Origin of the sequence: Falsiroseomonas ponticola, assembly GCF_016805305.1 — a bacterium.
GTDB lineage: Bacteria > Pseudomonadota > Alphaproteobacteria > Acetobacterales > Acetobacteraceae > Falsiroseomonas > Falsiroseomonas ponticola.
In genome coordinates this window covers 219,215-273,196 of record NZ_JAERQN010000006.1, presented here as the reverse complement: position 1 = coordinate 273,196, position 53,982 = coordinate 219,215, and the positions used below count along the sequence as shown (strand labels likewise).

General features: G+C 71.4%; 56 protein-coding genes, 1 tRNA gene and 1 pseudogene (2 of these 58 only partly in view). 27 read left to right on the top strand and 31 right to left on the bottom strand.

Going from position 1 to position 53,982, the window contains the following annotated elements; all coding sequences use genetic code 11:
• From JJI54_RS19125 to JJI54_RS19105, 5 genes are all read left to right on the top strand, one after another.
• A protein-coding gene (locus tag JJI54_RS19125) for an ArsR/SmtB family transcription factor (RefSeq protein WP_203074647.1) crosses the window boundary here: on the top strand, positions 1 to 873 show its 3' portion. The gene continues 78 nt to the left of window position 1, outside the view; 873 of the gene's 951 nt are visible here — the last part of the coding sequence; the start codon falls outside the window, past its left edge; the stop codon is at positions 871 to 873.
• Positions 874 to 900: 27 nt separating this feature from the next.
• Positions 901 to 4,404 (top strand): methionine synthase, encoded by a 3,504-nt coding sequence (metH, locus tag JJI54_RS19120; protein ID WP_203074646.1) that lies wholly within the window; start codon positions 901 to 903, stop codon positions 4,402 to 4,404.
• A 128-nt stretch (positions 4,405 to 4,532) separates the two neighbouring features.
• Positions 4,533 to 5,420 carry a cation diffusion facilitator family transporter gene (locus tag JJI54_RS19115; protein ID WP_203074645.1) on the top strand — a complete coding sequence of 296 codons (888 nt, stop codon included), beginning with the start codon at positions 4,533 to 4,535 and terminating at the stop codon, positions 5,418 to 5,420.
• Complete coding sequence (locus JJI54_RS32975; RefSeq protein ID WP_203074644.1) at positions 5,417 to 6,457, top strand: energy transducer TonB; 1,041 nt, start codon at positions 5,417 to 5,419, stop codon at positions 6,455 to 6,457. The genes JJI54_RS19115 and JJI54_RS32975 overlap by 4 nt, the downstream gene beginning before the upstream one ends.
• Positions 6,451 to 7,011, top strand: a complete 561-nt coding sequence (locus JJI54_RS19105) for a cob(I)yrinic acid a,c-diamide adenosyltransferase (protein ID WP_203074643.1) — start codon at positions 6,451 to 6,453, stop codon at positions 7,009 to 7,011. Before JJI54_RS32975 ends, JJI54_RS19105 begins: the two co-directional genes overlap by 7 nt.
• 71 nt (positions 7,012 to 7,082) lie before the next feature.
• On the opposite strand, the gene JJI54_RS19100 is transcribed toward JJI54_RS19105, so the two are convergent.
• Positions 7,083 to 7,709 carry a glutathione S-transferase family protein gene (locus JJI54_RS19100; protein ID WP_203074642.1) on the bottom strand — a complete coding sequence of 209 codons (627 nt, stop codon included), beginning with the start codon at positions 7,707 to 7,709 and terminating at the stop codon, positions 7,083 to 7,085.
• A gap of 149 nt (positions 7,710 to 7,858) precedes the next feature.
• Here JJI54_RS19100 and JJI54_RS19095 point away from each other — a divergent pair, with 149 nt between their 5' ends.
• The 3 genes from JJI54_RS19095 (at position 7,859) to JJI54_RS19085 (ending at position 9,931) form a co-directional block, all read left to right on the top strand.
• Positions 7,859 to 8,332, top strand: coding sequence for a disulfide bond formation protein B (locus JJI54_RS19095; RefSeq protein ID WP_203074641.1), 474 nt, complete (start codon positions 7,859 to 7,861; stop codon positions 8,330 to 8,332).
• Positions 8,332 to 8,889, top strand: coding sequence for a demethoxyubiquinone hydroxylase family protein (locus tag JJI54_RS19090; RefSeq protein WP_164696217.1), 558 nt, complete (start codon positions 8,332 to 8,334; stop codon positions 8,887 to 8,889). The genes JJI54_RS19095 and JJI54_RS19090 overlap by 1 nt, the downstream gene beginning before the upstream one ends.
• Positions 8,890 to 8,956: 67 nt before the next feature.
• Positions 8,957 to 9,931: a Bug family tripartite tricarboxylate transporter substrate binding protein gene (locus JJI54_RS19085; RefSeq protein WP_203074640.1), complete on the top strand. Its 975-nt coding sequence runs from the start codon at positions 8,957 to 8,959 to the stop codon at positions 9,929 to 9,931.
• A 15-nt stretch (positions 9,932 to 9,946) separates the two neighbouring features.
• Here the strand turns inward: JJI54_RS19085 and JJI54_RS19080 are convergent, their stop codons facing one another.
• Both JJI54_RS19080 and JJI54_RS19075 read right to left on the bottom strand, forming a co-directional pair.
• Positions 9,947 to 10,522 carry an HNH endonuclease gene (locus JJI54_RS19080; protein WP_203074639.1) on the bottom strand — a complete coding sequence of 192 codons (576 nt, stop codon included), beginning with the start codon at positions 10,520 to 10,522 and terminating at the stop codon, positions 9,947 to 9,949.
• A 151-nt stretch (positions 10,523 to 10,673) separates the two neighbouring features.
• Positions 10,674 to 11,324, bottom strand: coding sequence for an alpha/beta hydrolase (locus JJI54_RS19075; protein ID WP_203074638.1), 651 nt, complete (start codon positions 11,322 to 11,324; stop codon positions 10,674 to 10,676).
• A gap of 50 nt (positions 11,325 to 11,374) precedes the next feature.
• Between JJI54_RS19075 and gluQRS the strand changes: the two genes are divergently transcribed.
• Positions 11,375 to 12,217 carry a tRNA glutamyl-Q(34) synthetase GluQRS gene (gene gluQRS, locus JJI54_RS19070; protein ID WP_456305605.1) on the top strand — a complete coding sequence of 281 codons (843 nt, stop codon included), beginning with the start codon at positions 11,375 to 11,377 and terminating at the stop codon, positions 12,215 to 12,217.
• Here gluQRS and JJI54_RS19065 read toward each other — a convergent pair.
• Genes JJI54_RS19065 through JJI54_RS19050 form a run of 4 tightly spaced genes read right to left on the bottom strand, consistent with a single transcriptional unit; the run spans position 12,214 to position 15,951 of the window.
• Positions 12,214 to 12,939, bottom strand: a complete 726-nt coding sequence (locus JJI54_RS19065) for an ABC transporter ATP-binding protein (protein ID WP_456305604.1) — start codon at positions 12,937 to 12,939, stop codon at positions 12,214 to 12,216. The genes gluQRS and JJI54_RS19065 overlap by 4 nt on opposite strands.
• Positions 12,936 to 13,763, bottom strand: a complete 828-nt coding sequence (locus JJI54_RS19060; protein ID WP_203074637.1) for an ABC transporter ATP-binding protein — start codon at positions 13,761 to 13,763, stop codon at positions 12,936 to 12,938. The genes JJI54_RS19065 and JJI54_RS19060 overlap by 4 nt, the downstream gene beginning before the upstream one ends.
• Positions 13,760 to 15,040 carry a high-affinity branched-chain amino acid ABC transporter permease LivM gene (livM, locus tag JJI54_RS19055; protein ID WP_203074636.1) on the bottom strand — a complete coding sequence of 427 codons (1,281 nt, stop codon included), beginning with the start codon at positions 15,038 to 15,040 and terminating at the stop codon, positions 13,760 to 13,762. The genes JJI54_RS19060 and livM overlap by 4 nt, the downstream gene beginning before the upstream one ends.
• Positions 15,037 to 15,951 (bottom strand): branched-chain amino acid ABC transporter permease, encoded by a 915-nt coding sequence (locus tag JJI54_RS19050; protein WP_203074635.1) that lies wholly within the window; start codon positions 15,949 to 15,951, stop codon positions 15,037 to 15,039. The genes livM and JJI54_RS19050 overlap by 4 nt, the downstream gene beginning before the upstream one ends.
• A gap of 234 nt (positions 15,952 to 16,185) precedes the next feature.
• On the opposite strand from JJI54_RS19050, the gene JJI54_RS19045 reads away from it, so the two are divergent.
• The gene (locus JJI54_RS19045; RefSeq protein ID WP_203074634.1) at positions 16,186 to 18,696 is read left to right on the top strand and encodes a phage/plasmid primase, P4 family; all 2,511 of its coding nucleotides are present in this window, start codon (positions 16,186 to 16,188) and stop codon (positions 18,694 to 18,696) included.
• Between the two features lie 394 nt (positions 18,697 to 19,090).
• Positions 19,091 to 19,603, top strand: coding sequence for a hypothetical protein (locus JJI54_RS19040; protein ID WP_203074633.1), 513 nt, complete (start codon positions 19,091 to 19,093; stop codon positions 19,601 to 19,603).
• A gap of 144 nt (positions 19,604 to 19,747) precedes the next feature.
• Here the strand turns inward: JJI54_RS19040 and JJI54_RS19035 are convergent, their stop codons facing one another.
• Positions 19,748 to 19,987 (bottom strand): helix-turn-helix domain-containing protein, encoded by a 240-nt coding sequence (locus tag JJI54_RS19035; RefSeq protein ID WP_203074632.1) that lies wholly within the window; start codon positions 19,985 to 19,987, stop codon positions 19,748 to 19,750.
• A 172-nt stretch (positions 19,988 to 20,159) separates the two neighbouring features.
• Here JJI54_RS19035 and JJI54_RS19030 point away from each other — a divergent pair, with 172 nt between their 5' ends.
• The 8 genes and pseudogenes from JJI54_RS19030 to JJI54_RS33120 all read left to right on the top strand — a co-directional run.
• Positions 20,160 to 20,654, top strand: coding sequence for a hypothetical protein (locus JJI54_RS19030; RefSeq protein ID WP_203074631.1), 495 nt, complete (start codon positions 20,160 to 20,162; stop codon positions 20,652 to 20,654).
• Positions 20,651 to 20,842: a hypothetical protein gene (locus tag JJI54_RS19025; RefSeq protein ID WP_203074630.1), complete on the top strand. Its 192-nt coding sequence runs from the start codon at positions 20,651 to 20,653 to the stop codon at positions 20,840 to 20,842. The genes JJI54_RS19030 and JJI54_RS19025 overlap by 4 nt, the downstream gene beginning before the upstream one ends.
• A complete protein-coding gene (locus JJI54_RS19020; RefSeq protein WP_203074629.1) occupies positions 20,839 to 21,552 on the top strand; it encodes a hypothetical protein in 714 nt (237 codons plus the stop codon). The genes JJI54_RS19025 and JJI54_RS19020 overlap by 4 nt, the downstream gene beginning before the upstream one ends.
• 80 nt (positions 21,553 to 21,632) lie before the next feature.
• Positions 21,633 to 22,163 carry a hypothetical protein gene (locus tag JJI54_RS19015; protein WP_203074628.1) on the top strand — a complete coding sequence of 177 codons (531 nt, stop codon included), beginning with the start codon at positions 21,633 to 21,635 and terminating at the stop codon, positions 22,161 to 22,163.
• A gap of 202 nt (positions 22,164 to 22,365) precedes the next feature.
• Complete coding sequence (locus JJI54_RS19010) at positions 22,366 to 22,626, top strand: hypothetical protein (protein WP_203074627.1); 261 nt, start codon at positions 22,366 to 22,368, stop codon at positions 22,624 to 22,626.
• Positions 22,619 to 22,903 (top strand): hypothetical protein, encoded by a 285-nt coding sequence (locus JJI54_RS19005; RefSeq protein ID WP_203074626.1) that lies wholly within the window; start codon positions 22,619 to 22,621, stop codon positions 22,901 to 22,903. Before JJI54_RS19010 ends, JJI54_RS19005 begins: the two co-directional genes overlap by 8 nt.
• An 8-nt stretch (positions 22,904 to 22,911) precedes the next feature.
• Complete coding sequence (locus JJI54_RS19000) at positions 22,912 to 24,780, top strand: prohead protease/major capsid protein fusion protein (RefSeq protein WP_203074625.1); 1,869 nt, start codon at positions 22,912 to 22,914, stop codon at positions 24,778 to 24,780.
• Between the two features lie 922 nt (positions 24,781 to 25,702).
• Positions 25,703 to 26,143: pseudogene (locus tag JJI54_RS33120) on the top strand (tyrosine-type recombinase/integrase); the annotation flags it as partial.
• 199 nt (positions 26,144 to 26,342) lie between these two features.
• Here JJI54_RS33120 and JJI54_RS18990 read toward each other — a convergent pair.
• From JJI54_RS18990 to JJI54_RS18935, 12 genes are all read right to left on the bottom strand, one after another.
• A tRNA-Phe gene (locus tag JJI54_RS18990) sits at positions 26,343 to 26,418 on the bottom strand.
• 87 nt (positions 26,419 to 26,505) lie between these two features.
• Positions 26,506 to 26,688 carry a DNA gyrase inhibitor YacG gene (locus JJI54_RS18985; protein WP_203074624.1) on the bottom strand — a complete coding sequence of 61 codons (183 nt, stop codon included), beginning with the start codon at positions 26,686 to 26,688 and terminating at the stop codon, positions 26,506 to 26,508.
• Positions 26,685 to 27,827: a ribonuclease E/G gene (locus JJI54_RS18980; protein WP_318987534.1), complete on the bottom strand. Its 1,143-nt coding sequence runs from the start codon at positions 27,825 to 27,827 to the stop codon at positions 26,685 to 26,687. The genes JJI54_RS18985 and JJI54_RS18980 overlap by 4 nt, the downstream gene beginning before the upstream one ends.
• A complete protein-coding gene (locus tag JJI54_RS18975) occupies positions 27,824 to 28,411 on the bottom strand; it encodes a Maf family protein (protein ID WP_203074623.1) in 588 nt (195 codons plus the stop codon). Before JJI54_RS18975 ends, JJI54_RS18980 begins: the two co-directional genes overlap by 4 nt.
• Before the next feature lie 19 nt (positions 28,412 to 28,430).
• Positions 28,431 to 28,649, bottom strand: coding sequence for a translation initiation factor IF-1 (infA, locus tag JJI54_RS18970; protein ID WP_092956859.1), 219 nt, complete (start codon positions 28,647 to 28,649; stop codon positions 28,431 to 28,433).
• A gap of 130 nt (positions 28,650 to 28,779) precedes the next feature.
• Complete coding sequence (gene hisD, locus JJI54_RS18965) at positions 28,780 to 30,087, bottom strand: histidinol dehydrogenase (protein ID WP_203074622.1); 1,308 nt, start codon at positions 30,085 to 30,087, stop codon at positions 28,780 to 28,782.
• A complete protein-coding gene (gene hisG / locus JJI54_RS18960; protein ID WP_203074621.1) occupies positions 30,084 to 30,761 on the bottom strand; it encodes an ATP phosphoribosyltransferase in 678 nt (225 codons plus the stop codon). The genes hisD and hisG overlap by 4 nt, the downstream gene beginning before the upstream one ends.
• A 119-nt stretch (positions 30,762 to 30,880) precedes the next feature.
• Positions 30,881 to 31,663, bottom strand: coding sequence for an NAD kinase (locus JJI54_RS18955; RefSeq protein WP_203074620.1), 783 nt, complete (start codon positions 31,661 to 31,663; stop codon positions 30,881 to 30,883).
• Between the two features lie 114 nt (positions 31,664 to 31,777).
• The gene (locus JJI54_RS18950) at positions 31,778 to 32,173 is read right to left on the bottom strand and encodes a hypothetical protein (protein ID WP_203074619.1); all 396 of its coding nucleotides are present in this window, start codon (positions 32,171 to 32,173) and stop codon (positions 31,778 to 31,780) included.
• A complete protein-coding gene (moaA, locus tag JJI54_RS18945) occupies positions 32,173 to 33,180 on the bottom strand; it encodes a GTP 3',8-cyclase MoaA (protein ID WP_203074618.1) in 1,008 nt (335 codons plus the stop codon). Before moaA ends, JJI54_RS18950 begins: the two co-directional genes overlap by 1 nt.
• A gap of 125 nt (positions 33,181 to 33,305) precedes the next feature.
• The gene (locus JJI54_RS18940; RefSeq protein WP_203074617.1) at positions 33,306 to 34,061 is read right to left on the bottom strand and encodes a sulfite exporter TauE/SafE family protein; all 756 of its coding nucleotides are present in this window, start codon (positions 34,059 to 34,061) and stop codon (positions 33,306 to 33,308) included.
• The gene (locus tag JJI54_RS18935) at positions 34,058 to 34,237 is read right to left on the bottom strand and encodes a DUF3553 domain-containing protein (RefSeq protein WP_203074616.1); all 180 of its coding nucleotides are present in this window, start codon (positions 34,235 to 34,237) and stop codon (positions 34,058 to 34,060) included. Before JJI54_RS18935 ends, JJI54_RS18940 begins: the two co-directional genes overlap by 4 nt.
• Before the next feature lie 232 nt (positions 34,238 to 34,469).
• On the opposite strand from JJI54_RS18935, the gene JJI54_RS18930 reads away from it, so the two are divergent.
• From JJI54_RS18930 to JJI54_RS18905, 6 genes are all read left to right on the top strand, one after another.
• On the top strand, positions 34,470 to 35,084 hold the full coding sequence (locus JJI54_RS18930; RefSeq protein WP_203074615.1) for a histidine phosphotransferase family protein: 615 nt from the start codon (positions 34,470 to 34,472) through the stop codon (positions 35,082 to 35,084).
• A 120-nt stretch (positions 35,085 to 35,204) separates the two neighbouring features.
• Positions 35,205 to 37,811 (top strand): hybrid sensor histidine kinase/response regulator, encoded by a 2,607-nt coding sequence (locus tag JJI54_RS18925; RefSeq protein ID WP_203074614.1) that lies wholly within the window; start codon positions 35,205 to 35,207, stop codon positions 37,809 to 37,811.
• 16 nt (positions 37,812 to 37,827) lie between these two features.
• Positions 37,828 to 38,292 (top strand): chemotaxis protein CheW, encoded by a 465-nt coding sequence (locus JJI54_RS18920; RefSeq protein ID WP_203074613.1) that lies wholly within the window; start codon positions 37,828 to 37,830, stop codon positions 38,290 to 38,292.
• Complete coding sequence (locus tag JJI54_RS18915) at positions 38,289 to 38,696, top strand: response regulator (protein WP_203074612.1); 408 nt, start codon at positions 38,289 to 38,291, stop codon at positions 38,694 to 38,696. The genes JJI54_RS18920 and JJI54_RS18915 overlap by 4 nt, the downstream gene beginning before the upstream one ends.
• Positions 38,693 to 39,790 (top strand): chemotaxis-specific protein-glutamate methyltransferase CheB, encoded by a 1,098-nt coding sequence (cheB, locus tag JJI54_RS18910; protein ID WP_318987533.1) that lies wholly within the window; start codon positions 38,693 to 38,695, stop codon positions 39,788 to 39,790. The genes JJI54_RS18915 and cheB overlap by 4 nt, the downstream gene beginning before the upstream one ends.
• A complete protein-coding gene (locus JJI54_RS18905) occupies positions 39,787 to 40,608 on the top strand; it encodes a CheR family methyltransferase (protein ID WP_203074611.1) in 822 nt (273 codons plus the stop codon). The genes cheB and JJI54_RS18905 overlap by 4 nt, the downstream gene beginning before the upstream one ends.
• Positions 40,609 to 40,696: 88 nt before the next feature.
• Here JJI54_RS18905 and JJI54_RS18900 read toward each other — a convergent pair whose 3' ends face one another.
• The 9 genes from JJI54_RS18900 to ccoN are packed head-to-tail and all read right to left on the bottom strand — an operon-like array spanning position 40,697 to position 48,715.
• Entirely contained in the window at positions 40,697 to 40,873 is a 177-nt protein-coding gene (locus JJI54_RS18900; RefSeq protein WP_203074610.1) for a hypothetical protein, read from the bottom strand.
• Positions 40,870 to 41,031 carry a cbb3-type cytochrome oxidase assembly protein CcoS gene (ccoS, locus tag JJI54_RS18895; RefSeq protein WP_203074609.1) on the bottom strand — a complete coding sequence of 54 codons (162 nt, stop codon included), beginning with the start codon at positions 41,029 to 41,031 and terminating at the stop codon, positions 40,870 to 40,872. The genes JJI54_RS18900 and ccoS overlap by 4 nt, the downstream gene beginning before the upstream one ends.
• Complete coding sequence (locus JJI54_RS18890) at positions 41,028 to 43,385, bottom strand: heavy metal translocating P-type ATPase (RefSeq protein WP_203074608.1); 2,358 nt, start codon at positions 43,383 to 43,385, stop codon at positions 41,028 to 41,030. The genes ccoS and JJI54_RS18890 overlap by 4 nt, the downstream gene beginning before the upstream one ends.
• Positions 43,382 to 43,864 (bottom strand): FixH family protein, encoded by a 483-nt coding sequence (locus JJI54_RS18885; protein WP_203074607.1) that lies wholly within the window; start codon positions 43,862 to 43,864, stop codon positions 43,382 to 43,384. Before JJI54_RS18885 ends, JJI54_RS18890 begins: the two co-directional genes overlap by 4 nt.
• On the bottom strand, positions 43,861 to 45,390 hold the full coding sequence (gene ccoG / locus JJI54_RS18880; RefSeq protein WP_203074606.1) for a cytochrome c oxidase accessory protein CcoG: 1,530 nt from the start codon (positions 45,388 to 45,390) through the stop codon (positions 43,861 to 43,863). Before ccoG ends, JJI54_RS18885 begins: the two co-directional genes overlap by 4 nt.
• A gap of 18 nt (positions 45,391 to 45,408) precedes the next feature.
• Positions 45,409 to 46,281 carry a cytochrome-c oxidase, cbb3-type subunit III gene (gene ccoP, locus JJI54_RS18875; RefSeq protein ID WP_203074605.1) on the bottom strand — a complete coding sequence of 291 codons (873 nt, stop codon included), beginning with the start codon at positions 46,279 to 46,281 and terminating at the stop codon, positions 45,409 to 45,411.
• Between the two features lie 13 nt (positions 46,282 to 46,294).
• A complete protein-coding gene (locus JJI54_RS18870; protein WP_203074604.1) occupies positions 46,295 to 46,462 on the bottom strand; it encodes a cbb3-type cytochrome oxidase subunit 3 in 168 nt (55 codons plus the stop codon).
• 11 nt (positions 46,463 to 46,473) lie between these two features.
• Positions 46,474 to 47,202 carry a cytochrome-c oxidase, cbb3-type subunit II gene (gene ccoO, locus JJI54_RS18865; protein WP_203074603.1) on the bottom strand — a complete coding sequence of 243 codons (729 nt, stop codon included), beginning with the start codon at positions 47,200 to 47,202 and terminating at the stop codon, positions 46,474 to 46,476.
• A gap of 13 nt (positions 47,203 to 47,215) precedes the next feature.
• Positions 47,216 to 48,715, bottom strand: coding sequence for a cytochrome-c oxidase, cbb3-type subunit I (gene ccoN, locus JJI54_RS18860; protein ID WP_203074602.1), 1,500 nt, complete (start codon positions 48,713 to 48,715; stop codon positions 47,216 to 47,218).
• Positions 48,716 to 48,883: 168 nt separating this feature from the next.
• Here ccoN and JJI54_RS18855 point away from each other — a divergent pair, with 168 nt between their 5' ends.
• On the top strand, positions 48,884 to 49,663 hold the full coding sequence (locus JJI54_RS18855; protein ID WP_203074601.1) for a DUF2189 domain-containing protein: 780 nt from the start codon (positions 48,884 to 48,886) through the stop codon (positions 49,661 to 49,663).
• On the opposite strand, the gene JJI54_RS18850 is transcribed toward JJI54_RS18855, so the two are convergent.
• Both JJI54_RS18850 and JJI54_RS18845 read right to left on the bottom strand, forming a co-directional pair.
• Positions 49,664 to 52,093 carry a calcium-binding protein gene (locus JJI54_RS18850; protein ID WP_203074600.1) on the bottom strand — a complete coding sequence of 810 codons (2,430 nt, stop codon included), beginning with the start codon at positions 52,091 to 52,093 and terminating at the stop codon, positions 49,664 to 49,666. It abuts the gene before it with no gap.
• A gap of 80 nt (positions 52,094 to 52,173) precedes the next feature.
• Positions 52,174 to 52,920: an urease accessory protein UreH domain-containing protein gene (locus JJI54_RS18845; protein WP_203074599.1), complete on the bottom strand. Its 747-nt coding sequence runs from the start codon at positions 52,918 to 52,920 to the stop codon at positions 52,174 to 52,176.
• Positions 52,921 to 53,039: 119 nt separating this feature from the next.
• Here JJI54_RS18845 and pdxA point away from each other — a divergent pair, with 119 nt between their 5' ends.
• On the top strand, positions 53,040 to 53,982 hold the 5' portion of the coding sequence (gene pdxA / locus JJI54_RS18840; RefSeq protein ID WP_318987532.1) for a 4-hydroxythreonine-4-phosphate dehydrogenase PdxA. Its footprint extends 59 nt past the window's final position; only the first 943 of its 1,002 coding nucleotides appear in the window; its start codon is at positions 53,040 to 53,042; the stop codon falls past the right edge of the window.

The window sequence follows — 53,982 nt, the reverse complement described above, 5'->3', positions numbered from 1 at the left end:
GCGCTCTGCGTCAGCGACCTCTGCGACGTGCTGGGGCAGAGCCAGCCGCGCCTGTCCCGCCACCTGAAGCTGCTGGTGGAGGCCGGGCTGCTGGAGCGGGTGCCGGAGGGCGCCAATGCCTATTTCCAGCTGCCCGGCGATGCCGGCGTGGCGCGGATGATCCTGGCCCGGCTGCCGGAGGATGACCCCCGCCTGGCCGCCGATCGCCGCGCCGCGGCGCGCATCGCGGCGGAGCGCGCCCGCGCGGCCTCCGCCGCCTTCCGGGAGGGCGGCATGGATTGGGACGAGCTGCGGGCGCTGGACCTGCCGGCCGGGGATATCGAACAGGCGCTGGTCAGCCTGCTGCCGCCGCGGGCGGATGCGCTGCTCGACATCGGCACGGGCACGGGGCGGCTGCTGGAGCTGGTGGCGGACCGGGTGGAAAGGGCGCTCGGCGTCGATGCCAGCCGGGACATGCTGGCGCTGGCCCGCGCGCGCATCGCGGAGCGCGGCATCGCCCACCGCGCCGCGGTGCGGCAGGCGGACATGTACCGGCTTCCCTTCGCCGATGGCGCCTTCGACGCCGTCGCGCTGCAGATGGTGCTGCACTACGCGGAGGATCCGGCCGCCGCGGTGGCGGAAGCCGCCCGCGTGCTGCACCCCGAGGGCACGCTGATCATCGCCGATCTGGCGCCGCATGGGCGGGCCGACCTGCTGCAGCGCCATGCGCATCGCTGGCCGGGCTTCGACGATTCCGCCATCGCCGGCTGGCTGGGTGCCGCCGGCTGCACGCTCTCCTCCCCCATCGAGGTCCCGGGGCCGCTGGCCGTCCGGCTCTGGCCTGCCCGGCGCGTCGCCGGCTTCGCCCAGCCGACGCACGCCATCGCCCTCTGACCTGACCATCCGCTGAGAGAAAACCGCATGACCTCGCGCCCCCATCTCCTCGACGTGCTTCGCGACCAGGTGCTGCTCTGCGATGGCGGCTTCGGCGCGCGCATCCAGTCCATGACGCTGGACGTCGAGAAGGATTTCTGGGGCAAGGAGAACTGCACGGAGGTGCTGAACCTCTCCCGCCCCGACATCGTGCGCGACATCCATCGCAGCTACTACGAGGCCGGGTCGGACATGGTGCTGACCAACAGCTTCGGCGGCAGCCCCGTCACGCTCGGCGAGTTCGAGCTGGAGGAGAAGGCCTTCGAGATCAACAAGCTCAGCGTGGAGCTGGCGCGGGAGGCGGCGGAGAGCTTCGCCGATGGGCGCCACCGCTGGGTGATCGGCGATATCGGGCCGGGGACGAAGCTGCCGAGCCTCGGCAACATCGACTATGATTCGCTGGAAGCCGCGCTGGTCGCGCAGTGCCGCGGGCTGATCGCGGGCGGCGCGGATGCGCTGCTGACGGAGACGAACCAGGACACGCTGTTCATCAAGGCCGCCGTCAACGCCTGCAAGATCGCGAAGGCGGAAGCGAAGTCCGACATCCCGATCTTCGTGCAGGTGACGGTGGAGACGACGGGCACGCTGCTGGTCGGCCCCGACATCGCCGCGGCGACGACGGTGGTGCAGGCGCTCGACGTGCCGCTGATCGGGCTGAACTGCGCGACGGGGCCGCAGGAGATGGCGGAGCATATCCGCTGGCTCAGCCGCAACTGGCCGGGGATGCTGAGCGTGCAGCCCAATGCGGGGCTGCCGGAGCTGGTGGATGGCAAGACACACTACCCGCTCGGCCCGTCCGAACTCGCTTCCTGGATGGAGCGCTTCATCCTGGAGGATGGGCTGAACCTGATCGGCGGCTGCTGCGGCACCTCCACCCCGCATATCCAGGCGCTGGATGGGCTGCTGCGGAAGCTCGGCGGCGCCAAGGCGCGGCCGGCGCCGGTGAAGCGGAACGCGGTCTGGGTGCCCTCCGTCGCCAGCCTCTACACCGCGACATCCCTGCGGCAGGAGAACAGCTACTTCTCGATCGGGGAGCGCTGCAACGCGAACGGCTCCAAGGCCTGGCGCGAGCGCCAGGCCGCGCATGACTGGGATGGCTGCGTCGCCATCGGGCGGGAGCAGGTGGCGGAGGGGTCGAACAGCCTCGATGTCTGCACGGCCTTCGTCGGCCGCGACGAGATCGCGGAGATGAACGAGGTGATCCGGCGCTTCACCAGCAGCGTGAACTCCCCGCTGGTGATCGACAGCACCGAAACGCCGGTGATCGAGGCCGCGCTGAAGCTGCATGGCGGCAAGCCGATCATCAACTCGATCAACTTCGAGGATGGCGAGCATGCGGCGCATGAACGCCTGGTGCTGGCGAAGAAGTTTGGCGCGGCCGTCATCGCGCTGACCATCGACGAGGTCGGCATGGCGAAGACGGCGGAGGACAAGCTGCGCATCGCGCGCCGCCTGGTCGATTTCGCCTGCAACCAGCACGGGCTGGCGCAGTCCGATCTGATGATCGACCCGCTGACCTTCACCATCGCGACCGGCAACGAGGATGACCGCAAGCTCGGCGTCTGGACGCTGGACGGCATCCGCATGATCCGGGAGGAATTTCCTGAGATCCAGATCATCCTGGGTCTCTCCAACATCAGCTTCGGCCTGAACCCCGCGGCACGGCACGTGCTGAACAGCGTGTTCCTGGACCACGCCGTGAAGGCGGGGATGACCGGCGCCATCGTCCACGTCTCCAAGATCAAGCCGCTGCACCAGATCCCGGCGGAGGAAGTGCAGGTCATCGAGGACCTGATCTTCGACCGCCGCCGCGAGGGCTATGACCCGCTGCAGAAGGTGCTGGAGATGTTCTCCGGCCGGAAGGCCGCCGATACCACCGGCAAGAAGCGCGCGGAGACGGTGGAGGGCCGGCTCAAGGACCGCATCGTGGATGGTGACCGCAAGGGGCTGGATGACGAACTCGCGGATGCGCTGGCCAAGGGCCTCACGCCGCTCTCCATCATCAATGACGTGCTGCTGGACGGCATGAAGGTGGTGGGCGACCTCTTCGGCGCCGGCAAGATGCAGCTGCCCTTCGTGCTGCAGAGCGCGGAGACGATGAAGGCCGCCGTCGCCTATCTCGAGCCCCACATGGAGAAGATCGAGGGGCAGGAGAAGGGCACGATCGTGCTCGGCACCGTCAAGGGCGACGTGCACGACATCGGCAAGAACCTGGTCGACATCATCCTGACCAACAACGGCTACAAGGTCGTCAACCTCGGCATCAAGGTGCCGCTGAACGACATCGTCGCGGCGGCGAAGACCCACAAGGCGCATGCCATCGGCATGTCGGGCCTGCTGGTGAAGTCCACCGTGGTGATGCGCGAGAACCTGGAGGAGATGAGCCGCCAGGGGATCGACCTGCCCGTGTTGCTGGGCGGTGCCGCGCTGACGCGCAACTATGTCGAGGATGATTGCGTGAAGTCCTACGCCTGCGGGCGCGTGGCCTATGCGCGGGACGCCTTCGACGGCCTTCACCTGATGGACAAGGTGATGGGCAACGGCTTCGACGACTACCTGGCCGCGCTGCAGACCAAGCGCGCGGGCAAGGCGAAGAACGAGAAGCGGACGCTCGGCCAGGCCGATCCGCGCGGCTTCGCGCCCGTCGATGTCAACTACGCGCAGGAACGCCGCCGGCGCGTGGCGGCGGAAAGCGCCGTGCCCGTGCCGCCCTTCTGGGGGCCGCGCGTGATGGAAGCCGCGCCCAAGGCCATCGTGCCCTTCATCAACGAACGCAGCCTCTATCAATTCCAGTGGGGCTTCCGGAAGGCCGGGCGCTCGCTGGAGGATTTCATCGGCTGGGCGAAGCAGGAGCTGCGCCCGGTGCTGAAGCGCATGCTGGCGCTGGCGGAGGCCGACAACATCCTGAAGCCGCAGGCGATCTACGGCTACTGGAAGGCCGCCGGCCAGGGCAATGACGTGGTGCTGTTCGAGGAGGATGGCATCACCGAAGCCTGGCGCTTCACCCTGCCGCGCCAGCCCAAGCCGGACGGCGAATGCATCGCCGACTTCCTGCGGGACATCGAGGATGGGCCGGAGGCGCGCGACGTGATCGGCCTGCAGGTGGTGACGGTGGGCCAGAAGGCCTCCGACATCGCGCGCGACTGGTTCGAGGACAACCGCTACCAGGACTACCTCTACCTGCACGGCCTGTCGGTGGAGATGGCGGAGGCGATGGCGGAATACGTCCACAAGCGCATCCGCGCCGAACTCGGCTTCGCGGGGGAGGATGACCGCGACATCGAGAAGATGCTGAGCCAGGGCTATCGCGGCGGCCGCTATTCCTTCGGCTATCCCGCCTGCCCGCGGCTGGAGGACCAGGAAGGGCTGCTGCGGCTGCTGAAGGCGGATCGCGTCGGCGTGACGCTGTCCGATGAATGGCAGCTGCATCCCGAGCAATCCACCAGCGCCATCGTCCTGCACCACCCGCGGGCCAAGTACTTCTCCGTCTAGGAAGCTGCGGGGCTGGCATGAGCGGGTCCGGGGTTGCGGGAACGCACCCCGGCGCGGCATCAATCGGCCTCCGCAGGAGTTCATCCCTTGTCCGCTGACCCTTCGCGCGTGGCTGCCTGATGCCAGGCATGACCCGCGTCGAAACCATCGCCACCGCCAGCGTCGGCATCGCGATCGCGGTGCTGGGGCTGAAGGCGGGTGCCTGGTGGCTGACGGGCAGCGTCGCGCTCTTCGCCGATGCGGTGGAATCCGTGGTGAACGTGGCGGCGGCGCTGGCGGCGCTGGCCGCCATCCGCGTCTCCGCCCGCCCGCCCGATGCGGACCACCCCTATGGCCATGCCAAGGCGGAGTATTTCTCCGCCGTGCTGGAAGGCGCGCTGATCATTGTCGCCGCCGTGCTGATCCTGCACGAGGCCTGGGGCGCCTGGCAGGCGCCGCGGGTGCTGGAGGGGGCGGCCCCGGGCCTGCTGGTCTCCGCCATCGCGACGGGCATCAATGCGGGCTGGTCGGCCTTCCTGTTCCGGCGGGGCAGGGCGTCCCGATCGCCCGCGCTGCTGGCGGATGCGCGGCACCTGCTGTCGGATGTCGTGACCTCCGGCGGCGTCATCGTCGGCGTGGCGCTGGTGGCGCTGACGGGGCAGGCCTGGATCGACCCGGCGCTGGCGGCGCTGACGGCGGTGAACATCCTGTTCTCCGGCTGGCAGCTGATGCGCGAATCCGTGGGCGGGCTGATGGATGAGGCGGTGGCGCCAGAGGCGCTGGGCCGCATCCGCAGCCTGGTCGCGACCCATGCGGAAGGCGCGATCGAGGCGCATGACCTCCGCACCCGCCATTCCGGGCGCTTCACCTTCGTGGAATTCCACCTGGTGGTGCCGGGCGACATGACGGTGACGCAGGCGCATGAGATCTGCGACCGGGTGGAGGCCGCGCTGAAGGCGGAACTCGAATCCGCCGTCATCACCATCCATGTCGAGCCCGAGGGCAAGGCCAAGCACCAGGGCGTGCTGGTGCTGTGACCGGCGGCCGGCGCTGGCCCCTGCTGCTGTCCCTGGCCGGCCATGCGGCGCTGGCGGCGGCGCTGCTGGTGGACCGCACGCCGGATGAGGCGCCGAGGCCGCTGGAACAGGGCGTGGCGCTGGTCTGGGGCGAGGAGATGCCCGGCAACAGCGACGCGGCGGATGCCGAGGCCGCCGCCCCCGCCGCGCCGGCCAGCGTGCCGGCCCCGCCCGGGCCGCCGCCGGTGGCGGCGCTGCCCGACATGCCCGCCCTTCCGCCGGCCCCGCCCGTGCCGCCGCCACCGGTGGCCTCGCCCGTGACCATGGCCGCGCTGCCGGTGCCGCCGCCCCCGCCGCCACCCGTGCAGCCCGCCGCTTCGGCGCCCCCCGTGGCGCCCCCGGTGGCGCCCCCGGTGGCGCCGCCCGCGCCGCCGGACGCCGCCCAGCCGGTGGCCGTGCCGCCGCCTGACGCACCGCGCCCGCCGCCTGAAGCGCCGATCATGGTGGCGCAGGCGGTGCCCCCACCCCCGGCGCCCGCCCCGGAGGCGAGGCCTGAGCCCGAGCCGCCGCCGCCCGCCTTCGAACTGCCGCCGCCCCGGCCGCTGCAGCTCGCGGCCCCGCCGCAGCGCCCCACGCCGCCCCGGCCGCGCCCGGCGCCCCAGGCCGCGCCCGCCGCCGCTGCCGCGAGCCCCGCCGCCACGACGGGCGGCGCGGGGGAGGCGAGCGCGCCGCTGTCCATGGCCGGGGCGCAGGCGCTGGGCGCCGTGACGGCGCCGCGGCCGCTGGCCGGGGCTTCCAACCCGCCGCCCGAATACCCCTATGCCAGCCGGATGCGCGGGGAGCAGGGGCGCGTCCGGCTGCGCGTCCAGGTGGACCAGCATGGCCGCGTGGTGGATGTGGCGGTGGACCAGTCCGCCGGCTTCCAGGCGCTGGACCAGGCGGCGCTGCGCGCGGTGCGCAACTGGCGCTTCCAGCCGGCCGCGCGGGATGGGCAGCCGGTCGTTGCGGTTGCCGCGGTCGATATCAGCTTTCGCCTCGAAGGAGATCGCCGATGGTGAAGCTGGACGTCATCACGACGCGGGGGGGCGACGGGGGGGAGACCTCGCTGGGCGACGGGTCCCGCGTGCGGAAGGATGCGCTGCGGGTCGCGGCCTATGGGACGGTGGATGAGGTGAACGCCACCATCGGCATCCTGCGCCTGCATCTGGCCGGGGACCGCCAGGCGGATGCGATGCTCGGGCGCATCCAGAACGACCTCTTCGACCTCGGCGCCGATCTCTGCGTGCCCGGCACGGGCGAGGACCGGCTGCGCGTGACGGATGGCCAGTGCCTGCGGCTGGAGGCGGAGATCGCCGCCATGAACGCGGATATCCCGCCGCTGCGCAGCTTCGTGCTGCCCGGCGGATCGCCCGGCGCCGCCTATGCCCATCTGGCGCGGACGGTGGCGCGGCGGGCGGAGCGGGAGGTGGTGGCCCTGGCGGCGGCGGATGCGGTGAATGCGGCGGTGATCCGCTACCTCAACCGGCTGTCGGACCACCTCTTCGTGCTGTCCCGCCGGCTGAACGGGAACGGGACGGGGGATGTGACCTGGACGCCGGGGGCGACGCGGTAGGGCGATGCAGGGGGAGCGCTGCTCCCCCTGAACACCCTCGCCAGGGTCGAAGGCGACCCTGGACCGCCGGGTTACACCAGCGGGCCGGCGAGGTGCTTCTGGAAGCCGGGGTGCTGCGCGAGCCGGTCGTACCAGGCGCGGAGCGCGGGCATGGGCGCGCGCTCGATCGGCATGGCGAACCAGCGATGCAGGTAGGGGGCGAGCGCGATGTCGGCCAGCGTCAGCGATTCGCCGCAGAGATAGGGGTGCTTCGCGACCTCCGCATCCACCATGGCCCAGAGCGCCTCTGCCTCCGCCCGCGCCTTGTGCGTCGCGGGCCAGTCGCGCTCGGCCTCCGGGATGCGGACATAGGTGAAGAAGACCGTGGTCATCGGCCGGTTCAGGGAGGCCAGCTGCCAGTCCATCCAGCGCTCCACATTCGCGGCCTGGCGTGGATCGGCGGGATGCAGCGCATGGCCGGGGGCGTGCTTGCGGACGAGGTAGCGGCAGATGCTGTTGCTCTCCCACAGCGTGAAGCCGTCCGGCTCCTCGATCGTAGGCACCAGCGCGTTGGGGTTCTTGGCGAGGTAGTCAGGCTCCTTCGTCCGGCCGAAGGCGCCGCCGGCATCGATGCGGGTGAAGGGGATGGCGAGTTCCTCGCAGAGCCAAAGCACCTTCATGACGTTGGACGAACTCGCCCGGCCCCAGATGGTCAGCATCAACCTGTCTCCCGCTTCCAGCGGCGGACAGGCTATCGCGCCAGGGCGTCGGGCGTAATCGCCCCGGCGCGCCGATGGCGCGTTTTGCGAAATGTCTCTGTCCGCCCCGCCCCGTTGCGGCGGGGAGTGGGGTGGGGGAAGAAGCCGGCATGATGTCCTCCCTGATGGTGGCGGGCTTCGCCGCCGCGGCACCGCTGATCGCCCTCGGCACGGAACGCTGGCCGGGGCTGGCGCCCTGCGCGCTCTGCCTCTGGCAACGCTGGCCCTATTGGGTGGCGGCGGCGCTGGCCGTGGCGGCGGCCTTCCTGCCTGAACGGTGGCGGGTCTGGGCGCTGCGGGCGGCTGGGCTGGCGGTGCTGGTCTCCGGCGCCATCGCGGTGCTGCATGTCGGCGTGGAGCAGGGCTGGTGGCCCTCTCCCCTGCCGGCCTGCCAGGCGCCGCCGGTGGCCGCGGGCGCCAGCGTGGACGACCTGCTGCGCAGCCTGAACCCCGCGCCCAACAAGCCCTGCGACGAGGCCACCTACCTGATTCCGGGCCTCCCCCTTTCCATGGCGGCGATGAACCTGATCTATGCGGCGGGCCTGGCGGCCTTCGCCTTCAGCCGGGCCGCACGGAGGGGTTGATGCCGAACCGAGAGACCGCCGAGCGACGCCTGCCCGGGGACCCGACGCCGCGGGAGTATGTCGCGCGCACCATCCGCGTGGACCATGCCGGCGAATACGGCGCGCGACGGATCTATGAGGGCCAGCTGGCGGTGCTCGGGCGGACGAAATACGGGCCGATCCTGGAACACATGAAGGCGCAGGAGCAGGTGCACCTCGACACCTTCGCGGGGCTCATCGCCAAGCGCCGCGTGCGGCCGACCGCGCTGCTGCCGGTCTGGCATGTCGCGGGCTTCGCCCTCGGCGCGGCGACGGCGCTGCTCGGCCACCGCGCCGCCATGGCCTGCACCGTGGCGGTGGAGGAAGCGATCGACGAACACTACCGCGCCCAGGCGGAGACACTCGGCGATGACGAGGCGCCGCTGCGCGCCGATATCGAGCGCTTCCGGGCGGAGGAGCTGGAGCATCGCGACATCGGCCTGGAGCATGAGGCCGAGCAGGCGCCGGCCTACCGGCTGCTGAGCGCGGCGATCAAGGCGGGCTGCAAGGTCGCGATCAAGGTCAGCGAGCGGGTCTGACGCCGTCTTGCGGGATGGCGGAGTGGCGTGCGATCCCGGGGGCGCCGAACCGGGAGAGAGACCTGCCATGAACCGCCGCAGCCTGCTGGCCACCGCGATCACGCTGCCCGCCCTGGCCGCGCCGGGCACGCTCCGCGCCCAGGCCTGGCCGGACCGGCCGATCCGACTGGTGGTGCCCTTCGCGGCCGGCACCAGCACCGACATCATCGGGCGGATGATCGGGGGGCAGATCTCCCGCGGGCTCGGCGGGCACACCGTGGTGGTGGACAACCGCTCCGGCGCCGGCGGCACCATCGGCTCCGCCGCCGTGGCGCAGGCGCCGGCGGATGGGCACACCATCCTGCTCGGCACCATCGGCACCCATGCGGTGAACCCGAACCTGATGCCGAACCTGGCCTACAACCCGGTGCGGGACTTCACGCCGCTGTTCCTGCATTCCAAGACGGCGCTGCTGCTGGTGGTGCGGCCGCAGCTCGGCCCGCGGACCATGGCGGAGTTCGTGGCGATGGCGAAGGCGCGGCCGCTCTCGGTCGGCACCTCCGGCACCGGCACGGCGGGGCACCTCAACCACGCCGTGATGAGCGAGGCGACGGGCACCAGCACCACCCATGTGCCCTATCGCGATGGCGCGCAGGCGATGACGGATGCGCTGAGCGGCACGCTGAACGCCATGTTCTACCACACCCAGTTCGTGCGTTCGCAGATCGAGGCCGGGCAGCTCATCGGCCTCGGCATCACCGGCGCGCAGCGCAGCCCGCTGCTGCCCAACGTCCCGACCTTCGCGGAGCAGGGGCTGCCCGCGATCAATGCGGAGGGCTGGTGGGCCATGTTCGGCCCGGCCAACCTGCCCGCGCCGGTCACGCAGCGGCTGTCCGGCATTCTCGCGGCCTCCCTCAACGAGGCGGAGACGCGGGCGACGCTGGAGCGCAACGGGGTGGAGGCGATCGGCGGCGGGCCGGAGGCGCTGGCGCGCTACCAGCGGGAGGAGCTGGAGCGCTGGGGCGCCGTGATCCGCCGCGCCAACATCACCGCGGATTCGTGAGGGGCGCGAGGCCCCTCAATTCTCCAGCTCGGAATCCCAGTAGAGGTAGTCCCGCCAGCTTTCATGCAGGTAGTTCGGCGGGAACGACCTGCCGTTCTCCTGCAGCTCCCAGCTGGTGGGCTGCCGGGGGGGCAGGCGGGGCACCATCTGGCATTCCCGCGGCAGCTTGTTGGCCTTGCGCAGATTGCAGGGCCCGCAGGCGGTGACGACGTTCTCCCAGGTCGTGCGCCCGCCGCGGCTGCGGGGGATGACGTGGTCGAAGGTCAGGTCCTGGGTCGGCTTCGGGTTGCCGCAATATTGGCAGGCGAAGCTGTCGCGCAGGAAGACGTTGAAGCGGGTGAAGGCCGGGCGCCGAGCGGCGGGGATGTATTCCTTCAGCGCGATCACGCTCGGCAGGCGCATGGTCATGCGCGGCGAATGGACCTCCGCCTCGTATTCCGACAGGACCGAGACGCGATCCAGGAACACCGCCTTCACCGCATCCTGCCAGGCCCAGACGGATAACGGGAAGTAGGACAAGGGGCGAAAGTCCGCGTTCAGGACGAGCGCGGGGAAGGACTGCCCTGGAACGAAGTGTCCGCCATCAGGCAAGCGCCACTCCTCAGAATGGCAGCGCACCCAGTCCTGGGGCCGTCAACGTCAGTAAGGCCCCAGATCCTGTGGCTTAGCTGCGATGTCCCGGTCTTTGTGCCAGTGCGAAGGGGGCTGCGCAACCGGCGATCTCCGATGTTTCATCGCCCCGTCATGCGGCCGGCCCCAGCGCCTTCTGCAGCGCCAGCGCGCCCAGGCTGATGCCGGCCTCGTCGATCCCGTGGCCGAGGCCGGGGCGGAAGGCGGCCTCCACGGCCAGGCCCGCGGCCTCGATGGCGGCCAGCGCGTTGCGGCTGGCGCCGGGGGGCACGACCTCATCCTCCTCCCCATGCACGATCAGCACGGCGGGGCCGGGGCCGGGGGGGACGGGGCAGGGCAGGGCGCCGGAATAGGCGAGCAGCGCGGCGGCCTGGCGCGCCTGGTGCAGGCCGACCCGCAGCGTCATCATCGCGCCCTGGCTGAAGCCCATGATCGCGACCCGGTCCCAGCCCAGGCCAAGCGCCGCGCGCTGCCCGTCGATCCAGGCGAAAAGGGCGCCGGAGGCCGCATCGGCGCCGGCGGCGATGGCGACGGGCCGGCGATCCTGCAGGCTGAACCATTGCCTTCCGTAAGGGGCGAGGTCGCAGGCCTCCGGCGCGTGCGGGGAGACGAAGAGCGCGCCGGGCACGGCCTTGCCCCAGCCGGGGGCCAGGTCAATCAGGTCGAAGCCATCGGCGCCGACGCCGTGCAGCAGCACGACCAGCGCATCGGGCGCGCCGCCCGCGGCCGGGCCCCAGCGCGGGCCCTCCTCCTCATCCCTCATGCCATCGGTCCCGTTTCGCGTTGCAGCAGAAGATGGGCAGGATGACGGGGATGACCATGATCGTCACGCGCTTCGCCCCCAGCCCGACCGGCTTCCTGCATCTCGGCCACGTCCATTCGGCCCTGGCGGGCTGGAAGCGGGCGCGCCAGGCGGGCGGGCGTTTCCTGCTGCGGATCGAGGATATCGACGGCACCCGCTGCCGGCCGGAATACGCCGCGGCGATCGAGGAGGACCTCCGCTGGCTGGGAATCGACTGGGATGGGCCGGTGCGCGTGCAGTCGCGGCACTTCGCGGATTACCGGCTGTCGCTGGACCGGCTGGCGGGGATGGGGCTGCTCTACCCCTGCTTCTGCACCCGGGCCGAGATCGCCCGCGAGATCGCGGCGAGCGGCGGCGCCCCGCAGGGGCCGGATGGCCCGCTCTATCCCGGCACCTGCCGGCGGCTATCGGCGGCGGAGCGGGAGGCGCGGATGGCGCGGGGCGACCCCTTCGCGCTGCGACTCGACATGGCGGCAGCGGTGGCGCGGGTGGGGGCGCTGGACTTCGAGGAGGAGGGGCGCGGGCGGCTGCGCTGCGACCCCGCGCGCTTCGGCGATGTGGTGCTGGCGCGGAAGGAGGTGCCGGCGAGCTACCACCTCTGCGTCACCCATGATGATGCGCGGGATGGCGTGACGGTGGTGACGCGGGGGGAGGATCTGCTGCCGGCGACGGACCTGCACCGGCTGATCCAGGCGCTGATGGGCTGGCCGGAGCCCGCCTATCGCCACCATGCCCTGCTGGTGGATGCGGAGGGCCGGCGCCTGGCGAAGCGCGACGGCGCGCTGGCGGTGCGCGCGTTGCGGGAGGCGGGGCGGAGCCCGGCGGAGGTCAGGGCGATGGCCGGCTGGGCCTAATGCCCCCCGCCCAGATACGCGTCCCTGATCTCCGGCCGCGCCAGCAATTCCGCCCCCGACCCGCTCATGGTGATCCGCCCCGTCACCAGGACGTAGCCGCGATGGGCCAGGCGGAGCGCCTGGTTGGCGTTCTGCTCCACCAGCAGCACGGTCAGGCCTTCGCTTTCGTTCAGCGCCTTGATGGCGGCGAAGATCTGGCGGGAGATCAGCGGCGCCAGGCCGAGCGAGGGTTCGTCCAGCAGCAGCAGCCGGGGCTTCGACATCAGCGCGCGGCCGATGGCCAGCATCTGCTGTTCGCCGCCGGAGAGCGTGCCGCCGCGCTGCGCCTGGCGTTCATTGAGCCGGGGGAAGAGGGCGAAGACGCGCTCCAGCTCCGGCGCCGGATCATGGCCCATGGCCTGGGCGCCCATGATCAGATTCTCCAGCACCGTCATGCGCGGGAAGATGCGGCGGCCTTCGGGGGACTGCGCGACGCCGCGGCGGATGATCTGGTGGGTGGGCATCGCGGTGATGTCCTCGCCCTCCAGCAGGATGCGGCCCGATCGCGCGCGGGGATCGCCGCAGAGGCTCATCAGCAGGGTCGATTTGCCGGCGCCGTTCGCGCCGATCAGCGTCACGATCTCGCCGGGATCGACATGGAGGGAGACGCCCTTCAGCGCCTCCACCGCGCCGTAGAAGGTGCGGAGGTCCTGGACCTCCAGCATCGGAGCGGCCGCGCTCATTCCTCCTCCGCCTCCCCGAGATAGGCGGCGATGACGTGCGGGTCCTGGCGGATGGCGGCGGGCGGGCCTTCCGCGATCTTCTTGCCGTGGTCGAGCACGACGACATGGTCCGAGATGCGCATGACGATGCCCATGTCGTGCTCGATCAGCAGGATGGAGGTGGGCGCGGCGCTGGTCGCGGTGCCGTCCCGGATCGAGAGGAGCAGGCGCGCCAAATCGTCCGACTCGCGCGGGTTCAGCCCGGCCGCGGGCTCATCGAGGCAGAGCAGCGAGGGTTGCGTGCACATGGCGCGCGCGATCTCGAGCCGCCGCTGGTCGCCATAGGGCAGCGAGCCCGCCGGATCATCGGCGCGGGCGATGAGGCCGATGGCGCGCAGCCATTCGGCGGCACGCTCGATGGCCGCGGCCTCGGCGGCCTTGTAGCCGGAGATGCCGAGCAGCGCGCCGATGCCGAAGCCCGTCGCCTTGTGCAGCGGGCCATGCTGCGCGATCAGCAGGTTCTCCAGCGCCGTCATGCCGGCGAAGAGGCGGATGTTCTGGAAGGTGCGCGCGACGCCGGCGCGGGCGATGTTGTGGTCCTTCAGCGTGTTGAGGACGACCTCCCGCCCCTCCTGCGTCGAGAGCCGCACCGCGCCGCCGGTCGGGCGGTAGAAGCCGGTGATGCAGTTGAAGACCGTGGTCTTGCCGGCCCCGTTCGGGCCGATCAGCGCGGTGATGGTGCCGCGCGGCACCTCGAAGCTGACGCGATCGACGGCGAGTAGCCCGCCGAAGCGCATGGTCAGCTCCTCCACGCGGAGGATGTCGGCGGCGAGGGTCGTGCTCATCCCCGGCCCTCGCCGACATACTCGGCGCCGATGGCGCGGCGCTGGCCGAGGGCGACGGTGGGGGTGCGGGAGCCCACCAGGCCGCGGGGGCGCAGCACCATGATGGCGACCATGGCGGCGCCGAAGACCAGCATCCGCCATTCATCGAGGTCGCGGAACAGCTCGAACCCCCCGATCATCACGATGGCCGCGACCGCGACGCCGACCTGGCTGCCGAGGCCGCCCAGCACCACGATCGCCAGGATGATGGCGCTTTCGATGAAGGTGAAGCTTTCCGGGCTGATGAAGGCCTGGCGGGTGGCGAAGAAGGCGCCGGCGAAGCCGCCGAACATGGCGCCCAGCGCGAAGGCGGTGAGCTTCGTGGTGGTAACGTTGATGCCGAGTGCGCGGCAGGCGACCTCATCCTCCCGCAGCGCTTCCCAGGCGCGGCCGATGGGCTGGCGGCGGATGCGGATGGTGACCCAGTTGGTCAGCAGCGCCAGGCAGAGGATGAGGTAGTAGAGGAAGACCACGCGATGCGTCGGGCTGGGTTCCAGCCCGAAGAAGCCGGCGAAGGTGCCGGGGCCGCCGGACATGCTGAAGGGCAGGCCGAAGAAGGTGGGGCGCGGGATGCCGCTGATGCCGTTGGGCCCGCCCGTCAGCTCCACCCAGTTCAGCAGGACGACGCGGATGATCTCCCCGAAGGCGAGCGTGACGATCGCCAGGTAGTCGCCGCGCAGCCGCAGCACGGGGAAGCCGAGCAGGATGCCCCAGAAGGCCGCGAGGATGCCGGCCAGCGGCAGGCAGACCCAGAAGGAGAGGCCGAAATACTGCGCCAGCAGCGCGTAGGAATAGGCGCCGACGGCGTAGAAGGCGACGTAGCCGAGGTCGAGCAGCCCCGCGAGGCCGACCACGATGTTCAGCCCCCAGCCCAGCATGACATAGGTCAGCACGAGGATGGCGAGGTCGAGCTCGTAGCGCCCGATGCCCGGGATGGCGGGCAGCACCACGGCCACCAGCAGCAGTCCCGTGCCGAACAGGGCGCCGGCCCTGGCCAGCGGCCCGGCGAGCGAGCCGCCGGCCTGCGCCATGAAGCGCGGCGTGACCCAGAGGCCGATGGCGAGGCGGAGCGCGAAGACGAGGGCGCAGAGCATCGCGAGCTCCGCCCAGCGCGTGCGCAGGAACAGCGCGCCGGTCGGGCTGACATCGGTGCGCAGCCCGACCATGACGACGAAGAGGCCGAAGGCGATGGCGGTGGCCTTGGCGGCGTCCCGCAGGGCGGGGCCGAACTCCTTCATACCTTCTCGACCTCCTGCCGGCCGAGCAGCCCGGTCGGCATGAAGATCAGCACGATGGCGAGGATGGAGAAGGCCGCGACATCCTTGTACTGGACGGAGAAATAGGCGGACCAGAAGGTCTCGATCAGGCCGATCAGCAGCCCGCCCAGCACCGCCCCGGGCAGCGACCCGATGCCCCCCAGCACGGCGGCGGTGAAGGCTTTCACCCCCGCGAGGAAGCCGATGTAGAAATCGATCACGCCATAGCGCAGCAAATAGAGCGTGCCCGCGACGGCGGCGAGGGACGCGCCGATGACGAAGGTCAGGCTGATGGTGCGGTCGGTGTCGATGCCGAGCAGCGATGCCATCTTCCGGTCCTGCTCGCAGGCGCGCATGGCGCGGCCGAGGGGCGTTCGCGTCACCAGCCAGGTGAAGATCGCCAGCACCGCGAGAGTCGAGGCGATGATCAGCATCTGCATGTAGGAGAGCTGGACGACGAAACTCCCTTCCCGCATCAGCTCGATGCCGCCGGGCAGCTGCGGCTCCAGCGGCTTCACCCGGGCGCCCTGGCTGACCTGCACGAAGTTCTGCAGCACGATCGACATGCCGATGGCGGAGATCAGCGGCGCCAGGCGGAAGCTGCCGCGCAGCGGGCGATAGGCGATGCGCTCCACCGTCCAGCCATAGAGCGCGGTGAAGGCCATGGAGATGGCCAGCACCAGCAGGATGGCGGCCGGGCCTTCCATCAGCCCGCCGGAGATCAGCATCACCATGGCGGTCAGCGCCACGAAGGCGCCGATCATGAAGATGTCGCCATGGGCGAAGTTGATCATGCCGATGATGCCGTAGACCATGGTGTAGCCCACCGCGATCAGGCCGTAGATCATGCCGAGGCTGATGCCGTTGATCAGCTGCTGCAGCGCATAGGCCAAGGCGGACGGTCCTTATCCCGGGTCACCGAACGGTCAACGAAGCGCCGCGACCGCGCAAGGGAATTCCCTGCCGGTGGCCGTGATGATGAGGAGGGGGATGGATGGTGCCCAGGGCCGGCGTGGCGAAGGCCAAGTAACTCAGCCCCCTAGCGCCTGGTGGGACCATACGGAGGACCAGGAAAAACCTGGGCTTCCGGAGGCGAGTGTCCCACCGGCGAGACGGATTTTCAAGCCATGAACCCCACCGATTTGCGGCTGGCGGTTCACGCCAATGGCTTCCGGCCGGTGCCCGTTTCTTCGCCCGACATGGGCGGTCCCTCCGCCGGGAAGCGCCCGACGATGAAGGATTGGGCGCGCGCCTGTGCCGAGGCCGATGCCGACGCCATTCGGCGATGGGAGCGGGATCAACCGCGCTGCACGAATACCGGCCTGTTGTGCGGCGACCTGGTCGCGATCGATATCGACGTGCCCGTGCCCGAGCTGGCGGGGCAGGTCGAGGCCCTGGCGTCGGTGATGGTCGGTCCCTCGCCCCTCCGGCGGGTGGGTCGCGCGCCCAAGGTGCTGTTCTGCTACCGGGCGGAGGCGCCGATGCGGAAGGCATCAACGCCCGAGCTGTTCATGCCGGACGGCACCAAATGCCAAGTCGAAATCCTGGGCGAGGGCCAGCAATTCGTCGCCTTCGGCATCCACCCCGACACCCGCGCCCCCTACACCTGGTCGCATGCCAGCCCGGAGGCCGTCGCCCTGTCCGCCCTGCCGGTGGTGGCGGAGGGCGGCATCCGGGCCTTCCTGGTGGCGGCGGAGGCCGTCATCCGGGCCGCGGGTGCCATGCCGGCGCGGGAGCGCGAGGCGGCATCCCGGCCGCCCGCCGCGAAGCCCCTGGCCGTGGCCCAGCCCGCCCCCGTCGCGCGCCGCCAGGGCGAACGCCCTCCGGCCTCGACCCGCGCGCCTGCCGGCAAGGCCGGCGCCTTCTTCGTCGAGGTCAACAAGCGCGCGCTGGCGGAGCTGGGGCGCTGGGTTCCGACCATCTTCGGGCCGGCGGCGAGGGAGGAAGCCGGCACCGGGGCGTGGCGCGTGGCGTCGCGCGACCTGGGGCGCGGGCTTGAAGAGGACCTGTCCCTGCATCCCCTGCTGGGCGGTCACGACTTCGGCACAGGGGAGTCCTGCAGCCCGATTGACGTGGTCATCGCCTGGGGTGGCGCGCCAGGCGCCAGGGAAGCCGGCCTGTGGCTGTGCGACCAGATGGGCATCGATCCCGCGTCCCTGGGCTGGAAGCCCCTTCCCTGGGCGGCGGAGAGGCCGCCGGCGCCCGCCAGTGAGGCGCGGGGTGGTCCAGCACCTCCCAAGCCGTCGATCGGCGCCAGCACGCCGCCGCCCTCGCGTGGTCAGGCCGCCCCGGCCGAGCCGCCGGAGGATTGGCCCGAGCTGGTGACCGAGGATGCGGTGGCGGAGCTGTTCATGCGCCGGCACGGCAAGGTGCTGCGCTACTGCCACGATAGCGGCGCCTGGTTCCGCTGGGACGGCGCCATCTGGCGGCGGGAGAAGACCAAGATCGCCTTCGCCTGGGCGCGCGTGGCGGCGCGCGAGGCCGCGGCACGCACCGACAACGACAAGGCGATTCTCTCCGCCGGCCGGGCCGCCTTCGCCTCGGGTGTCGAGCGGCATGCCATGGCCGATCCGCAGGTGGCCGCGCTGGCCGATACCTGGGACCCCGACCCCTGGCTGCTGGGCACGCCGGGCGGCACCGTGGATCTTCGCACGGGTGAGCTGCGGCCCGCGCGCCAGGCGGATCACATCACCAAGGCGGTTGCGGTGGCGCCGGCCGAGGATGCCGCCTGCCCGGCCTGGCTGGCCTTCCTGCACCAGGCCACGGGCGGGGATGCGGACCTCATCACCTTCCTGCAACGGTGGTTCGGCTACGGCCTGACTGGCGACACGCGAGAGCATGCGCTGCTGTTCGTCTATGGCCCCGGCGGCAACGGCAAGGGCGTGCTGCTGAACACCATGGCGGGGATCATGGGCAGCTACGGCACCACGGCCGCGCTGGACACCTTCACCGCGGCCTATGGCGACAAGCACTCCACCGACCTCGCCATGCTCCACGGCGCGCGCTTGGTGATGACCACGGAGACCGAGGAAGGGAAGGCGTGGGCGGAGGCGCGCATCAAGGCCCTGACCGGCGGGGACCCGATCACGGCCCGCTTCATGAGGCAGGACAATTTCACCTTCCTGCCCCGCTTCAAGCTCACCATCAGCGGCAACCACAAGCCCGCGCTCAAGAACGTGGATGACGCGGCCCGGCGCCGCTTCAACATCGTGCCCTTCCTGCACAAGCCGGAGCGGCCCGACCCGACGCTGCCCGCCAGGCTGCGGGCGGAGTGGTCCGGCATCCTGCGGTGGATGATCGATGGCTGCCTGGAATGGCAGCAATTCGGCCTCGGCAAGCCGGCGGCGGTGCAGGCCGCGACGGAAGAATACTTCCAGGCTCAGGACGCCTTCGGGGCCTGGGTGGCGGAGCGCTGCATCCTCGACCCGAACCTGGCCGAGCAACCCGGCGTGCTGCTGGCCGACTTCAACGCATGGGCATTGAAGAACGGGGAGCAAGCGGCATCGCGTCATCGCTTCCGGGGCTGGGCCGAGAAGCAAGATCGCTTACGCTTCAAAGAGATACGGGGCTATCGGTTCATCCAGGGGATAGGCCTTCGGACCATGGAGGGTGCCCAGGGTGCCCATGGGTGCCCATGATTCCGATTATGCCCCACACGCGCGTGCGCGAGCGTGATGCGCCCTTACGGAAAGATGGGCACCCATGGGCACCCTTGGGCACCCTAGACGGTCCGGCCCCATCCCTGGCGGCTTCGCTGGAGGCCCTCGCCGATCGGGTGCGGCGCCTGGTGCCCGACCGACGCGATCCCGAACGCTTCCACGCCGACAAGTCCGACCTGGTCGCGGAGCTGCGCACGCTCGCCCGCGCCATCGAGGCCCGGCCCGTGGCGGGGAGGGGCACCCCGTGATGGGTCCCTCCCGCCGCCACCGCAATACGGGGTGCAAACGCGCCCGAGTTCGCTAGTTGCGAGGTAGTAAAAGGGTGCAACGGCGCAACAAGGGGTGCCCCTGTTGCGCAACAAGGAAAGTAACGATGGACAAGACGACAATCACCGAAATTGCGAGGCGCATCGGTGTTCACAAATCGACCGTATCGCGCCAGGCGAGGGCCTGGGGGCTGGTGGGGCGCGATGGGCTGGTGGACTTCGACGCCTACCAGGCGCACCGCGCGCAAGGCCTCGACCCCGCCCTGCAAACCACGGGGGCACCCTCGGTTGAACATAGGGTGCCCGAGGCGGAGGACGCCGCGCCGGCCGCACCAGGCCGGGAGGATGCCAGCCCCACCCTGGTTGCCGAGCGGACGTTGAAGCTGGCCGCCGAGCGGCAGCTCGCCGAGATCGAGTTGAAGGTGAGGCGCGGTGAGCTGGTGGAGCGCAAGGCCGTGGCCGCGGTGCTGGTGCCGTGGGTGCGGGAGCTGCGCGACGCCCTCATGGCCGTGCCGCGCGATCATGTCCTCGACCCCGTCCAGGCCTCGGCCTGCGAGGATGCGCTATCGGCCGAGCTGCTGCGCTTCAGCGAACGCCTTGCCGGCGCCGGTGGTCAGTGATGGGGCTGCGCCTCCATCATGGAGGTGCAGCCTGCCAGCGCACGCAACCGAGGGGCCTTCCCCCATGGTTGCCCGGCAAGCGTTGTGCTGACGGCAACGGATGCAGGCGCGACTGTCACCCCAGCCGTGACGGTTGGCGCCAGGCTAGGCCTGCGGCTTCCGGAGCCGCACCCCGGCGCCGCCGCCATTCTCCGCGATGAATTCGACGCCGGCCGCTTCCAGGGCGGTTTGCACCTTCATCGCGTTGGCCGCCGAGCTGCGCTCGACGCCATGCTTCTCCATGCGCTGGATTGTCGGAAGCGACAGGCCTGAGCGTTCGGCGAGGTCGCGCTGCTCCCATTCGAGGAAGACACGCGCGGCCTTGATCTGCTTCGCCGATATCATGCTTCAAACATCATCCATGATGCGTGGCGCTTGACGCCGAGTTTCGTCGCGCCTTATGTCTCGCACATCACCCGTGATGTTCCAAGCGGAACCGCCGGGGATCGGCCGAGCGTGTGGGGGTAGGAGCCCGCCCGCCCGGCCTGACCGCAACCCAGGCCCAGGAGCCCGGATCATGGCTGACGCCATTCGTACCATCACGCTGAACAGAAGGGCACTGGCCGCGCCCGCCGCCCTGATGGTCAGTCTGCCCCTCCCCGCGGCGGGGAAGGGTGTCAGTTCAACCCACACCCCTGCCGGCGATGCCGCCCTGTTCGCCCTGGCGGAGGAGCTGCGCCACGCGGAGGCCGCCGTGGAACGCGCCTGTGACCAGCACACGGTCGCCGAGCTGGCGGGCGATGACGCCGCCGAGGCCGTGGCGGAAGCCGAGTATGAGGCCGCCGCGGTGGAGCGCGACGACCTGGTGGCCCGGCTGGCCGCCACCCCCGCCACCACCCTGCCGGGCATGCTGGCGAAGGCCATGCGCGTCGTCTGGCAAATCCGGGAGGAGACCGGGCACCAGGTCCTCGCCGCCGAATACGACCTGGCCGCCAGCGTGTTCGCCGATGGCCTGCGGCTGCTGCCCGCCGCCGATCCCCGCCCGGCCGCGTCGCGGAGGCTGCCGGCATGAAGACCCGCACCCCTCCCTCCCTCGCCGAGCTGCGCGCGCGGATCGCGGGCGAAATCGATCGGCTGATCTTCCTCCTCGACCTCCTCGACGGCGACCCGGATTGCGAGCCGGACCCGGTCGAGGATGACGACGACGCCGAAGCGTCCCTGCAACCTCTCACCCTGGCGCGAATCGGGGGCGAGGCATGAGCGCCGCATCCCGCCGCGGCCTCTTGGCCGCCGTCGCCGCCCCTGCCGCCCTGGTGCCGGTGGTCGGTGCCCCGCCCGCGCTGGCCGATGCCGACGCCGTCCTGCTGCGCCTCCACGACCATGCCTGCCGCGCCTGGCGGGAGGAACGGGAGGCCATGGAAGCCGGCTGGCGCGCCGCCGAGGGCCAGGGCGGCGACGTGGCGCAGCTCGCCGACGCGGTCGATTCGGCCTTCGATCGCTTCGAGGCTGCGATTGACGAAATGGCCGCGCGCCCGGCCGCGGGCATGCCCGGCCTCGCCGCCAAGGCCGCCGCGGTGGCGCTGTTCGTGGAACACGCGACTTCCGGCCTGAATGAGGCGGAAGCCGAGCTTCTGGCGAGCATGGCGGAGGATGCCGCCCGCCTGCTGGCGCCGCGCGCCTCCGCCGGCATGTTCGAGGCCCTGAGAAGATCGGACGCCGCGCTGATCGAGGCCTGCGACGCCTGGCTGGAGGCCGGCGACCAGCTCCAGGTCGCCAGCGATGACCTGGCGGCGGGCCTCGACCTGGTCGCCCGCCGCTGCGCCGCCCTCGCCACCATCACCGGCACCCGCGCCTTCACGCGGATGGGCCGGACGGCGAAGGCCATGGTGCTGCTGAAAGTCACCGGGGGCCGCGACACGCCCGATGCGCGGCTGGCGGCATCGGTGGCGGGGGACGCGATCGGCAGGTAGCACGGCGCTGCGAAAAAAGACGATTGCTTGTTTGCGTGCAACTGCGGTAAGCAAGCAATTGTCTTGCATTGAGGTATCCCATGCGTTCCGATGTTTTCCGTAGGAGCGACTTCACGACCGGCGATGTTGCCGAGGCTCTCGGGCTGCCCCGCCAGACCGTGACCGACACCATCCGAAGGGCGCATCTCGACACTTCCGGGGCAGGCTCGCACGCGCGCCTCACCTTCGCGCAGGCTGTTGCGGTCGGTGTGGCTCGTCGGATGATCGATAACGGGCTGCATGTGACGCCGGCCGGTCACGCGGCGCGAGCCGCCACGCCGGCACTGGAAGAATTCGCGTCGTTGCTCGCTGCTGCCGCCGATCGTGGCGCGGATGGCCTGTCGGCGCTCGCTGCCGAACAGCAGCAGCACCCGTGGCTGGTCGTCGGCGTGTCGTTTCGCGAGTTCGGGGGACATTCGGAGACGATCGTCCGGCCGCAGCTCATCAGCGCCGCGCGCCTGCACGAGGCGCTACCCCAACTCGCGCCGCTCATGACCGTGTCCGTGCCCCTGCTGCCGATCATGGATCGGCTGGCCCGCGGCCTGGCGGCGCTGCCGGCTGCCGAATCCTGACACCACGCAACGGAGATCCATCATGAGTGCCGCACAAGGCCGAGAGGCCGCAAACGACGATGAGAGGCGTAGGAGCTGGTTACACCTCGACCTGCCTTCCTGCGAGTTCCGAAGCCTCATCGATGATGGCGCTTCCGGGCACGGTCGCGCCTACTACTCGCCGCCCGAGCAAGAGATTGCGTGGCTTGTCCATGGCAACGGCGTGGCGCTGCGCATCGGGTCCTTCGATGACGCCGCGAGCCTCGCCGCGGTGCTGCTGGAGGTCGCGGTCAAGCTGCGCAAGACGGAGGCGCAGCGCGTCCACCTCGACGCGATCCTGGCCGCCGCCGCATCGGCGCCGCAGCATATCGAGGTGACGATCAACGCGCCGCCCGAGGCCATCGCGGGCGACGACTTCGTCCACGCCGTCACCGGCGCCGTCGAGCGCGCCCTGGCGCAGCGTGCGGGTGCCCCCCATGCCTGAAGCGCTGATCCCTCCAGGGAAGGTCGCCTTCTTCCCCGTGCCCACGGGCTTCATGGACGCCATCGGCCTGCCGGCCGCTGGTGTCGCGCTGCGGCCGAACGGTGAGCTGGTCGTGGTCGGTGGAGGAGAGGGTTTCGCCGCGCGCCTGGCACCGCCGGATATGCGCGAGCTGGCCGCGCTGCTGGTCGCACTGGCCGACCTGGCGGAGGCGCCGCAAGAGGACCCGATCGAAGCCTTCTTCTCATCCTCCCTTCCCGCGAAGGAAGCCCGGCAGTGAGCGGTAGCATGATGACCGCCGATGCCACCTTCGGGCCTGGGACTTACGATCCGGTCACGGGCACGGTCGTGGCCGTGCTTTCCACCCCCGCGCCGGTGCTTCGCTACGACGTGCTCACCGGGGAGCGCTTCGAAGAAGTGCTGCCGGGCATGGGCTGCAATCTGGCGCGGGCTAACGCCGGCCTGGTGCAGCTGCTGACCGATCACAAAGCGGTGGTCGGGTCCGTGGTCGGTAGCGTCGTGCCCGGCAGCGCGCGCGTCGAGGCGGGGCGGATCGTCGCCACGCTTCGCTTCGACCGCAGTTCACCCGAGGGACGCGCTATCGAGGCCAAGGTAGCCGCCGGCCATCAAGGCGGCGTCTCTGTCGGCTACCGGGTGACGGCCTGGGAAACGATCGACCGCAAGGGCAACGTGCCGCGCCGCGAGGCGCGCGCCTGGGAGCTGCTGGAAGTCAGCTTCGTGCCCGTCCCCGCCGATGCCGGCGCTGGCGTCCGCACGGCCATCCCCACAACCCCCTCCACCACCAGGGCGGCCGCATCGGCGCCCGCACACCAGGAGACTACCGTGAACACCACCACCACCCAGGACCATGGGGGCGGCAGCGCTTCCCCCGAAGTCATCACCCGCGCGGAGCGCCATCGTGTGCGGGAAATCCAGACCCGAGCCCGTGCGCTGGGCCTCGACGCGGCGCTGGCCGATGAGCTGGTCGAGAGCGGCGCCACCATCGATGCCGCATCAACGCGTTTCGTCGATGCGCTGGCGGCCCGCACGCCGCAGGCGCCCAGCGGGCCGCGTGTCGACACGCGGGGCGGCGCCGATCGCACCACGCGGATGGCCGAAGCCATGGGCGAGGCGCTTTTCTGCCGCGCCCTTGGAGGCACGCCGAGCGAGCGTGCCGCCGAGTTCATGGCGCTGCGCATCCCGGACATGGCGGCGGAGCTGCTGGCGGCCGGTGGCGTCTCCACGCGCGGCATGGCGCCGGACCAGGTCATCACCCGGTCGATGCATACGACCAGCGACTTTCCCATCCTGCTCATCAACGCCAGCCGGCGGGCGTTGCTCGATTCGTTCGTGCCCGCAAGCAGCGGTCTGCGTCGCGTGATGCGCATGCGGCAGACGAATGACTTCCGGGCGCTGAGCGTGGCTCGCTTCGCGGGTGTCGATAAGCTCGACCGGATCAATGAGGGTGGCGAAGTCAAGCAGGGCACTGGGTTCGAAAGCGCCGAGACCTATCGCGTCATCACCTACGCGAAGCTGTTCAATCTCTCGCGCCAGGCGTTGGTGAATGACGATCTTTCCGCCTTCACCGCGGTCAACGTGATGGGGCGGGCGGCGGCGAATACCGAGGCCGATACCTTCGTGGAGCTGCTGGCCGCGAATGCCGGCGCCGGCCCGACGATGGCGGACGGCAACCCGCTGTTCCGCACCCAGCGCGGGAACCTGGCCGCTGCCGGGACGGAGCTGAATGTGAGCACCCTGTCCCTTGGTCGCACTGCCATGCGGGTGCAGCGGGATCTGAACGGCGTCGTGGTCTCCAATGGGCCGCGTTACCTGGTGGTCGGTCCCGCCCAGGAGACGGCCGGCGAAAAGGTGCTGGCGGAGATATCGCCGGCCACGGTCGATGGCGTGAACCCCTTCGCCGGCAAGATGGAGCTGGTCGTGGAGCCGCGCCTGACGGGCAACCAATGGCTCCTGTTCGGCGATCCGGCCACGTCGCCGGTGCTGGAGCTTGCGACGCTGACCGGGACCAACGGCCAGCCGCAGGTCGAGAGCTTCGTGAAGCCCGAACAGCTCGGGATCACGATGCGGGTGGTGCACGACTTCGGCGTCGGCGCCGTGTCGCCGATTGGCGCCTGGCGGAACCCCGGCCAGGCCTGAGAGACGGCCACCGCCGGGGCTCTCTGGCGCGCGGCCTCAGCGCGTATCCCCTCGCTGGCCCGGCGGGGCCGGCATGAACGGCGAGGGGAAAGAGGCTCTACCAAGGGCGGCCCGGTCGGGCCGGGCCGCCCGCCCTCTCATCCGGGAACCCAATGACCAGCGTCGCCGCCTTGCCCTTCGTGCCGCGTATCCTTCGCCGCGAACAGGCCGCGCTTTATCTGGGCTTGGGTGTCTCGACCTTCGATGCCGAAGTGGCCGCCGGCCGCATGCCGATGCCGGTTGCCGTCACGCGGGGCGTGAAGGGGTGGGATCGCTTCGACTTAGATGCATGGGTCGAGGACCGGAAGGCCGCCACCGGCTGCGCCAGCGGCGCCAATCCATGGGACGATGCGGGATGATCGAACGCCCCCGCCGCTGGAAATTCACGGTCCAGGACAAGGACCGGCACGGCAACGTGCGCACCTATCTGCGCCTGCCCGGCAAGCCCAAGGTGCGGCTTCACGAGACGCCTGGCACCGATGCTTTCGAGGCTGAGTATCGCCGCGCCATCGACGCGAAGCCGGTGCCGCCGAAGGCGCCCGTGCGGGCGATCGCACCCGGCAGTGTCGATGCCTTGGTGGTCGCCTACTACGGAAGCGCGGCCTTCCGCGCGATGGATGAGCGGTCCCAGCGGGTGCGCCGCGGCATCCTCGACCGGTTCCGGATGGCGCATGGCGACAAGCCGGCCGCGCGCCTGGAAGCCCGCCACCTGGTGCAGATACGCGATGCCCGCGCCGACACGCCGGAAGCCGCGAATGGTTTGCTGAAAGCCCTGCGGGCCGCCTTCCGGCATGGCGTCGAGGCCGGGCTCGTGGCCGATAACCCAGCGGCCCGCGTGGCCTACCTGCCCAGCGCGAATCCTGATGGCTTCCACGCCTGGACCATGGCGGAGGTCGAGCGATTCGAGGCCGCCTATCCGGTCGGCACGCTGCCGCGCCTGGCGCTGGCGCTGCTGCTCTACACGGGCCAGCGGCGAAGCGATGTGGTGGCGTTGGGGACGCAGCACTTACGCGATGGCGTCCTGACCTTCACGCAGGTGAAGGGCCGCCGCCGCAAGCCGGTGCGGCTGTCCATCCCGGTCATTCCCGAGTTGCAGCGCATCATCGATGCCACGCCGCTGCCTCCGCCGCCCAAGGGCAGCGCGATCGGCGCCCTGGCCTTCCTGCGGAACCAGGCCGGCAAGGCCTATACGCCGGACGGCTTCGGCAACCAGTTCAGGCGGTGGTGCCGAGCTGCTGGCCTGCCCGAGTGCTCGCCCCACGGCCTCCGCAAGGCCGCTGCAAGCCGCCTGGCGGAGCTGGGGTGCAGCGCGCACGAAATCATGGCCGTGACAGGCCACCGGACCCTCAAGGAAGTTGATCGTTACACCCGCGAGGCGGCGCAGCGGGTGATGGCGCAGAGCGCGATGAAGCGCATGGCCGAGGACGCCGCCGGCAAAGAAAAAGTCCCACCTGGCGCTGGAACGCCAGAGTGGGACGAAACCGCAGCCCAACCCCTTGATCAGAAAGGCTACGAGGAATGTATGGTGCCCAGGGCCGGAATCGAACCAGCGACACTGCGATTTTCAGTCGCATGCTCTACCAACTGAGCTACCTGGGCCCAAGCCAAGGCCGGTGAACCGGCCCGCCGTAGAGGAGGCGGGAGATAGCGAATGCGATCTGGGCTGTCCACCCCCTCTTCAGCGGGTCATTCCTCCTCATCCGCATCCGGTTCCGGCTTCACCGGCACGGCGTAGTCGCCGTTCAGCCAGCGGCCGAGGTCGATCTGCTGGCAGCGGTCGGAACAGAAGGGGCTGCCGGGCCGGGCGGGGGCGCGGTTGCAGATGGGGCAGCGGCGGGCGCCGGGGCGGCGGGGCGGGTCCTGGCTCATCCGCGGTCTTCCTCGATTCTCTCCTGCCCCGGGCGCAGCAGGGGGTCGCGGCGCAGCGCCAGGGGGCGGCCGGTGGCGGCGCGGTATTCCGCCAGCGCCAGCGGCAGGCGGGCGGCGGCTTCCGCCACCTCCGGCCCCGCCACCAGCGCCAGGGGCACCTGCGGCCGGGCCGCCGCATCCCGCGCCATGGAGCGCAGCGCGGCCAGCAGGCGGGTCACGGCGGAGATGGGGCTGCCCAGCACCTCATGCAGGGGGCGATGGACGCGGCGGCGCATGATCTCGACCAGGCCCATCCGCGTCACGCCCATCAGCGCGGGCTCCAGTGGATCGCCCGCCAGGGCGCGTTCCAGGGGCGGCAGCAGGCCCGGGCGCTTGCGGATCGGCATCCCCGCGAAATCCACCACGATGGCGCCGGACAGATTCCGCAGGCGGATCTGGCGGGCGACCTCCACGGCCGCGGCCTCGTTCACGCGGGCATGGGCGACCGCATCGCCGAGGCCGGCGGCGCGGCCGCCATCGACATCGATGGCGACGAGCGCCGGGGTGGGGTGGATGTGCAGGCGGAGCCCGCCGGGCAGCTCCACCACCGGCTCGGCCAGCTCGGCGAGGGCCGATTCGGTCGCCTCGTCGAAGGCGCGGCCCTGCACCAGGCGCGCGCGGTCGCGGCCGAGGGCACCCAGGATGGTGGCGCTGTCGGTTTCCACCGGCAGGGCCGGGAAGGCGCGGGCCAGGCGCTCCGCCGCGCCGGGGCCGCGCGCCAGCAACTGCGGCTTGCGGTTGGTGGGGAGCGGCGGCGGGTCGGCGACCCGCATGGTCACGCGCGGGCCCTTGCCGCCCTGGGCGGCGCGCGTCACGCGCACCAGGACCCATTCGCCCTCGCTGACCGCCTTGCCGATGGGGCGGCGGGGCGGGGGGGTCTCGCTTTCCGGCAGGAAGCCGGTCTCGCCACCCGCGATCTCGACGAAGGCGCCGCTCATGGCGGCGGAGACGGCGGTGACGCGGCCGAGATGCAGGTCGCCGACGCCATCGGGGAGGTCGGGCCGGTCGATCGCCGCCATGTGCAATCCGCCATCCCGCAGCACCGCCACAAGGCGCTCGCCCGGGGAGGCGCTGACCAGGATGCGGTCGGCCCCGCTCACGGGGTCAGCCAGCCGGCGCCCCGGAGCAGCTGCGCCGTCTCGAACAGCGGCAGGCCGACCACGTTGGAATGGCTGCCCGACAGGAAGCGCACGAAGGCCTCGGCGCGCTTCTGGATCTGGTAGCCGCCGGCCGCGCCCTGCCATTCGCCGGCGGCGACGTAATCCTCGATCTGCGCCGCGGTCAGGCGCTGGAAGCCGAGGATGGTCACGACCTCCCGCCTCGATCGCCTGCCATCGGGGCGGATCAGGCAGAGGCCGGTGGTGACGCGGTGGCGGCGGCCGGACAGCAGCGCCAGGAACTTCGCGGCTTCCGCCGCATCCGCCGGCTTGTTCAGCACGCGGCGGCCCACGCCGACGACGGTATCGGCGGCCAGCACCAGGCAATCCGGGCATTGCGCCGCCACGGCTTCGGCCTTGGCCACGGCCAGGCGGCCGGCCAGCGCGCGCGGCAGCTCCGCCTTGCGCGGCGTCTCGTCGATATCGGCGGGCAGGACGCGATCCGGCACCACGCCGATGCGCGCCAGCAATTCCAGCCGGCGGGGGCTGGCGGAGGCAAGGACCAGGGAAGGGCGGGGGGTGGGCATCGGGACGCCCGCCTTGCCGCTACTTGAAGCGGAAGGTGATGCGGCCCTTGGTCAGGTCATACGGCGTCATTTCCACATTCACGCGGTCGCCGGCCAGGACGCGGATGCGGTTCTTGCGCATCTTCCCGCTGGTATGGGCGAGCACCATGTGGTCGTTGTCGAGCTTCACGCGGAACATCGCGTTGGGCAGCAGCTCCACCACGGTGCCGCTGAACTCGATCATGTCCTCTTTCGACATGCAGATCCTTCGTCGATTTCGTGAAGGCCGGCCGGGCCCCAGGGGTCAAGCCCAGGGGGTCAGGCACGAAGCCGGGTATGGCGCGGGGGGCGCAAGGCGGCGCGGAACATGAGCGCCACGGCGCCCGCGGTCAAGGACGGTTGTCCTGTTTCGTCAGCCGCGCCGCCACGCTGAGGCCGTGTGCCGTCAGCCCCTCGGCCTTCGCCAGCACCACCGCGGCGGGGCCGATGGCGGCGATGCCGGCGGCGGAGGCCTCCACCCAGGTGGTGCGCTTCAGGAAATCGAAGACGGAAAGGCCGGAGGCGAAGCGGGCGGTGCGGCCGGTGGGCAGCACATGGTTGGGGCCGGCGACATAGTCGCCCAGCGCCTCCGGGCAGTGCCGGCCGAGGAAGGCGGCGCCGGCATGGCGGATGCGGGCGAAGAGGGCGCGCGGATCCTCCACCATGATCTGCAGGTGCTCCGGCGCCAGGCGGTTGGTCAGCGCCACGGCCTGGTCCCAGCCCTCCACCACGATCACCGCGCCATGCGCCTGCCAGGAGGCGCGCGCGATGGCGGCGCGCGGCAGCGTCTCCAGCGCCCGCTCCACCGCCGCCACCACGGCATCGGCGAAGGCGGGCTCGTCCGTGATGAGGATGGATTGCGCGGCCTCGTCATGCTCGGCCTGGGCCAGCAGGTCGAGCGCCACGTGATCGGCGTCGTTCAGCCCATCGGCCAGGATGACGACCTCCGAAGGGCCGGCGATGCTGTCGATGCCGACGCGGCCGAAGGCCTGGCGCTTGGCCTCGGCCACATAGGCATTGCCGGGCCCGACGATGCGATCGACCGGCGCGATGGAGCGCGTGCCCCAGGCCAGCGCGGCGACGGCCTGCGCGCCGCCGACGCGCCAGATCTCGCTGACGCCGGCGAGGCGGGCCGCCGCCAGCACCAGCGGGTTCAGCACGCCATCGGGGGTGGGCACGCACATGGCGATGCGCTGCACGCCGGCGACGCGGGCCGGCAGCGCGTTCATCAGGACGGAGGACGGGTAGGCCGCCTTGCCGCCCGGGACATAGAGCCCGACCGCATCGATGGCGCCCCAGCGCATGCCGGTCGCAATGCCCGCGCCATCGTCGAGCGCGATGTCGCGCGGCAGCTGCGCCGCGTGGAAGGCCTCGATCCGCTGCGCCGCCAGCGCCAGGGCGTCGCGCTGCTCGGCGGGGATGCCGGCGGTCGCCTGCTCGATCTCGGCTTCCGTCACGCGCAGGGCCGCGGCATCGGCGGGGGACCAGCGGTCGAAGCGCCGCGTCAGGTCCAGCAGGGCGGCATCGCCCTCCGCCTGGATCGCCTGGATGATGCCGGCAACGGCGGCATCGACCTTGGCGGTGGTGTCCCGCGCCTCGTCCAGCAGGGCCTGGAAGGCGGCCTCGAAGCCCGGATCGGTGGTGGCAAGGCGCTTCACGCGGCGGCTCCTTCCGCCAGCGCCGCGCGGAAGCGGGCGATCCAGGCGCCGATCGCCTCCGGCTGGGTCTTCAGCGCGGTGCGGTTCACGATGAGACGGGATGTCACGGAGGCGATCACTTCCGATTCGACCAGGCCATTCGCCTTCAAGGTGGACCCCGTCTGCACCAGGTCAACGATGACGCGGGCCAGGCCGAGGGAGGGGGCCAGCTCCATCGCGCCGTTGAGGTGCACCACCTCCGCCTGGATGCCGCGCGCGGCGAAGTGGCGATGGGCGATGGTGGGGTATTTCGTCGCCACCGTGACGCGGGACCAGGCGCCCATGTCCTGGTGCCCCGCCGTCGCCGCCGGTTCGGCGACCGAGACGCGGCAGCGCCCGATGCCGAGGTCGAGCGGCGCATAGATCTGGTCGTAGTCGAATTCCATCAGGACGTCGGCGCCGCAGACGCCGATCTGCGCCGCGCCATGGGCCACGAAGGTCGCCACATCGAAGGACCGCACCCGCACCACGTCGAGGCCGGGGTTGTTGGTCTCGAAGCGCAGGCGGCGGCTGTCCTCGTCCCGGAAATCGGCGGCGGGCTCGATGCCCGCGCGGCTCAGCAGGGGGCGCAGCTCCTTCAGGATGCGCCCCTTCGGCAGGGCCAGCACGAGGGGGGCGGGGGCGGCGGCGGTCATGGGCGCGCGGGACTCGATGCTTCCTGGGTCGGGCGCCGGAGGGGGCGGGCAGCGACCGGGGGCGGATCGCAGATGAGGGGGCTGGCGTCAACCGCGCCGCCCCGCCGGCTTCCCCCCCGTCAGACCGTGAACTGCTCCGCGATGATGCGCTCGGACAGGCCGTGGTCGGGGTCGAAGAGCATGGTCAGCGTCACGGCGCGGTTCTCCCGCACCTCCACCCGGCGGACGTCGCGCACCTCCGTATAGTCGGCCACGGCGGCCACCGGGCGCTTGGCGGGCTCCAGCACGTCGAACACCACCTCCGCCTCCGCCGGCAGCAGGGCGCCGCGCCAGCGCCGGGGGCGGAAGGCGGAAATCGGCGTCAGCGGCAGCAGGTTGGCGCCCAGCGGGATGATCGGGCCGTGGGCGGAGAGGTTGTAGGCGGTGCTGCCGGCGGGGGTGGAGACCAGCACGCCGTCGCAGATCAGCTCCGAGAGCCTCTCCTTGCCATCCACCAGGATGCGGATCTTGGCGGCCTGGCGGGTTTCCCGCAGCAGGGAGACCTCGTTGATCGCCAGCGCCTCCACCGGCGGGCCCTCGCCCACGAAGGCGCGCATGTGCAGGGGGTGGAGTTCCGCGGCCTGGGCGGCGGCCAGGCGTTCCATCAGCCCGTCCAGGCGGAACTCGTTCATCAGGAAGCCGACGCTGCCGCAATTCATGCCATAGACCGGCAGGTTGCGCCCCAGCATGCGGTGCTGGGTTTCCAGCATCAGCCCATCGCCGCCCAGCGCCACCACGATGCGGGCATCGTCCAGCGCGGCATTGCCATAGGCCGCTTCCAGCCTGGCCAGGGCTTCCGCGGCCTGGTCGGTGGCGGCGGCGACGAAGGCGATGCGGCCGGCGAGGGGATCGGCGCCCGTCATCGGCGGGGCCGGCAGGCCGGCGGCGCGCCGCGCGTGACAAGACCCATGCGGCCGGACTCCTGGATGAAGGGGGCCATCAAGCCCTGCCGCGGGTGGGCGGACAAGCGGGGTGGCTCAGCGGGGCGTCCGGGGCCAGTCCAGCCGGGGTTCGGCCCGGCCCGGGCCGCCGCCACGCTCCGGCCAGGCCGGGGGCGGGGGGACGGGGGGCGCGGCGCGCGGCGCCGGGGCTTCCGCGGCGGGGCGCATGGCGGGCGGCGGCTCCACCCAATCCTCCTCCAGCGCCGGGCGGCGGCGGCCGGGCTCCGGCGTGCGGAGCGAGAGGGCGCGCAGCTCGGTCTGGATCTCGTCCAGCTGCGCCTCGATCGCGTCCAGCCGGCCCTTCAGGCCGAAGACGCTGAAGGGCATCAGCAGATAGGCCAGCCCCACCAGCAGCAGGCAGACCAGCAGCACCAGCCCCACCCAGTCCGGCAGGCCGGGAAGGGTAAGGGTGGACAGGATCTCCTGCAGCATCAGCCGCCCGTCACGGACATGTGGCGCGCCACGGCCGGGGCCCGCGCCTGGCGGTCGATCACGAAGTCATGGCCCTTCGGCTTGCGGGAGATCGCCTCCAGGATCGCGGCCTTCAGCCCCTCATCGTCCAGCGTGTCGTCGCGCAGCGGCTTGCGGAGATCCGCGGCATCGTCCTGGCCGAGGCACATGTAGAGCGTGCCCGTGCAGGTGACGCGCACGCGGTTGCAGCTTTCGCAGAAATTATGCGTCAGCGGCGTGATGAAGCCGATCCGCTGGCCGGTTTCCTTCACGCGGTAGTAGCGGGCGGGGCCGCCGGTGGAATAATCCGTCTCCTCCAGCGTCCAGTTCCGCCGCAGCTGCGCGCGGACGGTGGAGAGCGGCAGGTACTGCTCGTTCCGGCTGCCATCGATCTCGCCGAGCGGCATGGTCTCGATCAGGCAGAGGTCGAGGCCGTGTTCCCCGCACCAGGCCAGCATGCGGTCGAACTCGCCCTCATTCACCCCCTTCAGCGCCACGGCGTTGATCTTCACATGCAGGCCCGCGGCCTTGGCGGCGAAGATGCCGTCCAGCGTCGGCTCGATCTTCCCCCAGCGGGTGACGGCGGCGAAGGTGGCGGGATCGAGCGTGTCGAGGCTGACATTGATGCGGCGGACGCCGGCCGCATGCAGGTCCCCGGCCATCTTCACGAGCTGCGTGCCGTTGGTGGTGACGGTCAGCTCCTTCAGCCCGCCCCCGTTCTTGCCATTGGGCCCGAGCCGGGCGCCCAGGCTGCGGAACAGGGAGATGACGTTCTTCCGCACCAGCGGCTCGCCCCCCGTCAGGCGGATCTTGTCCACGCCGAGGCCGATGAAGGCGCCGCAGAGGCGGTCCAGCTCCTCCAGGCTCAGCACCTCCGCCTTGGGTAGGAAGGTCATGTCCTCCGCCATGCAATAGACGCAGCGCAGGTCGCAGCGATCCGTCACGGAGACGCGGAGATAGCTGACCCGTCGGCCGAACGGATCGATCATGTGGCCCATTCCCCCGTGAAGGCGCCCGGAACGCAGCGCGGCCCTGCATTTGGTCCACCGACCCCGGCCGGTGCAAGCCCCCCCGGGCGGGAGGCTGCGCGCGGGCGGCCGGGGCGGCGGGGGGGTCAGACCAGCAGGGTGACGGTGCCGGTGATGACCAGGAAGACCAGGGCGGCGCGGCGGTACCAGCGGTCCGGCACCACATGGAACAGCCGGGCGCCGATGGGCACGCAGCACAGCAGCACCGGCAGCAGCAGCATGGCCTTGGCGAAGACCACCCAGCCCATCAGCCCGCCAATGGCCGGCGGGATGACGGAGATGACGGAGATGGTGGCGAAGAACAGGATCAGGTTGGCGCGGTGCTGCTTCGCCGCCTCCGGCCCCGCCAGCAGGTAGAGGATGACGGGCGGGCCGCTCATGCCCGTGGCGCCCTTCAGCAGCCCGGCCAGGGTGCCGACCCCGATATTGAGCGGCAGGGGGCGGGAGCCGTTGTAGCGCCAGCCGGAGAGCAGCAGCAGGCCGAAGACCAGCACGAAGGCGCCGATGGACCGCCGCAGCAGGTCCTGGTCCGCGGTCAGCAGGATGAAGGCGCCGACGGGGGTGGCGAGGCAGGCCGCGGCGCCGATCGGCAGGATGACCCGCCGGTTGGCATCCCCGAAGGCCTTGGGCAGCAGCTGGAGGGAGACGGCCAGTTCCATCAGCAGCATCACCGGAATGCCGATGCGCGGGCCCCACAGCACCGAATAGGCCGGCGCCAGCAATACGGCGGTGCCGAAGCCCGAATAGCCGCGCATCAGCCCCGCCAGGGCGGTGACGAGCGCCGCGGCATAGAAGCGCCAGTCCCCCAGCACCGCCAGGATTTCAGCCGGGAAGGCGGTCATTCCGCGACGTGATCGATGGGCTCTAGCGTTACATGGTCGATATGGACCATCATCTTGCCGGCGTTCTCGAAATTCACCGTGACGCGATGACCCACCACGGATTGGACCTGGCCGGCCCCCCAATCCGGGCGCGCCGGGTTCACCACCCGGGTCCCTGGAAAAAGTTCACTGTTCATCGTCCAGCGTTACCAAGATTTACGGCTTCAAGACTAGCCTGCCGGACGCAAACTCGTCTTCCCTTGCCATCCCGCGATGGCGGTAGGGGGAAGCCGGCGAGGCCGGGACGCCGGGGGGCTGGTTCGCGAAGCCGCGGGCCGGGCGCCGGGGCCGGGCCGCGCCCGGCCGGGGTGTGCCAGGCCCGCGCCCGGCCCGCGCCCGGATCGCCGCGTCGTCTTTCGGAGGAAATGGATGCTGCCTGACAAGATCGCCCTCGCCCAAGCGGTATGCACCCGCCTCTGCCATGACCTGGGCGGCGCGGTGGGGGCGCTGGCCAATGCGCTGGACCTGATGGACGGCGCGGCGGGCGACGCGATGGATGTCGCGCGCGATGCCTCCGCCATCATGGACCGGCGGATCCGCTTCTACCGCGCGGCCGTCGGCGCGGGCTGCGGCGACTGCCGGGTGGATGAGCTGGCCCAGGCGGCGGAGGGGCTGACGCTCGGCCGCCGCGCCATGATCGACTTCAACGACCTGGATTCGACCATCGTGCTGCCCGCGCACCTGGCGCAGGCGGTGCTGCTCGCGCTCTGGACCGCGATCGACGGGCTGCCGCGCGGCGGCGCGGTGCGCGTGGGCGGGGACCTCGAAGGCGGCATCTCGATCTGGCCGGATGGGCCTTCCGCCGCCTGGCCGCCCATCCTCTCCGCCGGCCTGGCGGGGGAGCCGATGCAGTTCACCGCGCGCAACGTCTCCGTGCCCCTGCTGGTCTCCGTCTCGGCCAGCGCGGGCATCCGGCTGGAGATGCTGCATGGCCGCACCGGCGTCGCCGCGCCGCTGCTGATGACGGCCTTCACCCGCAACTGACGCCCGCGACCGACGCCGCCGCGCGGGGCGGGCGGCGGGCCGGATTTCCCCCGCCCGCCATTTACCGAATATTCGGGCTGATGCCCCAAGCTCCGGCCGAGAAGAGGCGCCGGAGCCACCATGGACGATCTGCTCGCAGATTTCTTGACCGAGACGCATGAGGGCCTCGTGGCGCTCGATGCCGCGCTGCTGCGGCTGGAGAAGCAGCCGCAGGACAAGCCGACGCTCTCGGAAATCTTCCGCCTTGTGCACACCATCAAGGGCACCTGCGGCTTCCTCGGCCTCTCGCGGCTGGAGAAGGTGGCGCATGCCGCGGAGAATGTGCTCGGCCTGTACCGGGACGGCGTGCTCGCCGTCACGCCCGATGGCGTCACGCTCATCCTCAACGCGCTCGACCGCATCAAGGAGATCGTGGGCGGGCTGGAATCCGGTGGCGCGGAGCCCGCGGGCGACGATGCCGACCTGATCCGCCGCCTGGACGCGGCCGCGACGGGCGACATGGCCGCCATCGCCGCCGAAGCCGCGGCGTCGCCCAAGGCGCCGGAGGTGGCGGAAGCCGCGCCGGCCGAGGCGCCGCCCGCCGAGGCGCCGGCGCCCGAGCCCCGCGCCGCCGCCGCGCCGCCGCCGCGGCCGCCGGCCGAGCCCCCGCCGGAGGAGAGCGCTTCCGGCCGCGCGCCGCCGCAGAGCATCCGCGTCTCGGTCGATGTGCTGGAAGACCTGATGATGCTGGTCAGCGAGCTGGTGCTGACCCGCAACCAGCTGATGCAGCTGGCGCGCGCGCGGGGCGATGGCGCCTATACCGTGCCGCTGCAGCGCCTGTCGCACATCACGTCGGACCTGCAGGACGGCGTGATGAAGACGCGCATGCAGCCGATCGGCAATGCCTGGGCGAAGATGCCGCGCCTGGTGCGCGATCTCTCGATCGAACTCGGCAAGAAGATCAACCTGGAGATGCGCGGCGCGGATACCGAGCTGGATCGCCAGGTGCTCGAGCTCATCAAGGATCCGCTGACGCACATGGTGCGCAACAGCGCCGACCATGGGCTGGAGATGCCGGAGGACCGGCGCCGCGCCGGCAAGTCCGAGACCGGGCGCATCATGCTGAACGCCTTCCATGAAGGCGGCCACATCCTCATCGAGATCGCGGACGATGGTAAGGGCCTGAGCACCGACCGCATCCGCGCCAAGGCGCTGTCGCAGGGCCTGGCGACGGAGAGCGAGATCGCGGCGATGAGCGAGCGGGAGGTGCATCGCTTCATCTTCCGCGCCGGCTTCTCCACCGCCGCCGCCGTCACCGCCGTCTCCGGCCGCGGCGTCGGCATGGATGTGGTGAAGACCAATGTGGAGCGGATCGGCGGCACCATCGACGTCTCCTCCACCGAGGGGCGCGGCACCAGCTTCACCATCAAGATCCCGCTGACGCTGGCGATCGTCTCCGCCCTGATCGTGGAGGTGGCGGGGGAGCGCTTCGCCATCCCGCAGATCGGCGTGCTGGAACTGGTGCGCGTCGGCGGCGGCGCGGATACGCGGGTGGAGCGCATCAAGGATGCGCCCGTGCTGCGGCTGCGCGACCGGCTGCTGCCGCTCGTCTCGCTCGGCGCCGTGCTGGGGCTGGAGGAGCCGAAGGAGGTACCGATCGGTGCTTCCGGCGACATGGGCTTCGTCGTCGTCACGCAGGTCGGCGCGCATGTCTTCGGCATCATCGTCGATCGCCTGTTCGACACGGAGGAAATCGTCGTCAAGCCGGTGGCGCCGATCCTGCGGCATATCGGCATGTTCTCCGGCAACACCATCCTGGGCGATGGCAGCGTCATCATGATCCTCGACCCCAACGGCATCGCCCGCGTCACCGGCGTGGCGGGCGACGGGGCGGAACAGCGGTCGCTGGCCGGCCAGGCCACGGGTGGCGTGCGGTCCAACGACAAGACGGCGCTGCTGCTGTTCCGCGCCGGGGACGCGACGCCGAAGGCGGTGCCGCTCGGCCTCATCGCGCGGCTGGACGACATCCCGGTCGAGAACATCGAGCAGTCCGGTGGCACGCCGGTGGTGCAGTATCGCGGCCAGCTGATGCCGCTGCTGTCCATGACCGGCGACTACGGCCCGCCGCAGGGCGAGCGCGGCCGCCAGACCGTGCTGGTGTTCAGCGAGGGCGAGCGCAGCCTGGGCCTGATGGTGGACGCCATCCTCGACGTGGTGGACGAATCGCTGAACGTGCAGGCGGGCCAGGGGCGCCCGGGCTTCCTGGGTTCCGCCGTCATCGCCGGCAAGGTCACGGACGTGGTCGATACCGCCTGGTGGCTGCGCCAGGCCGGCGGCGACTGGTTCCGCGCCTCGCCCGCGCAGACCGTCACGCGCCGCCTGCTGGTGGTGGAGGACAGCGCCTTCTTCCGCGAACTCGTCGTGCCGGCCCTGGCGGCCGAGGGCTACGAGGTGGTCGCGGTGGAAAGCGCCACCCATGCGCTGAAGCTGCGGGAACGCGGCGAGATGTTCGATGGCATCGTCTCCGACATCGAGATGCCGGACATCGACGGCTACGGCTTCGCGAAGGAGGTCCGCGCCGGCGGTGCCTGGGCGGAGCTGCCGATGATCGCGCTGACGGGGCGCGTGGAACCGGCCGCCGTCGCGCGCGGCCGTGCCGCGGGCTTCACGGATTATGTGGCGAAGTTCGACCGGGAAGCGCTGATCGGCAGCCTGGCGGAATGCTTCAGCGTGCCGGTCGCGGCCTGAGGCGGGGGAGGAAACGGTGCAGACACAATCAATCCAATCGAGCATCGCGGATGCCGACCTGTTCCTGACACTCACGGTCGCGGGGCAGACCTGCGGGGTGCCGGTGCTGGTCGTGCGGGACGTGCTCGGCCCGCAGACCATCACGCGGATCCCGCTGGCGCCGCCGGAGGTGGCGGGCAGCCTGAACCTGCGCGGCCGCATCGTCACCGCGATCGATTTGCGCCGGCGGCTGAACCTGGCGCCGCGCGCGGCGGACCAGCAGCCCATGAGCATCGTCGTCGAGATGGCGGGCGAGCTCTACAGCATGCTGGCCGACGGGGTGGGGGAGGTGGTGCCGCTGCGTCCCGAGGACAGCGCGCCCAACCCGCCGACGCTCGACCCGCTGTGGCGGGAGGTCTCCCGCGGCGTGCATCGCCGCGACGGCCAGCTCCTCATCGTCCTGGATGTCGAGCGCGTGCTGACGATCGGCGGTGGCCGATGAGCGCGCCCAATGCCCAGCCGCACCGCCGCGGCTGCCTGGTGGTGGATGACAGCAAGGTGGTCCGCAAGGCCGCGCGCCGCATCCTGGAGAGCCTGGGCTTCGAGGTGCGGGAGGCCGAGGACGGCGCCAAGGCGCTGGAGGCCTGCCGCGAGGCGATGCCGGAGCTGGTGATGCTGGACTGGAACATGCCGATCATGGACGGCATCACCTTCCTGCGCGCCGCCCGGGCGGAATTCGGGCCGAGCGAGCCCATCATCGTCCTCTGCACCACCGAGTGCGGGTTCGAGCGGATCCTGGAGGCGCTGGAGGCCGGCGCGCAGGAATACGTGATGAAGCCCTTCGACGCCGAGATCATCGGCGGCAAGCTGCAGCAGCTCGGCCTGATCGAGGCGGCCGCCGCGTGACGTTGAATGGCCCCGTCAGGGTGATGCTCTGCGACGACAGCGCCGCGGCGCGGGCTGTCATGGCGCGGATGCTCGCCACCGATCCCGCGATCGAGGTCATCGCCAAGGCGACCGACGGCACCGAGGCCGTCGCGCAGCTGCAGGCGATGCGCGCGCCGGACCGGCCGCAGGTGATCCTGCTGGACCTCGAGATGCCACGCATGGACGGGATGACGGCGCTGCCGCACCTGCTGCGCGTGGCGCCCGAGACCTCCATCATCGTGGCCAGCGCGCTCAGCCAGCGCGGCGCCAAGGCGACGATGGAGGCGCTGCGCGCCGGCGCCGTGGACTATGTGCCCAAGCCCTCGGCTTCCGCGGGCGGGATGAATGGCGGCCAGTTCCAGGCGGAGCTGGTGGCCAAGGTGAAGGGCTGGGCGCGGATGCGCCGGCGCGGCCCGGCGCCCGCCGCCATGCCGGCGATGCGCCCGGCCACGCCCCCGCCCATGGCGGCGGTGGCGACGGCCATGGGCAAGCCGAGGGCGATCGCCATCGGCTCCTCCACCGGCGGGCCGCAGGCGCTGGCGGCGCTGGTGGCGAAGCTGAACCGGCCGCTCGGCGTGCCGGTGGTGGCGGTGCAGCACATGCCGGCGGGGTTCACGACCCTGCTGGCCGATCACCTGAACCGCATCGGCGCGCTGCCCTGCAGCGAGGCGAAGGACGGGGAGGCGCTGCTGCCTGGCCGCTTCTACCTGGCCCCCGGCGACCGGCATCTGCTGGTGAAGGAAGCCGGGCAGGGCCTGGTGGCGCAGCTGTCGGACGGGCCGCCGGAGAATTTCTGCCGGCCGGCCGTGGACCCGATGCTGCGCAGCCTGGTGGCGTCCTGCCAGGGCAAGGTGCTGGCCGCGATCCTGACCGGCATGGGCAGCGATGGCCTGGCGGGCAGCCGCGCGCTGGTCGCCGCCGGCGGGCAGGTCCTGGCGCAGGACGAGGCGAGTTCCGTGGTCTGGGGCATGCCCGGCGCGGTCGCCAAGGCGGGCATCGCCGCCGCCGTCACGAGTATCGAGGATATCGCGGAGCGCATCGTCGCTGCTGGCGGGAACGGGAGGCGCACATGAGCAGTGATGGATTCGCTGACGTCGCGAGCGTGGTTCGCCGCCGCTCCGGCATCGTCCTGACCGACGACAAGGCCTATCTGCTGGAAACCCGGCTGGGGCCGGTGCTGCAGAAATTCGGCCTGGCCAGCATCGGCGCGCTGGGCGCGAAGCTGCGGCAGCGGCCGGATGAGCAGCTGGAACGCGCGGTGGTGGAGGCGCTGACCACCCACGAAAGCTCCTTCTTCCGGGACGGCAAGCCCTTCGACCACCTGGCGAAGCTGCTGCCGCGGATGCTGGCGCCGGGCCGCGCGGGGCCGCTGCGCATCTGGTCGGCGGCCTGCTCCACCGGGCAGGAGCCCTATTCCATCGCCATGCTGGTGGCCGATGCGCTGGCCGGGCGGCCGGGCGTGAAGGTGGAGATCCTGGCCACCGACATCTCCGGCGACGTGCTGAACCGCGCGAAGCAGGGCGTCTATACCCAGTTCGAGGTGCAGCGCGGCCTGCCGATCCGGTCGCTGGTGAAGTACTTCAAGCAGGACGGGGCGAAGTGGCGCATCAACGCCGACCTCGCCTCCATGGTCCGGTTCGAGGAACGGAACCTGCTGTCGGACCTCTCGGGCCTCGGCAAGTTCGACGCGATCTTCTGCCGGAACGTGCTGATCTACTTCGACGCGCCGACCAAGACGCGCGTGCTGGATTCGCTCGCCAAGCGGCTGAATCCGGACGGCATCCTCTACCTCGGCGGTGCCGAGACGGTGCTGGGGCTGACGGACCGGCTGGTGCCGGTCTCGGGCGAACGCGGCGCCTATGGCGTCTCGGAGCAGCGCGCCGCGGCCTGAACGGGCGCCGGTCCCGCGCCTCGCGGCGCGCGACCGGCCGCGTGGGCGCCTGGGGGTGGGAATGCGCCAGCATCCCCGCCCATCGGTCTCAATGGCGCGCGGCATCCGCGGCATCGAAATGCCGCTTCACCAGGAACAGCGCGAACAGCACGCCGAAGCCGAACAGGCCATAGCCGAAGATGGCCAGCGCCACGTCATGCGCGGCGGCGGCGGTGGCCAGGCCGAGCACGGCGGCGATGGCGGAGAAGACCAGGAAGTAGATCATCGGCGGGTTGCCTTCTGCGGTTGGTCGTCGAAGAGGATGCGGGACGCGGCGCCATCGAGGTCCTCGTATTGGCGGTTGCGCAGCGTCCAGAGGAAGAGGCCGAGCGCCAGCAGGCCGAGGAACAGGGCCGCCGGCACCAGGAAGACCAGGGCGTTCATGCGGATGTCTCCTTCCCCGCGCGCAGGGCGTTGAGGATGACGATGATGGAGCTGCTGGCCATCACCACGGCGGCGATCAGCGGCGTGACGAAGCCGAGGATGGCCATGGGCACCGCCACCACGTTGTAGGCCAGGCTGAAGGCGATGTTCTGCTTCGCCAGGCGCTGCGCCTGGCGCGCGGCGCGGATGGCGGCGGGCAGGGCGGAGAGGCCATCGCCGCGCAGCACCAGGTCCGATGTCGCCTGCGCGATGTCCGTGCCCGTGGCGGGGCTGGCGGAGACATGCGCCAGGGCCAGCGCCGCGGCATCGTTGATGCCATCGCCCACCATCAGCGGGCGGGCACCCTGCTGGCGCAGCGCCTCGATCCGCGCGGCCTTGTCGGCGGGCGTGGCCCGCGCCTGCCAGGGGCCGATGCCGGTGGCGGCGGCCGCTTCCTCCACCGCGCCGGGGCCGTCGCCGGACAGCAGCTCGGTCGTCAGGCCGAGTTCGTGCAGCTCCCGCACCACGCGCGCGGCGTCGGGGCGCAGCTCATCGGCGAAGCGGAAGGCGAGGGGAGTGGCGCCCGGCTCCGCCAGGTAGAGCGTCATGCCGCTATCGGCCACCGCATCGCCGCCGCAGAAGGCGGCGCTGCCGAGGCGCGTCATGCCGTGGCGGAGCCCGCTGCCCGGCACCTCCTCCACGCCATCCAGCAGCGGCGCATCGGGGCAGGCGCGCACCAGCGCCTGCGCCAGCGGATGCCGGCTGCCATGGGCGAGGGAGGCGGCGCGGCGCAGCGCCGCGCGATCGAGCCCCGGCTCCTCCACCAGCGCCGGATGGCCCATGGTCAGCGTGCCGGTCTTGTCCAGCACCACATGGTCGGCGGAGGCCAGGCGTTCCAGCGCGGTGGCGGAAGCCACCAGCACGCCGCGGCGGAACAGCGCGCCCACGGTCGCGACCTGCACCGCTGGCACCGCGATGGCGAGGCCGCAGGGGCAGGTGACGATCAGCGACGCCACCGCCGGCACCAGCGCCGCCTGCCAGGTCACGCCCATGCCCAGCCACCAGCCGAGGAAGGTCATGGCGGCAACGGCGTGGATGACCGGCACGTACCAGCGCGCCGCGCGGTCGGCGATGGAGACGAAGCGGCCGCGGCCCTGTTCCGCCTTCTCCACCAGCAGCGCCAGCGCGGCCAGCGACCCGTCCCGCGGCCCGGCGGTGACGCGCAGCGTGAAGGCGCTGCCCATGTTGACCGCGCCGGCCATCAGCGCGGCGCCGGCCTCGATCCGGCGGGGCAGGGATTCGCCGGTGGTGGCGCTGGTGTCGAGCAGCACGGCCTGCGCCGCCACGCCATCCAGCCGCAGGCGGTCGCCGGTGGCGACCAGCAAGTCGTCGCCGGCGCGGACGCTGGCGACGGGCACGGCGCGGGACGTGCCATCGGGCAGGCGCAGCTCCACGCTGCCTTCCTGCAGCGCCAGCAACTCCGCGACGGCCTGGCGGGCCTTGCGGCGCATGCCGCGGTCCAGCACACGGCCGGCCAGCAGCAGCGCCAGCAGCGCCGTCGCGCCATCGAACCAGGTGTACGGGCCGTTGCGGATGGCCTCGCTGAGGCTCATCGCCGTGGTGGCCAGCACGCCGAGCGAGACGGCGAGGTCCATGTTGCCGCGGCCCGCGCGGATGGCGTGCCAGGCGGAGCGGTAGAAGGGCATGCCCGCCACCAGCACGGTCGGCAGGCCGAACAGCGCCGCCAGCCAGTGCATCAGCGCGCGGGTGTGCTCCCCCATGTCGCCGCCGACCCAGACGGCGACGGAGACGAGCATGACGTTCATCGACCCGAAGGCGGCGATGCCCAGCGCGCGGACGAGCTGCCGGCCTTCCTCATCCTCCGTCGCGCGCAGGCAGGCGGGGGACCAGGGCGCGATGCGGAAGCCGAGGCGCGCGACCAGCCCCGCCAGCGCGCGGGCGCGATCGGCATCGCCGCGCCAGCGTATCGTCAGCCGCCGGGCGGAAAGGTTGACCCGGGCGCGCAGCACATCGGGCTCCCCGGCCAGCGCCTGCTCGATCAGCCAGACGCAGGCGCCGCAGGTCAGGCCGCTGACCATGAGGTCGAGCGTCTGCGTGCCATCGGCCTCGGCGCGCGCCATGGCGGCGAAATCGACGGCAGCCGGCGCTTCCTCCGGCCGCAGCGCGCCGGCGACCGCTTCCTGCCTGGCGTAGAAGGCGGCCAGGCCGAGGCCCCGCACCAGGGCATGGGCGGCCGCGCAGCCATGGCAGCAGAACTCCCCCTGGCCGGGCGCGAGATCCGCGCTGCAATGGGCGCAGCGGGCGCGGGAAAGGGCGGGGGCGGCGGCCTGCGGCCGGCCGACGCTGGCGTTCATGGCAGGATCATCCGCTGGCGGAGGTCGAGCGTCCGCCCCTCCGGCCCCGTGAACCGCAGAACCGCATCCCACTGGCCCGGCGCGCGCGGGCCCGTCGCGGCGCGGAAGGTGCCGGTGGCCGTCGCCGCGAAATCGAGCGGCTGGACCGTGCCTTCCAGCGGGCGCAGCAGGTGGCCTTCCAGCCGGCCCGGCACGGCGCCGCCGGCGGCATCCACCACCGTCACCACCACGCTGCCGCCGCGCAGCGTGACATCCGCGCGCCAGCCGAGCGCGGCCTGGCGGGCCGCGGCCTCGATCACGTCGTTGTAGGTGCGGCCGCGGTCATAGGCGTGGCCGGTGGTGACGCCGGTGAAGGTGGTGAGGGCGAAGAAGACCAGCACCAGGTTGACCGCGACCACCAGCAGCATGCCGCCGACGAAGGCCCAGGGAATCCAGCGGTCCCGCGGCAGGGCGGCGGGCTTCATGACCATGTCGCTCATCGGGCTTCGGGTCCCAGGAAGATGCTGCGTTCGCTGACCACGGTCCGGCCCCGGCCATCGACCAGGCGGAAGGTGACGGGGATGGAGGCGCGGGTGGGCGTGCCGGGCGGCTGCGTCAGCAGCACGCGCCATTGCGTGATGCCGTCGGGGCGCGTCGTGACCATGGGCCGTTCGCCCGGCGCGGGCGTGGCCGCTTCCTGCACCTGCATCAGCAGGGGCGTGCCGGCATCCAGCACCAGCGCGTAGCTGGCGACGTCGCGGTCCTTGTTGGCGATCTTCAGCGTATAGGCGTTGCGGATGCCGCCATCGGACAGCGTGACGAAAAGCGGCGCGCGATCCCGCAGCACCGACAGCGTCACGGTCTGCCGCAGCAGCCAGGCGCCGAGCATCACCGCCATGACGGCGCCGAGCATGCCGGCATAGAGCAGCGTGCGCGGGCGGATGAAGCGCGGCATGCGGCGCGCCTCCATCCCCGTGGCGCAGCGGGCGCGGGAGGGCGGCAGCGCCTTCGTCGCGGCGGCGGAGGCGGCGAGGTTCGAGAGCGTCTCGAAGGCGATGAGGCCGGTCGGGCGGTCGAGCCGCGTCATGATGTCGTCGCAGGCATCGATGCAGAGGCCGCAGCCGATGCATTCCAGCTGCTGGCCATCGCGGATGTCGATGCCGGTCGGGCAGACATTCACGCAGGCCTGGCAATCCACGCAATCGCCCACGCCATCGGCCTTGGCCTTGCCGCGCGGCTCGCCCCGCCAGTCGCGATAGGTCACGACCAGCGAATTCTCGTCCAGCATCGCGGCCTGGAAGCGCGGCCAGGGGCACATGTAGGTGCAGACCTGTTCCCGCGCCCAGCCGGCCAGCACATAGGTCGTGGCGGTGAAGAGGCCGAAGTAGAAATAGACGTCGAGCGAGGCGCCGCCGGTCAGCAGCTCCACCGTCACGGTCGGCGCATCGTTGAAGTACATGATCCAGGCGCCGCCGGTGGCCGCCGCGATCAGCAGCCAGGCCGCATGGGTCAGGCCCTTCTTGCGCAGCTTCTCCAGCGTCCAGGGCTGCTTGTCGAGCCGCATGCGTTCGTTGCGGTCGCCCTGGATCAGGCGTTCCACCGCCATGAAGAGGTCCGTCCAGACCGTCTGCGGGCAGGTGAAGCCGCACCAGACGCGGCCGAAGAGGCTGGTCGCGACGAACAGCCCGATGGCGCCCAGCACCAGCAGGCCCGTCAGGAAATAGACCTCCTGCGGCCAGATCTCGACGAAGAAGAAGAACAGGCGGCCATTGGTGATATCCACCAGCACCGCCTGGTCCGGCGCGCCGGGACCACGGTCCCAGCGCAGCCAGGGCACGAGGTAGTAGAGCGTGAGGCAGAGGATGAGCACGGCCCATTTCGCCCGGCGCACCGGGCCCTTCACAGCCTTCGGGTAGACCTTCTGCCGATCCGCGTAGAGCGAGGTCGGCGCCGCGGCCTGCTGCGTCGTCCCCTGGGGCTTCGATGCCGCGGGCTTCAGGCGATCGGGCGGCTGGATCGTGCTCATGATACCGGACCTGCTGCCTCAGTTCTCGCCGCCGCCCAGCGCGTGGACATAGACCGCCAGCATGTTGACGATGGCGGGGTCGAGGCGGCGCCCCCAGGCCGGCATCACGCCGGCGCGGGCATAGGCGATGCTGCGCACGATGGAAGGCTTGTCGCCGCCATAGAGCCAGATCTGGTCCGACAGGCGCGGCGCGCCGACGTCCCGGTTGCCCTCTCCGCGTTCGCCATGGCAGGCGGCGCAGTTCTCGGCGAAGAGGGTCGCGCCGCGCCCCGCCGCGGCCGCATCGGTGGAGCGGCTGGAGAGGGAGAGCACGTATTCCGCCGTGTCGTTCACCTGCGGCAGGGTCAGCACGCCATCGGCCAGGAAGCGCGGCATCTGGCTGGTGCGTTCCTCGTCGCTTTCGCCGGCGCGGATGCCATTGGCGATGGTGTGGCGGATGGCGTCATGCGTGCCGCCCCAGATCCAGTCGTCATCGGCGAGCGACGGGAAGCCGCCCTGCGCGCCCTGGCCGCCGGCGCCGTGGCAGCCCGCGCAATTGTTGGCGAAGGCGGTGCGGCCGCCGGCGATCGCGAAGGCGCGCAGCGTCGGGTCCGCCGCGATGGTCTGCGGGTCGCTGGCACGGATGCGGGCCAGCATCGGCTCCATCCGCGACTGCGCGGCGCGCACATCGCCGACCACCGCTTCGCGGGCGATCCAGCCCGTGACGCCCGTCGCCCCCTGGAAGGGGAAGGCGGGGTAGAGCACGACCCAGACCGCGGCGAAGGCGATGGTGGCGTACATCACGTAGAGCCACCACCGCGGCAGTGGCGTGTTGAGTTCCTTCAGCCCGTCCCACTCATGGCCCGTGGTGTCGGTGCCGGTGAGGCTGTCCTTCTCGATCTTGGTGGGCATGGTGTCACACTCCTCAGGACAGGCGGTCGCGCGGGTCGTCGCGGAAGGGGATGTCCCCGGCGCGTTCGAAGCCACGCTTGCGCTTGGGAGCCAGCACGTAGATCAGGATCCCGGTGAACAGGACGAAGAACCAGACCACCCAGAGGGTGGAGAAGATCGGCTGCAGGGCGGCGATGGTCATGGTGCCGCTCCTCACTGCTGCCGGAGCTGGTCGGGCGTCACGTCGCTGAAGCTGACGAGCGTGCCGAGCATCTGCAGATAGGCGACCAGCGCATCCATCTCCGTCACCACGCCGGCATTGCCGTCGAAGACGCCCTGGCGGGCACGGCCGTAGCGGGTGGCGAAGGCGCTCGCGTCACGGTCCGGGCGCGCCTGGGTCTCCAGGTCCGCGCGGGCATTGGCGATCATCTCCGCGCTGTAGGGCACGCCGACATTGCGCTGGGCGCGCAGGTGGTCGGCGATGTCGTCATAGGCCAGCGGCCGGTCGAGGAAGGCATAGGGCGGCATGATGCTGTCCGGTACCACGGCGCGCGGGCTGCGCAGGTGCGCCGCGTGCCAGTCATCCGAATAGCGGCCGCCGACGCGCGCCAGGTCCGGGCCCGTGCGCTTCGATCCCCACTGGAAGGGATGGTCGAACATGCTCTCCGCCGCCAGGCTGTAGTGGCCGTAGCGCTCCAGCTCGTCCCGGAAGGGGCGCACCATCTGGCTGTGGCAGACGTAGCAGCCTTCGCGGATGTAGATGTTGCGGCCCATCAGCTCGAGCGGCGTGTAGGGGCGCACGCCCTGCACGCGCTCGATCGTGCTTTCCACCGTGAACAGCGGCACGATCTGCGCGAGCCCGCCGATGGAGACCGTGATGAGCGTGAGCACGCCCATCAGGATCAGGTTCTTCTCGATGATTCCGTGATTGAACCAGCGCATCGTCCGGTCCTCCTTATTCGGCCGGAGCCGGGACGGGCATGGCGGAGGAGACGGGAAGCGCGGCCGCTTCCTCGCTTTCGCCACGGGTCACGGTCATCCAGAGGTTGTAGACCATGATGAGGGAGCCGCTGAGGTAGAGCAGGCCGCCCAGCACGCGGATGACGTAGTAGGGGTGCATCGCGGCCACGGTCTCGATGAAGCTGTACTGCAGGAAGCCGAGCTCGTCATAGGCGCGCCACATCAGGCCCTGCAGGATGCCCGACACCCACATCGCGGTGATGTAGAGGACGATGCCGAGCGTCGCGATCCAGAAGTGCCACGACACCAGCTTCTCGCTGTACAGGCCCTTCTTCGCCCAGAGCCGCGGGAACAGCCAGTAGAGCGCGCCGAAGGTGACGAAGCCGACCCAGCCCATGGCGCCGCTGTGCACATGGCCGATGGTCCAGTCGGTGTAGTGCGACAGCGCGTTCACCGCCTTGATGGACATGACCGGCCCTTCGAAGGTGGACATGCCGTAGAAGCCGACCGCGGTGACGGAGAAGCGGAGGCCGGGATTGGTGCGGAGTTTGTCCCAGGCGCCCGACAGCGTCATGATCCCGTTGATCATGCCGCCCCAGCTCGGCATCCACAGCATGATGCTGAACACCATGCCGAGCGTCTGCGCCCAGTCCGGCAGCGCGGTGTAGTGCAGGTGGTGCGGGCCGGCCCAGATGTAGAGGAAGATGAGCGACCAGAAGTGCACGATGGACAGCCGGTAGGAATAGACCGGCCGTTCCGCCTGCTTCGGGATGAAGTAGTACATCATGCCGAGGAAGCCCGCGGTCAGGAAGAAGCCCACCGCGTTGTGGCCGTACCACCACTGGATCATCGCATCCTGCACGCCGGATGCCAGGCCGTAGCTCTTGGCGCTGCCGAAGCTGATGGGAAGCGCCAGGTTGTTGCCGATATGCAGCATGGCCACGGTGACGATGAAGGCCAGGTAGAACCAGTTCGCCACGTAGATGTGGGGCTCTTCCCGGCGCAGGATCGTGCCGCCGAAGGCGACGAGGTAGTGCACCCAGACGACCGTCAGCCAGAGGTCCACGTACCACTCGGGCTCGGCATATTCCTTGCCCTGCGTCACGCCGAGCACGTAGCCCAGCGCGGCGGTGACGATGACGAACTGGTAGCCCCAGAAGAGGAACCAGCCCATCGGCTCCCCGCCGAACAGCCGCGCGCGGCAGGTGCGCTGCACGACGTAGAGGCTGGTGGTGAACAGCGCATTGCCGCCGAAGGCGAAGATCACGGCGCTGGTGTGGACGGGGCGGAAGCGCCCGAAGGTCGTCCATTCCAGGTCGAGGTTCAGCAGCGGCCAGGCCAGCTGCGAAGCGATCACGACGCCCACCAGGAAGCCCACGACTCCCCAGAAGACGGTTGCAATCGCGAAGGCGCGGATCGGCGCCTCCACATAGGGCTCGGGCCGCGCAACCGTGGCCGTCCCGGCCTCGTTCGCGGCGTAGCCTGCTACAGCCATCGCATCAGTCTCCCCTGCGCACGCCACGGTCGCGATCGGACCGGCGCTGTGGGGCCAGATGACAGCTTCCCAGTGTGGGCGTCCTTGATGCGGATCAATTCCCGGGGAGGGGTCGCGCCGCTAAGGTGCCCATCGAGGAAACCGCCCCGTGACGATGGAACCACCCCGATGAATGGCGACACCATGCCCGCGGCGAAGACCGGGATGCCCGACATCGCGATCGTGCCGAATGACCGACCCTGGCGCTGGCTCGCGGCCGGGTGGCAGGACCTGATGGCGGTGCCGCATCTCGGCTTCGTCTATGGCGGCGCCATCGTCGTCGCGGGCTGGGCGCTGGTGGTGCTGCTGCTGCAGGTGGGCGTGGCCTGGGCGATCCTGCCCGCCACCGCCGGCTTCTTCGTGGTGGCGCCGCTGCTGGGCGCGGGTCTCTATGAGGTCAGCCGGCGGCGCGAGCGGGGGGAGGAGACGGATTTCATCGCCTGTGCCGCCGCCTTCCGGCGGAACGGCACGCAGCTCGCCCTGGTGGGCGCGGGGCTGCTGCTGATCCACCTCTTCTGGATCCGCATCGCCGGGCTGCTCTTCGCGCTGTTCTTCGGCCTCGGCTTCTCCCCGGCGATCGAGACGCTGCCGATGGCGATGCTGCGCTCCGACAACCTGCTGCCCTTCCTCATCATCGGCACGGGCTTCGGCTTCGTCCTCGCCTGCGTGTCCTTCGCCATCTCCGCCGTCTCCATCCCGATGATCATCGACCGCGACATCTCGGCCTTCGAGGCGGTGGTGGTCTCCGTCACCGCGGTGACGCGCAACTGGCGGGCCATGGCGCTCTGGGCCGGGCTGATCGTGGTGTTCACGGCGATGGCGCTGGTGCCCTTCTTCCTCGGGCTCGCGCTGGTGCTGCCGCTGATCGGGCATGCGACCTGGCACGCCTATCGCGACGTGGTGCGATAGCTAGAGGATGACGATGTCGGCGGCGCCGAGCGTGGTTGGCGACACGCCCGCCAGCAGCACGCTGTGCCCGGTGCCGAGCGGCAGCAGCGCGCCATCCGCGGTGGCCTGGAAGGCCGCGAGCACCGCGGCGGCGGAGGCGTGGAGCGCGGCGGGGATGCCGAGGCGATCCTCGCCCCGCGTGAAGTCTGTGACGATATCCGCGCCGCCCGCGGCCTCCATGGCGAACAGGTCGTTGCCCGCGCCGCCCGTCAGCGTATCGCCGCCGCCGCCGCCCTGCAGCGTATCCGCGCCCGCGGCGCCCAGCAGCAGGTTCGCCAGCGCGTTGCCGCGGAGGATGTTGGGCAGCGCATTGCCCGTGCCGGTGACGAGCGTGCCGAGCAGCAGCAGGTTCTCCACCTGCGCCGGCAGGATGTAGCCGCCGCCGGCAAGGTCGGCCTGCAGCCAGTCATTGCCGCCGCCCGGTTCCTCCACGATCACGTCGCGCGTCGAGTCGATGAGGAAGACATCGTCATCGGCGCCGCCGATCAGCAGGCTGCCGGCCCGGTCCGGCGCGCGGGCATCCAGCGTATCGGCGCCGGCGCCGCCGCGCAGCTCATCCCCGCCATCGGGCCCGGCGATCAGCAGGTCGTTCCCCGCATCGCCCTGCAGCCAGTCGGCCCCCTCCGCCCCCATCAGCGTGTCCGCCCCGGCGCCGCCCGCCAGCACGTCCCGCCCCGTGCCGCCGGAGGCCCAGTCATCCCCGTCATTGCCGCTCAGCACGTCGTTCCCCGCGCCGCCCAGCAGCGAATCGGCGCCGGCGCCGCCGAAGGCGAGGTCCGCGCCATCGCCGCCCGCGATCGAATCGGCGCCGTCGCCCCCGGCCAGCAGGTCCGCCCCCGCGCCGCCATCCAGCGTATCGGCCTCCGTCCCGCCCAGCAGGCGGTCATCGCCCGCGCCGCCCAGCAGCGAATCCGCGCCCGCGCCGCCATCCAGCAGGTCGTTGCCATCGCCGCCGGACAGCAGGTTGGCGCCCTCATTGCCGAAAAGGCTGTCCGGCCCGGCGGCGCCGAACAGCGCCAGGTTGCCGGCGCCGGTGGCCAGCCGCAGGCGCTCGATCTCGGCGGGGATGGTCATGGCGCCGGCGGTGACGATCTCGTCGATGCCGCCATTCGCCAGCTCGGTCCAGCGGTCCCCGGCATCGGCAATGTAGGTGTCGTTGCCGGCGCCGCCCACCAGGCTGTCATTGCCCGCGCCGCCATCCAGCACGTCGTCGCCGGCGCCGCCCAGCAGCGTATCGGCGGCGTCGCCGCCCATCAGCAGGTCGTTGTCCTCCCCGCCATCCAGCGTATCGGCTTCCGTGCCGCCATCCAGCGTATCGGCGCCGGCGCCGCCGAGCAGGATGTCGTTCTCCGTCCCGCCGAGCAGCGAATCGCCGCCGGCGCCGCCATCCAGCGTATCGGCGCCGGTGGAGCCATCGAGCTGGTCCGCCCCATCCTCCCCCGCCAGGCGATCGGTGCCCGATCCGCCGCGCAGCGTATCGTTGCCCGCGCCGCCAAGGGCGGTGTCGTTGCCGCCGCTGGCGGTCACCAGGTCGTTGCCCGCGCCGCCCTCGATGGAATCATTGCCGGTGCCGCCCACCAGCGAATCATTGCCGTCCCCGCCCAGCATCGTATCGTTGCCGGCGCCGCCATCCATGTTGTCGTTGCCCGCGCCGCCGCCCAGGCTGTCATTGCCATCGAGGGCGGCGAGGGTGTCGTTGCCGCCATGGCCGAAGATGGCATCGGCGCCGGCGCCGCCGACGAGCGATTCCGCCGCTTCCGTGCCATCCGTGATCGTGAAGGCGGGCAGGGGGCCGGGCTGGAGGATGGTGACGGGCAGCGTGAAGGCGGCGGTGTTGCGGCCGTCCGAGACCTCGATGATCACGTCGCGCACCGTGCCGCCCTGGCCGATCAGGTCGATGCCCGGGCGCAGCCGCAGCATGGTGCCCACCACCTCGAAGAAGGCGGAATCGGGCCAGGCGACGCTGTATTCCAGCGGGCCGGCCGAATCGGGGTCATCGGCCAGCAGCAGGCCGATATCGGCGCCGACATCGGTGGCCAGCACCATGCCGCCGTTGAAGAAGCGGAGGTTCTGCGGCGGCGTGTCATCCGTGCCGACCAGCTGCACCGCGTAGCTGGCGGGCAGCGCCACCCAGCCGGACGCGGTGCGCACGGACAGGCCGAAGCGGAAGACGAAGCCATCGCCCAGCGTCTCCGCATCGAAGACGGCGGCGGGCGTGATGCGGACGCTGCGGCCCGCCCCGTCCAGCGTGGCGGAGAAGGCGCCCGCGCCGTCGCCCGTCAGGGCGACGTCCAGCACCGCGGCGGAAAAGGCCAGGGTGGCGGACCAGTCGTCGGGTCGCGCATTCTCGAAGATCGTGCCCGGCACGGCGCCGGTCACCACCACTGACATCAACGGGGCCCCATCCTGGTGGCGGCGCCATCAAGCCGGGAATCGGTTGACGCGCCGTCAATGCCGGCGCGGTCGCGGCATCACCCCGCCAGGCGCAGCGCCGCGCCGGCCAGCACCACCGCGTTCAGCGCGAAGAGCCCGGCGCCCAGCACCTGCAGCCGCGGCCCCAGCGCCCGCAGGAAGAAGCGGCCGAGGAAGGCGACGCCGATCAGCGAGGGGATGGTGCCGAGGCAGAAGGCCAGCATGGCGACCGCGCCGGCCAGCGCACTGCCCGTGGCCGCCGCCGCCGCCAGCGCGGCATAGAGCAGCCCGCAGGGCAGGCCGGAGAGCAGCAGGCCGAGCCCGAAGCCGCGCCCCGCGCCGGGCCGGGCCAGCAGCCTTCCCATGCGCGCCGTCAGCCGCGCCGCCAGGCCCTCCGCCAGGCCGGCGGGCAGCAGGCGGGCGGGCGCCAGGCGCCAGCGCCCGGGCAGGCGCTGCAGCGCCTGCAGGGCCATCAGCACCGCCGCCGCCAGCAGCAGCGCCGCCAGGACATGGCGCAGCCCGGTCGCCTGGTTCAGCACCCCGGCCGCCAGGCCGCTGAGGGCCCCCAGCGCCGAATAGCCCACGATCCGCCCGGCGTGGTAGGGCAGCAGCGCCGCGCCGGCGAGGCGCGAGAGCGTGCCCCCGCCGCCCGTCGCGGCACCGGCCTGGGCGATGACGAAGGGCGCGCACATGGCGGCGCAATGCGTCAGGCCGCCGGCCAGCCCGGCCAGCAGCAGCGCCAGCGCCACCACGGGCAGGCCGCCCGGCCCGATGGCGGTCAGGTCATGCAGGCAATTCGCGATCATGTCCCATGCTGGCATGGTTGCGGGGCGGGCGGCTTGCGCCAGATCAAGCGCCGCGGCGGGGGTGACGCGCGGCCCCCCGGATGCTTTTACCCCCCCACGGGTGCCGGAGGAGCAGGATCGTGCAGCACGGGACGGTGCAGGGCCCCCCGCTGGCCCTCACCATGGGGGAGCCCGCGGGGATCGGGGGGGAGATCGCGGCCAAGGCCTGGTGGGCGGTGCGCGCCGCCGGGCCGGCCTTCTTCCTGCTGGGCGACCCGGCCCTGGTGAAGGACGCCCCGGTGGCGCTGATCGAGGCGCCGGAACAGGCCGCCAGCGCCTTTCCCCACGGCCTGCCGGTGCTGCCGCTGCGGCTCGCCGCGCCGGCGGTGCCGGGGGTGCTGGACGCGGCCAATGCGCCCGCCGTCATCGCCTCCATCGAACAGGCGGTGGGCTTCGCGCTGGCGGGCCGGGCGGGGGGCGTGGTGACCAACCCCATCCAGAAATCGGTGCTGACCGCGGCGGGCTTCCCGCATCCCGGGCATACGGAGTTCCTGGGGGAGCTGGCGGGGGATGGCGTGCCCCCGGTGATGATGCTGGCCTGCCCGGGGCTGCGGGTGGTGCCGGTCACGGTGCATCTCTCGCTCCGCGCCGCGCTCGGCGCGCTGACCACGGAGCTGATCGTGGAGCATGGCCGCATCGTCGCGGCCGCGCTGCGGCGGGATTTCGGGCTGGCCAGCCCGCGCCTGGCCGTCGCCGGCCTCAACCCCCATGCGGGGGAGGCCGGGACGATGGGGGACGAGGATATCCGCATCGTCGCCCCGGCCGTGGCGGCGCTGCGCGCACTCGCCATCGATGCCCGCGGGCCCTTTCCGCCGGACACCCTGTTCACGCCGCGCGCGCGCGCCACCTATGACTGCGCGCTCGGCATGTATCACGACCAGGTGCTGATCCCGATCAAGACGCTGGACATGGATGGCGGCGTGAACATCACCCTCGGCCTGCGCATCGTGCGCACCAGCCCGGACCATGGCACCGCGATCGACATCGCGGGCCGGGGCCAGGCGGATGCGGGCAGCCTGATCG

What these genes read in the sequence shown, in the direction of transcription:
- metH (WP_203074646.1), top strand. Translation starts at nt 901, where the DNA reads ATGACCTCGCGCCCCCATCTCCTCGACGTGCTTCGCGACCAGGTGCTG.
- JJI54_RS19115 (WP_203074645.1), top strand. Translation starts at nt 4,533, where the DNA reads ATGACCCGCGTCGAAACCATCGCCACCGCCAGCGTCGGCATCGCGATC.
- JJI54_RS19105 (WP_203074643.1), top strand. Translation starts at nt 6,451, where the DNA reads ATGGTGAAGCTGGACGTCATCACGACGCGGGGGGGCGACGGGGGGGAG.
- JJI54_RS19100 (WP_203074642.1), bottom strand. Translation starts at nt 7,709, where the DNA reads ATGCTGACCATCTGGGGCCGGGCGAGTTCGTCCAACGTCATGAAGGTG.
- JJI54_RS19095 (WP_203074641.1), top strand. Translation starts at nt 7,859, where the DNA reads ATGATGTCCTCCCTGATGGTGGCGGGCTTCGCCGCCGCGGCACCGCTG.
- JJI54_RS19090 (WP_164696217.1), top strand. Translation starts at nt 8,332, where the DNA reads ATGCCGAACCGAGAGACCGCCGAGCGACGCCTGCCCGGGGACCCGACG.
- JJI54_RS19085 (WP_203074640.1), top strand. Translation starts at nt 8,957, where the DNA reads ATGAACCGCCGCAGCCTGCTGGCCACCGCGATCACGCTGCCCGCCCTG.
- JJI54_RS19075 (WP_203074638.1), bottom strand. Translation starts at nt 11,324, where the DNA reads ATGAGGGATGAGGAGGAGGGCCCGCGCTGGGGCCCGGCCGCGGGCGGC.
- gluQRS (WP_456305605.1), top strand. Translation starts at nt 11,375, where the DNA reads ATGACCATGATCGTCACGCGCTTCGCCCCCAGCCCGACCGGCTTCCTG.
- JJI54_RS19065 (WP_456305604.1), bottom strand. Translation starts at nt 12,939, where the DNA reads ATGAGCGCGGCCGCTCCGATGCTGGAGGTCCAGGACCTCCGCACCTTC.
- JJI54_RS19060 (WP_203074637.1), bottom strand. Translation starts at nt 13,763, where the DNA reads ATGAGCACGACCCTCGCCGCCGACATCCTCCGCGTGGAGGAGCTGACC.
- livM (WP_203074636.1), bottom strand. Translation starts at nt 15,040, where the DNA reads ATGAAGGAGTTCGGCCCCGCCCTGCGGGACGCCGCCAAGGCCACCGCC.
- JJI54_RS19045 (WP_203074634.1), top strand. Translation starts at nt 16,186, where the DNA reads ATGAACCCCACCGATTTGCGGCTGGCGGTTCACGCCAATGGCTTCCGG.
- JJI54_RS19040 (WP_203074633.1), top strand. Translation starts at nt 19,091, where the DNA reads ATGGACAAGACGACAATCACCGAAATTGCGAGGCGCATCGGTGTTCAC.
- JJI54_RS19035 (WP_203074632.1), bottom strand. Translation starts at nt 19,987, where the DNA reads ATGATATCGGCGAAGCAGATCAAGGCCGCGCGTGTCTTCCTCGAATGG.
- JJI54_RS19030 (WP_203074631.1), top strand. Translation starts at nt 20,160, where the DNA reads ATGGCTGACGCCATTCGTACCATCACGCTGAACAGAAGGGCACTGGCC.
- JJI54_RS19025 (WP_203074630.1), top strand. Translation starts at nt 20,651, where the DNA reads ATGAAGACCCGCACCCCTCCCTCCCTCGCCGAGCTGCGCGCGCGGATC.
- JJI54_RS19020 (WP_203074629.1), top strand. Translation starts at nt 20,839, where the DNA reads ATGAGCGCCGCATCCCGCCGCGGCCTCTTGGCCGCCGTCGCCGCCCCT.
- JJI54_RS19015 (WP_203074628.1), top strand. Translation starts at nt 21,633, where the DNA reads ATGCGTTCCGATGTTTTCCGTAGGAGCGACTTCACGACCGGCGATGTT.
- JJI54_RS19005 (WP_203074626.1), top strand. Translation starts at nt 22,619, where the DNA reads ATGCCTGAAGCGCTGATCCCTCCAGGGAAGGTCGCCTTCTTCCCCGTG.
- JJI54_RS19000 (WP_203074625.1), top strand. Translation starts at nt 22,912, where the DNA reads ATGATGACCGCCGATGCCACCTTCGGGCCTGGGACTTACGATCCGGTC.
- JJI54_RS18985 (WP_203074624.1), bottom strand. Translation starts at nt 26,688, where the DNA reads ATGAGCCAGGACCCGCCCCGCCGCCCCGGCGCCCGCCGCTGCCCCATC.
- JJI54_RS18975 (WP_203074623.1), bottom strand. Translation starts at nt 28,411, where the DNA reads ATGCCCACCCCCCGCCCTTCCCTGGTCCTTGCCTCCGCCAGCCCCCGC.
- infA (WP_092956859.1), bottom strand. Translation starts at nt 28,649, where the DNA reads ATGTCGAAAGAGGACATGATCGAGTTCAGCGGCACCGTGGTGGAGCTG.
- hisG (WP_203074621.1), bottom strand. Translation starts at nt 30,761, where the DNA reads ATGACCGCCGCCGCCCCCGCCCCCCTCGTGCTGGCCCTGCCGAAGGGG.
- JJI54_RS18955 (WP_203074620.1), bottom strand. Translation starts at nt 31,663, where the DNA reads ATGACGGGCGCCGATCCCCTCGCCGGCCGCATCGCCTTCGTCGCCGCC.
- JJI54_RS18950 (WP_203074619.1), bottom strand. Translation starts at nt 32,173, where the DNA reads ATGCTGCAGGAGATCCTGTCCACCCTTACCCTTCCCGGCCTGCCGGAC.
- moaA (WP_203074618.1), bottom strand. Translation starts at nt 33,180, where the DNA reads ATGATCGATCCGTTCGGCCGACGGGTCAGCTATCTCCGCGTCTCCGTG.
- JJI54_RS18940 (WP_203074617.1), bottom strand. Translation starts at nt 34,061, where the DNA reads ATGACCGCCTTCCCGGCTGAAATCCTGGCGGTGCTGGGGGACTGGCGC.
- JJI54_RS18935 (WP_203074616.1), bottom strand. Translation starts at nt 34,237, where the DNA reads ATGAACAGTGAACTTTTTCCAGGGACCCGGGTGGTGAACCCGGCGCGC.
- JJI54_RS18930 (WP_203074615.1), top strand. Translation starts at nt 34,470, where the DNA reads ATGCTGCCTGACAAGATCGCCCTCGCCCAAGCGGTATGCACCCGCCTC.
- JJI54_RS18925 (WP_203074614.1), top strand. Translation starts at nt 35,205, where the DNA reads ATGGACGATCTGCTCGCAGATTTCTTGACCGAGACGCATGAGGGCCTC.
- JJI54_RS18915 (WP_203074612.1), top strand. Translation starts at nt 38,289, where the DNA reads ATGAGCGCGCCCAATGCCCAGCCGCACCGCCGCGGCTGCCTGGTGGTG.
- JJI54_RS18905 (WP_203074611.1), top strand. Translation starts at nt 39,787, where the DNA reads ATGAGCAGTGATGGATTCGCTGACGTCGCGAGCGTGGTTCGCCGCCGC.
- JJI54_RS18900 (WP_203074610.1), bottom strand. Translation starts at nt 40,873, where the DNA reads ATGATCTACTTCCTGGTCTTCTCCGCCATCGCCGCCGTGCTCGGCCTG.
- ccoS (WP_203074609.1), bottom strand. Translation starts at nt 41,031, where the DNA reads ATGAACGCCCTGGTCTTCCTGGTGCCGGCGGCCCTGTTCCTCGGCCTG.
- JJI54_RS18890 (WP_203074608.1), bottom strand. Translation starts at nt 43,385, where the DNA reads ATGAACGCCAGCGTCGGCCGGCCGCAGGCCGCCGCCCCCGCCCTTTCC.
- JJI54_RS18885 (WP_203074607.1), bottom strand. Translation starts at nt 43,864, where the DNA reads ATGAGCGACATGGTCATGAAGCCCGCCGCCCTGCCGCGGGACCGCTGG.
- ccoG (WP_203074606.1), bottom strand. Translation starts at nt 45,390, where the DNA reads ATGAGCACGATCCAGCCGCCCGATCGCCTGAAGCCCGCGGCATCGAAG.
- ccoP (WP_203074605.1), bottom strand. Translation starts at nt 46,281, where the DNA reads ATGCCCACCAAGATCGAGAAGGACAGCCTCACCGGCACCGACACCACG.
- JJI54_RS18870 (WP_203074604.1), bottom strand. Translation starts at nt 46,462, where the DNA reads ATGACCATCGCCGCCCTGCAGCCGATCTTCTCCACCCTCTGGGTGGTC.
- ccoO (WP_203074603.1), bottom strand. Translation starts at nt 47,202, where the DNA reads ATGCGCTGGTTCAATCACGGAATCATCGAGAAGAACCTGATCCTGATG.
- ccoN (WP_203074602.1), bottom strand. Translation starts at nt 48,715, where the DNA reads ATGGCTGTAGCAGGCTACGCCGCGAACGAGGCCGGGACGGCCACGGTT.
- JJI54_RS18855 (WP_203074601.1), top strand. Translation starts at nt 48,884, where the DNA reads ATGAATGGCGACACCATGCCCGCGGCGAAGACCGGGATGCCCGACATC.
- JJI54_RS18850 (WP_203074600.1), bottom strand. Translation starts at nt 52,093, where the DNA reads ATGTCAGTGGTGGTGACCGGCGCCGTGCCGGGCACGATCTTCGAGAAT.
- JJI54_RS18845 (WP_203074599.1), bottom strand. Translation starts at nt 52,920, where the DNA reads ATGATCGCGAATTGCCTGCATGACCTGACCGCCATCGGGCCGGGCGGC.